The following is a 54,936-nucleotide window of genomic DNA, read 5'->3' as shown; positions in this document are numbered from 1 at the left end:
GCGGCGATCGCCTCCTACCCCGAGCTGGGCAACACCGACGTGATCGACACCTCCGCCCTGGAGGTGCTCGGCGACTGGCTGATCAACCCCAACGTGCTGGCCCCCACCGAGGCCGTCCTGCGCTTCTACGAGAACGTTCTGGACGAGGTGCTGGAGATCTTCCCGAGCCGGTTCGTGCACCTCGGCGGCGACGAGTGCCTCAAGGACCAGTGGCGCGCGTCGGCCGCGGCCCAGGCGCGCGTGCGTGAGCTCGGGCTGGCCGGAGAGGACGAGCTCCAGTCCTGGATCATGCGGCACTTCGACCGGTTCCTCACCGCGCGGGGGCGCCGCCTCATCGGATGGGACGAGATCGCGCAGGGCGGCCTGGCCGAGGGCGCGGCCGTCATGTGCTGGCGCTGGTACGCCGGTGGCATCGCCGCCGCCGAGGCCGGGCACGACGTGGTGATGTGCCCGCAGCAGGAGGTGTACCTGGACCACGTGCAGGCGGCGGGCGAGGACGAGCCGGTGCCGTTCGGCTGGGTGCACACGCTGGAGGACGTCTACCGCTTCGAGCCCGTACCACCCCGCCTGGCCGGTACGCCGCACGCGGCCCGGGTGATCGGCGCCCAGGCCAACCTCTGGACCGAGGTCACCGAGAACCGGGGGCGCGTGGACTACCAGGCCTTCCCCAGGCTCGCGGCACTGGCCGAAGTGGCGTGGTCCCCGTTGCCAGGCCCGGACGAGCGCGACTTCGCCGGCTTCGAGCACCGGATGCACGCCGCCCACTACGCCCGCCTGGACGCGCTGGGCGTCGCCTACCGCCCGCCCTCCGGCCCACACCCTTGGCAGCGCCGCCCCGGAATCCCCGGCCGCATGCACAACAAACCCCGCAAACCCTGGCACATGGCCAAATAGCCACGGCGTCGGCAAGGACGAGATCACGCCGCCCGGGTGGGGACCTGTGCTGATCGGTTGACCGGCGGCCGAGGGCAGGACGTCGGCTGGGTGGTGCGGTGCGGGTGGCGGGGTCAGGGGGTTGGGGTGGGGTTGTCGAGGTGGTGTAGGAGGCGGGCGAGGACGCGGACGCATGCTTCGACGTCGTCGTCGGTGAGGTCGCGGCCGACCTCGCGCAGGACCGCGCGTTCGCGGCCGACCAGGGCGTCGACGGCGGCGGCGCCCCGGCCGGTGAGCCGGATGAGCGAGGACTTCTTGTGCGCCGGGTTGGGCACGGACTCGACCAGATCGAGAGAGGCGCCGTCGTTGATGGTGCGCTGGACGAACTGGCGGCTGAGTGCCAGCGTCCGGCCGAGCTGGGGGACGGTCGCCGGCCCGTTCTGCCTGAGCATGCTGAGCACGGCCCGCAGCCCCACCGTCAGCCCTTCGACGGGCGCGTCCTGCTCCACCTGGCGCCAGGCCCGCCGGTACAGCGGGCCGACGAGGTCGAACACCGCCACGAGCCGATCGGCCCTCTCTGTCTCACTCACCCCATCATGATGACACCTAGGTTGTCATTCTCGCGCAAAAATGACACCTTAGGTGTCATGAATGGCATTTTCTGGACCGACCAGGGCAGTGGCCGCCCGCTCCTCCTCTTGCACGGCGGCTTCCTCGACCACCACATGTGGGACGACCAGATTCCGGTCTTCGCCGCCGGTCACCGCGTCATCGCGCCCGATGCCCGGGGGCACGGGCGTTCGGCCAACGCGGCGGAGCCGTACCGGCAGACCGACGACCTCGCGGCGCTGCTGCGGCGTCTCGGCGCCTGGCCCGCCACGTTGGTCGGCGTCTCCATGGGCGCGGGCATCGCGGTCGACACCGCGATCGAGCATCCCGACCTGGTCAGCGCGGTGGTGGTCAGCGGGGCCGGGACGAGCGAGCCGTACTACTCCGATCCGTGGACCACGCGGGAGCTGGCGGCGTGGCAGGCCGCGATGGGCGCGGGGGATCTGTGCGGCGCCGTCGAGGGGTTCATGACATTGTCCGCCGGTCCGCGTCTCGGGCCCGACGGTCTCGACCCGGAGGTCGCCCGGCGGCTGCGCGCGATGGCCAGGGGCACCATGTCCAAGCACACCGCGGGCGAGCCCAACCTGCTCGTGCCCGTGCGCGACACCTGGGAGCGTGCGGCCAAGATCGAGGTCCCCGTGCTCGCGATCAGCGGGGCCCTCGACTCGCCCGACCTCGTGGGGATGGCGGAACGGCTCGCCGCGAGCGTCCCGCACGGCCGCGCGGTCACGATCGGCGACGCCGCGCACCACCCCAACATGGAACGGCCGGCGGCCTACAACCGAATCCTCGCCGGCTTCCTCCGAGAACATCTGACAGACACCTAGGAGGTCAGGGCAGCAGCGCGCCGCGCTCGCGGCCGACGGTGTGCGGGCCGGCACCGCGTTCCTGGCCGCCCTGACCACGGACTGAGTCAGGCTCAGCCGCGTGTCAGCAAGCTCGACGGGGTCCGCCGGGTGACCTGCTCCACCTCCTGCGCGTCCAGCCCCTCCGCCAGATAGGAGACCGCGCCGGTGAACAACTCCCCCTTCAGGAACGGGAAGTCCGTCCCCAGGACCAGGCGGTCGGCGCCGAACGTCTGCGCGGCCGCGCGCAGGGCCGGCACGTGGCCGTGGGAGACGGTGTCGTAGAACATCCGGCGGGCCGTGACGCTGGGCGGCTCCGGCAGCCCGGACATCTGGTGGTCGGCCCGCTCGGCCAGCATCGCCAGCGCCCCGCCGAGGTGCGGGACGACGATGCGCATCCCCGGATGACGGAGCGGGACGCCGTCGGCGATGAGCCGCATGGCCGCCACCGTGTCCTCGACCGGCGCGCCGACCGCCCACCGCAGCCTGGGGTCGGCCGCGAACTCCCCCGCCGGGTGCACGAACAGGACCGCGCCGCGCCGGTCGAGCTCGGCGTACACGGGAAGGAGCGAGGCGTGCCCGAGCGCGGCGGAGTTGATCGCGACGCCGACCGCGCCCAGCTCGTCCATGGCCCGCTCCAGCTCGGCCGCGGCCAGGCCGGCGTGCGGGAGCGGGAGGGCGGCCAGCATGGCGAAGCGGTCCGGCCACCGCCGCACGGTCTTGGCGTACAGGTCGTTGACGTGGCGGGCGGCGGTCTGCGCGTGGGCCGGATCGGCGAAGTCGGCCGCCTGCGGGGTCGCCGACAGCACCTGCAGTCCGATGCCGGCCGCGTCCATGAGCGAGAGGCGCGCGGCCATCTCGGACCGGGACGTGCCGGCTCCCCTGCCGCGCTGGACCGCCGTGGCGGCGCGGCCGTAGGAGTCGAGCAGGTCGAGGTAGTCGTCGGTCCACAGGTGGGCGTGGAAGTCGACGCGCATCAGTCGTGGCTGGGGAACTCGGCGAGCACGTGCGCGCGGGCGGCGTCGACGAGCACGCCGGGCCGCTCCGGGTCGAGCCCGACGTGCCGCCCGGCCCGCTTGCGCACCTCGCCCGCCACCAGCACGGTGTCCACGTCCCGTCCGTTGCACTGCATGAGCACGTGGGCGGCCGGGTCGGCCAGCGAGCCGCCCTTCACCAGGATGACGTCGGCCTCCTTGCCGGGGGTCAGGCTGCCGATCCGGGCGGACAGGCCGAGGGCCCGCGCGCCGTTCACGGTGGCCATGCGCAGCACCTCGCGCGCGGTCAGCGTCGGGATGCCGGGACGGCGGCGCCCGTCGCGGCCCTGCGAGCGTTCCTCCTCGCTGTCGAGGTAGCAGGTGAGCTGATAGCCGAGGCGCATCTGGCCGAGCAGGTCGGCGTCGGTGTAGGTGACGATGTCGCAGCCCCAGCCGACCCGCAGCCCGAGTTTGACGGCCCTGCGCACGATCGAGAACGAGGAGCCGAGGCCGATCTCGACCGCCGGGGTGGAGGACAGCGTGGCGTCGGCGTCCGCCAGCATCCTGATCTCCTCGTCGGTGACGACGTTGCCGTGCACCGGCACGAGGTCGGGGCCGAGCAGCCCCGCCTCGTGCATCGCGGTGATCTGCCCCGCGTAGTTGGAGTGGATCGTCATCCCCAGCCCCCGCTCACGGGCGAACGCCACCTCCTTGGCGCTGGTCGCCAGGTCGACGGTCTCCAGGTCGCTGAGCGCCAGCATGAGCGAGACCCGGTCGTGCCCCAGCCCTTCCTGCACCCGTACGGCGTCCGCGAGCCGCTGGTCGTGCGAGGTGAAGTGGCCGGGCGGCTTGTCGCGCAGGCTGTAGCCGTGCACGCCCCGGATGCCGGAGTCGATCAGCCCGGCCACGGCCATGTCGGAGTGCCGCGGCGTCGCGATGCAGTGGCAGAAGTCGAGCGCGGTGGTGACCCCGTTGCCGAGCAGTTCCCTGCCTCCGGCGAAGCCGCCCGCGTAGACGTCCTCCGGGCGGAACCTGGAGCGGTAGGGCAGCACCGAGGTGAAGTACTCGCCGTGCCACAGCTCCGAGGCCAGCCCGCGCAGCACCGTCTGCCACAGGTGGATGTGGGTGTCCACGAAGCCGGGCAGCACGATCATCCCGGTCGCGTCGATCACCTCCTCCGCCCGCGCGGCGGGGTCGGCCGGCCCCGCGGAGACGATGGCCGTGCCGTCGATGAGCAGGTCGCCGCCGGGCACGTCGCCGATGGCGTCGTCCATGGTCAGCAGGTGTCCGCCCCTGATCAGGATCGTCATGCTTCCTCTTCCGTGAGTTCGCGCGGCGCGCGCCTGCGGGCGCGCCGCTCCCGCTGGACGACGGGGTCGGGCACCGGCGCCGAGTCCAGCAACATGCGGGTGTACGGGTGGCGGGGCCGCCGGTAGACCTCTTCCGCGCCGCCCTGCTCGACCAGGCTGCCCAGGTGCATCACGCCGACCTGGTGGCTGATCCGCCGGACCACCGCCAGGTCGTGGGAGATGAACAGCAGGCTCAGCGAGAGTTCGCGCTGCAGCTTGAGCAGCAGTTCGATGATCTGGCTCTGGGTGGAGACGTCGAGGGCGCTGACGGCCTCGTCGCAGATGACCAGGCGGGGCCGTACGGCCAGCGCCCGCGCGATCGCCACCCGCTGGCGCTGTCCGCCGGACAGCTCGGCCGGGTAGCGTCCGCCGAGCTCGCGGGCCAGCCCGACCTGGTCGAGGAGTTCGTCCACGCCGCCGGTGCCGCCGTCGTTGCCCGCGCGCAGGGCCAGCGTCAGCGTCTTGGCCACCGGATGCCGGGGGTTGAGGGAGGCGAGCGGGTCCTGGAAGACGACCTGGACGGCCTGCCGGTACCAGCGGGGCGTACGCGCGCCGAACGCGCCCAGGTCGTGGCCGTCGAACTCGATCGTCCCGGCGGCCGGGCGCACCAGCCTGAGCACCGCCCTTCCCGTGGTGCTCTTGCCGCTGCCCGACTCGCCGACCAGTCCGAACGTCTCCCCGGCCGCGACGGAGAAGCTGACGTCCTTCACCGCGTCGAAGCGGCGGGCCTTCCACAGGGTGCGGCCCGTCTCGTAGCTCACCCGCAGGTTCTCCACCCGCAGGAGCGGCCGGTCAGGCATGGGCACCTCCGGAGGCGGCCAGCAGGGCGGCGGTGTAGGGGTGTTCCGGTGCGGTGAACAGTCCGCCGACCGGCGCCTGCTCCACGATCCTGCCCGCGCGCATGACCGCGACCCGGTCGCACACGTCGGCCACCACGCCCAGGTCGTGGGTGATGAGCAGGATCGTCATGCCGAAGCGTTCGCGCAGGTCGAGCAGCAGGTCGAGCACCTGGCACTGCACGGTCACGTCGAGCGCCGTGGTGGGCTCGTCGGCGATGAGCAGCCTGGGGCCCGCGGCCAGCGCCCTGGCGATGACCACGCGCTGGGCCATGCCGCCGGAGAACTGGTGGGGGTGGTCGCCGAGCCTGCGCCGGGCGTCCGGCACGCCGACCAGGGTGAGCAGCTCGGCGGCCCGGTCCAGGGCGGCCCGGCGGGACAGGCCCTCGTGGGTACGCAGCGGCTCGATGAGCTGCCTGCCGATGGTGTGCACCGGTGACAGCGCGGACTGCGGATCCTGGAAGATCATGCCGATCTCCGGGCCGCGCAGGGTGGCGAGCTCGTTGTCGGGCAGGCCGAGCAGCTCGCGGCCGGCCAGCCGTACGCTGCCTTCGGTCACCGCGCCGGGCGGCGGCAGGAGGCCGGCCAGCGCGAGCGCGGTCATCGTCTTGCCCGAGCCAGACTCGCCGACGAGGCCGAAGACCTCGCCTTCCGCGATGTCGAAGCTCACGTCCTCGACCACGGTGACCGGTCCGGGGAAGGCGACGCTCAGCGAGCGCACCGAGAGCAGCGCCCGCGTGGATTCGGCGGGCACGAGCCGCACCGGCGGCGGCTTCCAGGAGGGCGCCGGTGCCCGCGCCCCGCTCATGGCCTCGCGCAGGCCGTCCCCGATCAGGTTGAACGCCAGCACCGTGAGCATGATGGCGAGGCCGGGGAAGACCGGCAGCCACGGCTGGTCGCCCACGTAGGCCCGCGAGCGGTCCAGCATCTGCCCCCACGAGGCGTCGCCCACGTCCACGCCGAGCCCGAGGAAGCTGAGCATGGCCTCGAAGAGCTGCGCGAAGCCGAGGTAGATGGAGGACTGCACGATCAGCGGCCCGGCCACGTTGGGCAGGATCTGGCCGAACATGACGCGCGGGGCGGACAGCCCGAGCACGCGGGCCGCGTCCACGTACGGCAGCTCGCGCTCGGCCAGCACCATCCCGCGGGTCAGCCGGAGCAACTGGATGGCGAAGATGACGCTGACGCCCAGCATCGCGTTGGTGAGGCCGCGCCCGAGCAGCGCGACGACGCCGAACGCCAGCAGCAGCGCCGGGATGGAGCTGACGGCGTCCACCACGCGCATGGCCACCCGGTCCCACCAGCCGCCGAAGTAGCCGATGACCAGCCCGGCGGGCACACCGAGCAGGAGGGCCAGGCCCACCGCCTGCACCGAGGCGCGCAGCGCGATCCGGGTGCCGTAGATGAGCCGGGAGAGCTGGTCGCGGCCCAGCTCGTCGGTGCCCAGCCAGTGCGCGGCGCCCGGCCCTTCCAGCCTGCCCGTCACGTTCACGGCCGACGGGTCGTACGGCGCCAGCCACGGCGCGGCCACCGCGGCCAGGACCAGGAGCAGCAGAAACGCCAGGCAGACGAACGTGGCGGGCTGCCTGAGCAGCCGGGAGACGGCGCTCACTGCGGCCTCGCCTTCGGGTCGAGCAGCCCGTAGCCGATGTCGACGGCCAGGTTGATCAGCACCACGAGGCAGGCGACCAGCACGATCCCGCCCTGCAGCACGGGCACGTCGTTGCGCACCACCGCGTCCAGGATCAGCGTGCCCGTGCCGGGGATGGCGAAGACCCGCTCGACCACGAAGCTGACCGCGAGCAGCACGATGACCTCGTGTCCCACCGCGGTCAGGATCGGCACCATGGAGTTGCGCAACGCGTAGCGGTAGACGATCCTGCGGCGCGGCGTGCCGACCGCGCGCAGCGCCCGCACGTACGGCGCGCGCAGCGTCTCGGCCATGGCGCCCCTGGTCTGCCGGGCGATCACCGCCGCCGAGTGCAGTCCCAGCGCCACGCACGGCAGCACCAGCCCGTACGCCCACATGCCGGGCCCGTCGGCGAACCGGGTGAACCCGAGCACCGGGAACCAGCGCAGTTCCACCGCGAAGAAGAGCATGAGCAGCAGCGCCAGCCAGAACCCGGGCATGGCCAGCCCGGCGGAGGTGACCGCGGTGATCAGCCGGTCGATCGCCGAGCCCGCCCGCAGGGCGCCCCAGACGCCCGCGGGCACGCCGACGGCGATCGCCAGCAGCGTGCCGCCGGCCACCATCGCCAGCGTGACCGGCAGCCGCTCGGCGAGGCTGGACACGATGGGCTGCTGGGTGAAGAACGAGGTCCCGAGATCGCCCCTGAACACCTGGCCCAGCCATGACCCGAACTGCACCACCAGCGGCCGGTCGTAGCCCAGCTGATGGCGCAGCAGCGCCCGCTGTGCCTCGCTCGCCCCTTCGCCCAGCATCTGCCGGGTCGGGTCGACCCCGACCCGGGTCAGCAGGAACACCACAACCGACACCAGCAGCAGCATCGGCGGCAGGGCGAGCAGCCGGGAGAGGATGAGCTTACGCATGGATGCGGGCTTCCTTGTAGCGGAAGACCGACGGCTCGAACCGGGTCGGCACGATGTTGTCCACCTTGCGCGGATCCCAGATGAAGGTGATCGGGCGGCTGAAGAAGCCGCAGTCGAGTGCCTGGTCGTGGATGATCTGGGTCATCCGCCGGTACAGGTCCTCCCGCTCGGCGTCCGTGCCGCCGGCCAGCGCCTGCTCGGCCAGCTTCTCCAGCTCCGGGGAGCCGGTCTTGTACGGGTTGCCGCCGCCGTCCGGGGCGAACCGGTAGGAGTAGTAGTCGAGCGGGCCGGTGCTCTCGCTGTTGCTGGTGTTGTACGCCGCGGGGTACCGGTCGAAGGTAGAGAAGTACTGCGGGATCGACATCTTCTCCACCTTGACCGTGATCCCGGACTCGGCCAGCTGGCTGCGGACCAGCTCGCCCAGCAGTTCGGTGCCGGGGAAGACGGGGAAGGTGAAGCTCACGTCCTTCTTGCCGCTCTCGGCCAGCAGGGCGCGGGCCTTGGTCACGTCCCGGGTGTAGCCGCGTACCTGCGGGTTGTAGCCGGGCTGGCCCTCGCTGAAGCGTTGCGGGTAGCTCTCGCCCAGGCCCTCGAACTGGCCGTCGAGCAGGGCCTTGGTGTCCAGGGAGTGACAGACGGCCTGCCGTACGCGAGGGTCGGCGAAGGTGTCCTTGCGGTCGAAGAACAGGAAGTGGTAGCGCAGGCCGGGGTACCACAGCGACTTCAGGCCCTGGGTCTCGGCGCGCTTCTTGTACTGCGCGGCCACGGAGACCACGTCGACCTGGCCGGTGACCAGCGCGTTGTAGCCGCTGTCGTCGTCGGCGATCGTGTGGATCTCCAGGCGGCGCGGGCCGACCTTGTCCGGCTCGTAGTACTTGTCGAAGAAGTCGAGCACGACCTTGGAGTCGCGGATCGACTGGGCGGCGTTGTACTTCCACGGGCCGGTTCCGGCGGGCTGGGTCTTGAACGTGCCGTCCTTGATGGTCTTGGGGCTCAGCATGTAGCCGCCCGTCCTGGCCAGTTGCGCGGGCAGCGCCGGGGCGGGGCGCTTCAGCTTGAGCACCACGTGCGAGGCGTCGGGGGTGAGGATCTCCTCGACCGGCTTCATGATCGTCGCGAACTCGGTCATGCTGTCGCGGATCCGCTCCAGGTTGACCTTGACGGCCCGCGCGTCGAACGGCGTGCCGTCGTGGAAGACGACACCGGTCCTGAGCGTGAACTCCACCTGCCCGCCCGTCGCCTTCCATGAGGTCGCGAGCCTGGGCAGCAGTTCGATGCCGTCCGGCGCCTGCTCGACGAGCTGCTCGAAGACGGCGGAGACGTAGGTGTTGTTCGGCTTGTTGAACGGCTCCCAGTCGTCGAGCGTGAAGCCCACGCCGAACCTGAGCGTTCCTCCGGCCGCCGCGGCGGGAGCGGTGGACGGGCCGGTGTTCTGGGCCGAGCACGCGGTGATCGCCGCGGCCACGAGTGCCGCCGCGACGAGCTTGCGGTAGGACATGACGGCTCTCCTTCTCTAACGGAACGCGGGACCGGCCCAGACGGGGACGCCGCCGACCACGGTCAGCTCGGCGCCGATTCCGGGGATCTCGTCCTCCGGCACGGTGAAGTAGTCCTGGTCGAGCACCACCAGATCGCCGCGCAGGCCGGGCTCCAGCCGTCCGCGCTGGTGCTCCTCGAAGCTGAACCAGGCGCTGCCACCGGTGCAGATGCGCAGCGCCTCGGCACGGGTGAGCAGGTTGTCCGCGGCCCTGATCCGCTTTCCGCCGATCTCGCGTCCGGAGACGTACCAGTGCATGGCGGTGAAGGGGCGGTAGGAGGCCACCCGCATCGCGTCGGTGCCCCCGCCGACCGGCACGCCCGCGTCGAGCAGGGCCCGCAACGGCGGCGCCTGGAGCACCGCCTCCTCGCCCCACGCCTCGATCAGCTCGGCGCCCTCGAACCTGAGCATCGCCGGGACGAGCACGCCGACGCCGAGCCTGGCCACCCGCCCGACCGTCGCCCGGCTCATGCCCTCGCCGTGCACGATCGCCCAGCGCAGCGGCGCCAGCGGGATCTCGGCGTCCAGCCGCTCCCACAGGCCCACGATCGCCTCGATGGTGTCGGCCCTGATGGCGTGGATCTGGACCGGCCAGCGGCGGCGGGCGCAGTCGGTGAAGGTCGCGTACAGGGCTTCGAGCGAGCCTTCCGACAGGTCGGGGCTGCGGGAGAAGCCGTCGTGCACGTTGTAGTGGATGATCTCGCCCATGCCGAGGACCCTGAGCATGTCGTCGCCGAGGCCCGGCGCGAGAAAGCGCAGGTAGCCGGGCAGTTCCTCCGGCTCGGCGTGCGGGCGCGAGGCGTGCACGGTCGTGCGCACCCGGACGGTGAGCAGCCCGCGCCGCCAGGTCTCGTAGAGGGCGGCGTACACGTCGGGGCCGGTGTTGGCGCCGCCGCCGTCGATGAGCCCGGTGATCCCGGCGGCACTGAAGGCGAGGGAGGCGGCGGCCGTGGAGGCCACCTGCTCCTCCGGCGTGGGTACGGGCAGCTGCCAGTACAGCCAGCGCATCGCCGCCATGCCGCGCAGCACGCCGGCCGGGTCGACGGCGCCGGCGTCGAGGCCCTCGGCGGCGGCCTTGCCCAGGTCCACCGCGCGCAGGGCGGCGGTGCTGAGCAGGCCCCACGAGTAGCCGAGCTGGACGAAGACCGGATGGCCGGGGGCGGCGCGGTCCAGCTCCTCGCGCGTGGGCGCCCTGCGCTCGGCGAACTGCTCGGGATGCCAGCCGCCGATGACCTTGATCCAGGTGCCGGGCGGGCGGTCCGCTGCGGCCTCGGCGATCCGTTCCAGGGCTCCGGCGAGGGTGGGCTCGCGGCCCCACTGGACCTCGTCGTTCCAGGTCAGTCCGGCGCGGACGAAGTGAGTGTGCCCGTCGATGAGGCCGGGCACCACCCTGCGCCGCCCGGCGTCGATCACGGGGACCGCGGGGCCGGCCATCGTTCTGGCGACCGCGTCCTCTCCGACGTATGTCACGCGTCCGTCCCTGATGAGCACGGCGGAGGCCTCGGCGGGCGTCCTTCCGTCCTCGGCGAGCGTGGTCACCAGGGCGTTCATCAACAGCAGGTCCGAAGTAGCCAACTCGGAGGTCCCTTCACACCGACGTTGCGGCTGAGTGTCCATGTGAAGCGAGAGGATGTCAATCGTTTGCTCTAAAGTAGCCGAAAATCTGACTAGCACCCCCTTCCGACAGTGTGTTTCTTCAGCGAAATCGATTGCGCAATCGTGGCCGCATACGTAACTCATCCGAGGCGAACGCGGTATTTGCGGTGTTATCTTCCGCTCGAGGTGAGGCCCGATGCGCAAGCTGGCCGTACTGCTGGCGACCCTGCTCCTGACCGCGATCCCCGCGCCGCTCCACGCGGCCGCGGGCGCGCAACCTCCCCCGGTGGTCTACCAGCGGGCGGCCCTGCGCGCGGGCACCTCCGAGGGCGTCGCCACCGGCGCCACCCTGACCTTCGCCGCACCCGCCGGCGTGATCGAGTACGGCGGCGCGAGCTGGGAGTACGCCCGCTGGACCAGCCGCGACACCCGGGTCGGATTCGGCGCCACCGAGCTGATCGGCTCCTGGACCGCCGGCACCCCGGCAGGCACCTGGATCCAGATCGAGCTGCGCGGCACGTCACCCGACACCAAGTGGTACGTCCTCGGCCGCTGGGCCTACGGCGACGCCGACATCCGCCGCACCTCCGTACCCGGCCAGGCCGACGCGGACGGCACCGTCAACGTCGACACGTTCGCCGCCGCGAAGGGCCGGCCGGTCGACTCCTACCAGCTCCGGGTCACGCTGCACCGCAGACCCGGCCAGGCGGGCGGGCCCGTCGTGCGGACCCTGGGGGCGATGGCGTCGGCGGTGCCGTACCGGGCGAGCGTGCCCGTCAGCCCCGGCGGCGGGGCGTGGGGCGCCGAGCTCAAGGTGCCACGGCGCTCGCAGGGCATCCACCTCGGCCACTACCCCGAGTGGGACGGCGGCGGCCAGGCGTGGTGCAGCCCCACCTCGACCGCGATGGTGCTGGGCTACTGGCGCAAGGGGCCGAGCGCCGCCGACCTGGCCTGGGTCGATCCGAGCGACCCGAGCCCCGAGGTCGACTACGCCGCCCGCTACGTCTACGACCTGGACTACGAGGGGGCGGGGAACTGGCCGTTCAACACCGCCTACGCGGGGCGGTACGGGCTCGACGGGTTCGTCACCCGGCTGCGGTCGCTGACGGAGCTTGAGCGGTTCATCAAGGCCGGGATTCCGGTGATCACCTCGCAGTCGTTCAAGAAGGAAGAGCTGCCCGGCGCCGGGTACGGGACCGACGGTCACCTGTTCGTCGTCATCGGCTTCACCCGGACCGGCGACGTGATCGTCAACGACCCGGCCAACGCGCCGACGAACGACGACGCGCGCCGGGTCTACCCCCGTGCCGCCTTCGAGAACGTCTGGCTGCGCAGCTCCAGCAGCGCCGGCATCGTCTACGTGATCCGCCCGCCCGGCCACCGCCTGCCCGCCCGCACCCCAGGGCTGCCCGCCAACTGGTGAGCGGCCGGACGCAGGTTCAGTACCGATGACGGATACCGGTACGTAGCACATGTGGGGTTAGCCTCGGCCAACCGTCTTCCCCCCAGGCGGAGGTGTCATTGGCATGAGTCACAAGCCCTGGACTGCGATCGTGGCCTTAGCCGCGATCCTCGCGACGGCCGCTCCGGCCGCGGCAGCCGTACCCCAGCAGCAGTCAGCGACCACCCCACCACCGGCCCAGCAGCAGGCGGACCCGGTCACCCCCGCCGGCGAGCAGCACGCTGCCGACCTCAAGCTGCGCTACGGCGCGGCGGAGCGCACGACCCAGATCCGGCGACCGGGATCCAGCTACATCAAGGTCCATTTCGCCGCGCTCAAGCTCGTCCCCGGCGACTACGTCACCGTCGCCGGCCCCGACCGCCGTGAGGTCCACACCTACTACGGCGACCCGGCGCTCGGCGCCAACGTCCGTGGCTCCGGCCACACCGTCCACGGCACGCCGGGCTTCGCCGCCCTGTCCGTCGACGGCGACACGGCCGTGATCACCCTGCACACCACCGGCCGGCGCTCGGCCGCCCGGCTCGCCGGGCTGGGCTACGGCGCCGTGATCAACCGCTACTACCGCGGCTTCACCGGAGACGAAGCCGCGGCGCGCACCCCCAAGAGCTTCTCGGTCTGCGGCACCGACGCCCGGCGCGACGTCGTCTGCTACCGCGACAGCCACCCCACCGAGTACGCCAGGGGCAACGCGGTCGCCCGCCAGCTCCTCGACGGCCTGGGCCACTGCACCGCGTGGCGGGTCGGCAACACCAACCGCATGCTGACCAACAACCACTGCATGGAGAACGCCGCCGACCTGGCCGCCAGCGAGTTCCAGTTCGACTACCAGTGCGCGACCTGCGGCGGCAACGACCCGCGGGCCGGCACCAAGGTGGCCGGCGGGCAGTTCCTCAAGACCAGCGGGCTCAACGCCCTCGACTACACCCTGTTCAGTGTCGCCGACTTCGCCGCCGTCCAGCAGTTCGGCACGCTGTACCTCGACCCGCGCCCGCCGGTCGCCGGTGAGCGGATCTACATCCCCGGCCACGGCGACGCGCGGCCCAAGCGGCTGTCGTTGTTCGAGGAGACCCAGGGCGGCGCCACCTGCAAGATCGACGTGGTGTCCTCCGGCGTCAACACCGGCTACCGCTGCGACACCTCGGGCGGCAACTCCGGCTCGCCGGTGCTGGCCGCCTCCAGCCACAAGGTGATCGCCCTGCACCACCTGGGCGGCTGCCCCAACTGGGGCACCAGGATCACCGAGGTCTACAACGAGATCTCCGGCATGATCGACAACAACCCGCCCACCGGAGGCAACGACTTCTCGCTGGCCCTCTCCCCGTCCTCGGCCACCATCCAGCCGGGACAGACCGCCACCTCGACCGTGTCCAGCGCGGTGACCGGCGGCAGCGCGCAGCAGATCACGCTCGCGGCCTCCGGCCAGCCGGCGGGCGTCACCGCGTCGTTCTCGCCCTCGGTCATCCAGGCCGGCGCGTCCTCGACGCTGACGCTCTCCACCACCGCGCAGGCGTCGACGGGCAGCTACACGATCACCGTCGTGGGCACGGGCGCCTCGGTGACCCGCTCGTCGACGTTCACCCTGACACTCGGCGGCGCTCCGCCGACGGGGTGTCCCGGCTACGAGACGAACAAGACCGGGTCGCTGACCAGCGGCGCCAGCCAGTACCAGCCTGACGGACAGTACTTCCAGACGACGACCACCGGCCCGCACCGCGCCTGCCTGGACGGTCCCGCGGGCACCGACTACGACCTGTACCTGCAGAAGTGGAACGGCTCCAGCTGGGCCGCCGTCGCCCAGGGCGCCACCTCGGGCCCGGACGAGACGCTCACGTACACCGGCACCGCCGGGTACTACCGCTACCGCGTCCACGCCTACAGCGGCGCCGGCGCCTACTCCCTCGGCTACGACGCTCCCTGACCGATCCCCGCTCGACCGGCCGCGCCCGGCCTGCCCCCGGGCGCGGCTCCTCTCTTCCATGTGATTAGGTTAGCCTTGCCTAAATCACCCAGAAGGGACGGAACTCGTGAAGCGGATCGATGACCGTGAGCGGTACCTGGAGCGCATCGCGGAGGTCAGAGCGGGGACGATCGCCCGCAAGGTGGCCTACCCGATCCGGATCCGCGAGGTCGAGGTCCTGCGCACCGCCATGGTCGGCAGCGGGCTGATCCGGGTGACCCTGGGCGGCCCCGGCCTGGCCGGGTTCGAGGCCCACTCCCCCGACGAGCACGTACGCCTGATCTTCCCCGAGACCGACGGCTCCCTGCGCCTGCCCGAGCCCGACGGGCTCATGCTGAGCTGGCCGCGCCCGTTCCCCACCACCCGCAAGTACACGGTGCGCCGCTACGACCCGGTGGCCGGCGAACTCGACCTCGACTTCGCCCTGCACGGCAAGGGCGTCGCCGCCGACTGGGCACGCAACGCCGCCCCCGGCGCGAGCGCCCACGTCGCCGGCCCGCCCGGCGGGCTGATCGTGCCCCACTCCTACGACCGGTACCTGCTGGCCGGCGACCTCACCGCGCTGCCCGCGATCGCCCGGTGGCTGGAGGAACTGCCGCGCACCGCCGCCGGATGGGCCTTCATCGAGGTCGCCGACGCCGGCGAGGAGATCGAGCTGACCGCGCCCGCGGGCGTCGAGGTCCGCTGGCTGCGCAACGGCGACCTCGCGCGGGCCGTGCAGGAGGTGGTGGTGCCCGAGGGCGAGCGGATCTTCGCCTGGATGGCGGGCGAGGCCGACGCGCTGAAGCCGCTGCGCCGCTGGGTCCGCGACCACCTCGAGCTCGGCGCCGACGACCAGGACATCACGGGCTACTGGAAACGCGGCGCCGCCGACTACGACGACCACTGATCCACCCCACGTTTAAGGAAACACCCATGTCTACTGGCCGCACGCTCGGCTCCGTCATGCTCGCACTCGCCGTGGCCACCGCGGGCTGCGCGTCGAACACCGGGAGCCAGCCGCCCGCCGCCAAGACCGCCACCCGCGTCTTCAAGGCCGCCAACGGCGACATCACCATCCCCGCCGACCCCCAGCGCGTGGTCGCGACCGGCTATGCCGTACCCGTGCTGATCGAGGCTGGGGCGCCGCTGACCGGGATCTCGACGTGGAAGCGCGGCGTGCCGCTCATGGACGCCAAGACCCGCGCCGCCTACGACAAGCTGCCGAAGGTCGCCGGGGACACCGCGGCCGAGACCAACTACGAGGCGATCGCCAACGCCAAGCCCGACCTCATCGTCATCGGCGTGCCGACGCCGGTGCTGGCCGACATCGACCTCAAGCGCCTGCAGTCGATCGCGCCCGTCGTGGCGATCGGACCGACGGTCCCCTCGGCGTGGCGCGAACTGTCGCAGCGCCAGGCCGACGCCGCGGGCGCGCTGGAGGGCTTCGACACCGCCAAGACGACCTACGAGGCCAAGGCCGCCGAGCTCAGGAAGAAGTACGAGAAGGTCCTGCCGGGGCTGAAGCTCGCCCACGTCGGCGCGTACGGGGAGGTCGGGAAGGGCACCTTCCAGCGCGAGTTCGACAAGTCGTGGGGCACCAACATCGCCAACGACATCGGCGCCGCCTACTACGGCCAGGTGAAGGTGAAGGGCGGCGGCAGCAAGGACGTGAGCGAGTACCCCTCGATCGAGGAACTGCCCACGGCGCTCGCCGAGGCCGACGCGGTCACCTACTCGGTCGGCCCGGACGGCGCGCCGCTGCAGGCCGTCAAGTACGTGCTCGACTCCGAGCTGTGGAAGAAGCTGCCCGCGGTGAAGGCCGGCAAGGCCTTCGCGATCCGCTACACCGAGGCCGCCACCTACGGCCAGGCGCTGCTCACCCTGGACGCGCTCGACAAGTCGCTGGCGCCGCTGGCCGGGCGATGACGCTCGCCGCACGCGCCGGGACGATCACCGGGCGCGGCGCGGTGCTCGTCGCCGGGGTGGCCCTGCTCGCGCTGGCCGCCGTCGTCAGCGTCGGCATCGGCGCCCACGCCGTCGCGCCCGCCGAGGTGGTGCGGGCGCTGTTCGCCTTCGACGGGTCGCCCGACCACTCGATCGTGCGCGACGTCCGGCTGCCGCGCGCGCTGCTCGGCGTGGGCGTCGGCGCCGCCCTGGCGGTGGCGGGCGTGCTCATCCAGACGCTGTCGCGCAACCCGCTCGCCGAGCCGGGCGTCCTCGGCGTCACCGCCGGGGCCGGCTTCGCGATGACCATGGGCGCCGCGCTCGGCCTGGCCACCACACCCACCTCGGAGCTCGTGCTGTCCGGCGGCGGCGCGGCGCTGGCCGCGGTGCTGGTGTACTCGGTGGGGCGCGCGTCGCCGCTGCGCCTCGTGCTCACCGGCGTCGCGCTGAGCGCGGTGCTGGCCGGGCTGTCGCTGGGGCTGCGGCTGATGCTGCCCGACGTCTTCGACCGCTTCCGGTTCTGGTCGATCGGCTCGCTGGCCGGGCGCGAGAAGGACCCGTTCGCGCTCACGCTGGTGCTGATCGTCCTCGCCGTCGCCGGGGCGCTGCTGCTCAGCCGTCCGCTCAACGCGGTCGCGCTCGGCGAGACGGTCGCGCGCACTCTGGGCGCGAGCGTCACCCGGGTACGGCTGGCCGCACTCCTGTGCATCACCGTGCTGGCCGGGGCGGCCACCGCCGCGGCCGGGCCGATCCTGTTCGTCGGCCTGATCGTGCCGCATGTGGTTCGGCCGCTGGCCAGGGGTTCGGTCCCGTGGCTGACCGCGTACTCGGCGGTGCTCGGACCGATCCTGCTGCTGGTCTCCGACATGGGCTCGCGGGTGCTGCTGCCGACGGGCGAGGTGCCGGTGGCGATCGTGACCGCGTTCCTCGGCGGCCCGGTGCTCATCTGGGCCGTGCGGCGCTACGGAGCGGGGACGCTGTGAACGTCGTGCTGCGCTTTGGGGTGGGGGCGCTGTGAGTGTCGTCGTGCTGCGGGCGGCCGGGCGGGCGGTCCGGGTCGAGCGGCGGACGCTGGTGCTGTCGGCGGCGCTGGCCGCCATGATGCTCGGGGCCGGGCTGCTCGGCCTGTGCTACGGGGCCTCGTGGGCGACGCCCGGCGAGGTGCTGGCCGCGCTCGGCGGGCAGGGCGAGTCCGTGGTGGTGATCAGGGACTGGCGGCTGCCCCGGGTGCTGGCCGGCATGGTCTTCGGCGTCGCGCTCGGCGTGGCCGGGGCGATCTTCCAGAACCTCACCCGCAACCCCATGGGCAGCCCCGACGTGATCGGTCTCGACGCCGGCGCGTACACCGGCGCGCTGGTCGCGCTCACCGTGTTCTCCGGCGGCTCCGTCGTGCTCGCGACGAGCTCGGTGATCGGCGGGCTGGCCGTGGCCGCCATGATCTACCTGTTGTCCTCGGGCGGCGGGCTGTCGGGGCTGCGCCTGGTCGTGATCGGGATCGCGGTCAGCGCGATCGTGACCGCCTTCAACTCGTGGATCGTGCTGCGCGCCGAACTGGAGGTCGCGATCGCGGCCGTGGGCTGGAACGCCGGTTCGCTGAACGGCGTCGACTGGGCGGACCTGCCGGTTCCCTTCGCGATCATCGCGGTACTGCTGGCCCTGATGGCGGCCTGGTCGCACACGATGCACCAGGCGGCGCTGGGCGAGGCGGTCGCGAGCGCCACCGGCGTCGGGCTGGGCCGGTTGCGGCTGCTCATGGTGCTGGTCGGCGTCGGGTGCACCGCGACGGTCACCTCGGTGGCCGGGCCGATCGTGTTCATCGCGCTGGCCGCTCCCCAGATCGGGCGCCGGCTGGCGGGAGCGGCCGGGGTTCCGCTCCTGCCGGCCGCGCTCACCGGCGCGGTCCTGCTGCAGGGCGCCGACCTGGCCGCGCAGATGCTGCTGGCCCCGGAATCCCTGCCGGTCGGTGTCGTCACCACCGCGATCGGCGGCTGCTATCTGATCTGGCTGCTGGCCAAGGAAGTGAGGCGGACGTGACCTCTGATCTGAATGCCGGGCATGGAGGTGAGGCGGACGTGACCTCTGATCTGCGTGCCGGCCGCGGAGGTGCGGCGGACGTGACCGAGGTGCGGCTGCGGGCCCAGAATCTGGAGCTGCGCTACGCCGACCGGGTGGTCTCGACCCGGTTGAGCCTGGACGTCCCCGACGGCGCGTTCACCGCGATCGTGGGCGCCAACGCGTGCGGGAAGTCGACGCTGCTGCGGGCCCTTGTGCGGCTGCTGCGCCCGGCCGAGGGGAACGTGCTGCTCGACGAGCGGGACGTCGGGTCCTACGCGGCCAAGGCGCTCGCGCGCTCGCTCGGGTTCCTGCCCCAGGATCCGCTGGCGCCGGAGGACATCAGGGTCAGGCAGCTCATCGGGCGCGGGCGCTTCCCTCACCAGCCGATGTTGTCGCTGTGGTCGGCGGAGGACGAGAGCGCGGTCAGCGAGGCCATGACGACCGCGGGCGTGGACGGCCTGGCCGACCGGCCGGTGAACGAGTTGTCGGGCGGGCAGCGGCAGCGGGTGTGGGTGGCCATGGTGCTCGCGCAGCGCACGCCGTACCTGCTGCTCGACGAGCCGACCTCGTTCCTGGACATCGCGCACCAGTACCGGCTGCTGGGGCTGCTGTCGCGGCTGCGGGACGAGGGGCGCACGGTCGTCGCCGTGCTGCACGACATCAACCAGGCGTGCCGGTTCGCCGACCATCTGATCGCGATGAAGGACGGGCGGATCGTCGCCGAGGGCGCGGCGGCCGACGTGGTGGACGCCGCGCTGATCAAGGACGTCTTCGACCTGCCCGCCGTCGTCGTGCCGGACCCGGTGACCGGCACGCCGATGGTCGTGCCTACGCTCGACGGCCGAACAGGGCCATCCGGCTGATCATCGCGTCGGCGGCGAGGTGGTAGCAGACGCTCACGCAGCCGAGCAGTTCGGCGGGCGTGGTGAAGGTGCCGGCGAGCGTCTTGTCGGCGATCCTGCGTATGCCCGGGATCAGCGCGCCCAGCTCGGCCGCGGGCGTGCTCGGCATGTCGATCTCCAGCTCCAGCACGTCGGGCATGCGGAGCGGCGCCAGGTCTGCCGCCCCGCGAACGGTCGCCGCCGCCGCCTCCCGGATCTGCCGCCTGGCCTCCGACGGGGAGAGGCTGTCGGCCGCGGTGTGCCCGTGGGCCACCTTGACCGCGACGGTGCGTACGCCGGGAAAGGCCTTCTCCGCGACGCCGCAGATGACGTCGTCACCGGTGAGCAACCCGATCGGGACGCCGACCGCGGCCGCCTGCAGCGCGTTGACCTCGGCCTCCGAGACCAGGCTGCCGTTGAGCCGCACCTCGTAGAAGTGTGAGGAGTAGGTGTGGGAGAGCACGCCGGGCGAGCCGGCGGCGGCGTGGTAGCCGAGGAACATGGCCACGTCGTGCTCGGCCGAGATGCCCTCGGCCATGCAGTCCAGCTTGGGCGTGCCGAAGATCAGCCGGGCGCGGGGGTCGAGCTCCTCGTGCAGCAGGTTGTCCATGGTGCCGTGGCTGTCGTTGATCAGGACGCTGTCGGCGCCCGCCTCGAACGCGCCCTCGATCGCGGCGTTGGCCTCGGCGGTCATCAGGCGCTGCGAGCGGGGATAACCGTGGCCGCCACGGACGATCTGGTCCATGGTCGCGATGCCGGAAATGCCCTCCATGTCGATGGAGATGTAGACCCGCACTGACTGCTCCTTTCGTTGGCCGCTGTGGCAGCGTGTCACCCTAGAAGGCGGCGGGCTTTGGCGCGTTGGCCGAACCTTCGCGCGCGGCTTCGGCGTTCCGCACAGCGCTGGGGATCACGAACGCGGCGCCCACGGCGAGCAGCCCGAGCAGCGCGGACAGCAGATAGGTGGACACGAAACCGCTCTCGGCGGGTATCCCCGCCACGCTGCCGCCGGCCAGCATCATGGCGCCCACCTGCGCCCCGAAGGTGCCGCCGATGCTCTTGGCGACGAAGACCACGCCGCTGACGCCGGCCGCCCGTTCCCCGGGCACGTCGGCGGCCACGACGTTGAGCGCCGCGGTGAGCCCGATGCCGCCGCCCAGGCCGGTGACGGTCACGCCGGCGACGACCTCCCACGGTGAGCCGTGCCAGAAGGCGAGCATGGCGGTGCCCACGGAGACCAGGACGGCGCCGAGCACCAGCACGGTACGCCGCCCGAGCACCCGCGTCATCGGCCCGACCAGCGGCGCGATCACGGTGCCCGCGACGCCCAGCGGGAACATGTAGAGCCCGATCCCCAGGGTGCCGGCACCCATGCCGTACCCGGTGCTCGCGGGCAGCGACAGCATCATCGGCAGCGCGACCAGCAGCCCGAAGGAGGCGAAGCCGAACACGAATCCCATCGCGGTCACTCCGGCGGAGGAGCGCCCGGCCAGCAGGCGCAGGTCCACGAGCGGTTCCCGGCTGCGCAGCCCGGCGTACGCCCACAGCGCCAGCGTCAGGGCCGCGCCGGCGAACAGGGTGAGCGCGGCGGGATCGGTCCAGCCCCGGCTCGACGAGGTGGTCAGGCCCAGCATGAGCAGGGCGATCCCGCCGCCGAGCAGCAGCCCGCCCGTCCAGTCGACGCGGCCGCGGGCGCCGCGGGCCGTGGCGGGCACGGCGATCCAGGCCCAGAGCGCGGCCACCAGAGCGCCGCCCAGGGTGAGGAAGAACAGGCTCCGGTAACCGAGCGCGGCGATGAGCGGCCCGGACAGGATCAGGCCGGTCGCGCTGGCGAGCGCGGCCGCGCCGATGACCAGGCCGTTGCCGGTGGCGCCCTGCTCGGGTGCGAGGGTGTCGCGGAACAGCCCGACGGTCAGCGGCAGCACGCCCAGCCAGACGCCCTGCACGGCCTGGCCGGCGATCAGCACCTGCACGTTGGGCGCCAGGCCCGAGATGAGGGCCCCGGCGCTGGTGATCGCCATCAGGATGAGCAGGACGGTCCGCTTGTCGTACATGTCGGCCAGGCGGCCGGAGATCGGCGTGCTGATCGCCGAGCTGATCAGCCCGCCGGTGAAGATCCACGCGATCTCGCCGGGCGAGGCGGACAGCTCCCTCTGGATGAGCGGGAGCGCGGGCGAGAGCATCGTCTCCAGCAGTTGGAAGATGCCGATGAACAGCACCGGAGGGCCGATGACGCCGAAGCCGGATCTGGACATGGTCCTGCCTTTCGGGGGGTGGCCTGGCTATGCCGGGCCGAGCACCCTGGCGGTGACCAGGGAGCGCGCGGCGTCGGCGAAGAACTCCTCCGAGCTGTCGTGGACGCCGAGGATGACGGCCTGACCGAGCCCGGACAGCAGCGCCTTGAGCGCGCGGGCCAGGCGTACGGCCTGCTCGCCGGTGACCGGTACGCCGTCGTGCTCGCGGCCGGCGAGGTGGCGTACCAGGTCGGCCTCGGAGGTGTTGACCGCGGTGTTGAGCTTGGCCAGCAGGTTCGCGTCGTTCAGCACGAGCTCCAGCACGCGGACCTCGAACAGCAGCAGTCCGGCGGCCTCCGGGTCGGCCGACATCCGCCAGAACTGGCGGGCGATGGCGTCCACGACGTCCTGGAGCGGGCGGTCGGGCGGGATCCGCTCGACCGGCCGCCGGTCGAGCGGGCCGGTGTAGTCGTCGATCATCGCGACCATCAGCCCGTCCTTCCCGCCGAACAGCGAGTAGACGGCGCCGGTCGTGAGCCCGGCGAGCTGCGCGATCTCCTCCAGCTTCGCCCGCGCTCCGTCCCTGCCGACGACCTCCCGTGCGGCGTCGATCAGCGCGCGCTTGTTCGCGGCCTTGCTTTCCGCCCTGGTCAGTCGCATGGTGTCGGGTCTCCCGGAGTCGAGTGAGCGAAACGATAATCTAGATTATTAGAATAATCCAGATTATCTTTGCGGGCATGAACGTCGACGCATACATGAACCAGGTGCCCGACCACGCCACGTTCCCGTCCGTGGACCAGATGCACGCCGAGCTCGACCACCTCGCCGCCACCCACCCGGATCTGGTACGGCTGCGCCACATCGGCACCTCCCGCCTGGGCGAACCACTCCGCGTGGCCACGATCGGCGCCGGCCCCCGCGAAGCGGTCATCATCGGCGGCCCCCACCCCAACGAGCCCATCGGCTCCCTCACCGTGAGCAACCTGCTGCGCCGGCTCATCGACGACGCCTGGCTGCGCGAGGAGTTCGGCTACCGCTGGCACCTCATCCCCTGCGTCGACCCGGACGGCGCCCGGCTCAACGAAGGCTGGTACGCGCGGCCCGGCGACCGGCGGGCGTACGCCGAGCACTTCTACCGCCCGAGCGAGGCCGACCAGGTCGAATGGACGTTCCCGCTGACCGGCGACGGCTACACCTTCGACCGCACGCTGCCGGAGACCGAGGCGCTGATGCGACTGATGGACGAGGTGAAGCCGGCCTTCGTCTACTCCCTGCACAACGGCGAGCTCCAGGGCGCCTTCTACTACCTCAGCCGCGAGGTGCCCGGCCTGGCGGGGAAGCTCGCCGCCATCGCCTCCGGCCAGGGCCTGCCGCTGCACATGGGCCCGCCGGAGATCCCGAGCGCCCGGCAGATCGGCCCGGCCGCCTACATCACGCCGCGCGGCGCCGAGCTGGGCGAGGTCTACGGCATCGGCGGCGGCAGCGTCGACTACGCCGACCGCTTCGGCGCCCTGCACCTGGTGACCGAGCTGCCCTACTGGGCCGATCCGGCCGTCTCCGACCAGACCCCGACCGCCCAGGTGTACGGCGACACGATCGCGGCTCACCTGGCGGCCCAGCGCGACCTGATCGCCGAGCTGGGACGGTCGATGGCGGCGGTCGGGGCCGACCTGACCGTGGCCTCGCCGTTCCGCCGGTCGATGGAGGACTTCGTCGCCACCTACGACGCCTACATCTCCGAATGGGAGGGCTTCCCCGGCGCCGACCGGCCGGCCACGGTCGCGGAGGTCGTCGGCAACGAGCAGCTCAAGCACAGCATGCGGCTGCGCTACGGCGGCACCTTGCTGCGGATGCTGGACGCCGAGCTGGCGGCGGGCAACCCGACCCCGGCCATCCGGGCGGAGCGGGCCCGGATGCGGGCGCTGTTCGACGCCTGGTTCGCCGAGGCCGACGCCGGATTCACCGCCACCCCGATCCCGATCCGCACGCTGGTCGCCGTCCAGCTCGGCGCCGCCCTGCTGGCCGCGGAGGCCGCCAAGAGCCCGGACCGTATGTAATGACCGATGTTGTCGAGGTTCTGTGCGGTTGAACGGGGCCGATACGTCTTGCGATGCGACCCAGAGCTACGGAAGGATCACACAACCTCAGTAAGACCAGCAGCGAGGAGGCTGTTGTGGACCCCCAGGCCGGCATCGACCGTTTCGGTTACCAGCAGGAATTACGCCGCGGGGTAGGGCTCGCCGGCCTGGTCTTCTACGGCCTGGTCATGATGGTGCCCATCGCACCGTTCGCCATCTTCGGCCTCGTCTACTCGCGATCGGGCGGCATGCCGGTCATGGCGTACCTGGTCGGCGTGGTCGCGCTGCTGTTCACCGCCATGTCCTACGCCCAGATGGTCCGGGCGTTCCCGCTGTCCGGATCGGTCTACAACTACGCCGGCCGCGGCATCGCCCCGCCCGTCGGGTTCATGACCGGATGGGCGATCCTGCTGGACTACCTGCTGGTGCCCAGCCTGCTCTACCTGGTCGCCTCGATCGCCATGAACGCCACCCTGCCCGGCATCCCGGTCTGGGCGTGGCTGATCTTCTTCGTCGCCCTCAACACCGCCATCAACCTGCGCGGCATCCGCATGACGATCACCATCACCAAGGTGATGATCGTCGCCGAGCTGGCCGTGCTGGCCCTGTTCCTGGCGGCCGGGGTCTGGGCCCTCATGCAGGGGTACGGGCGCGGGTTCAGCCTGGCGCCGCTGTTCAACCCGGACACCTTCTCCTGGCCGATCGTGTTCGCCGCGGTGTCGGTGGCGGTGCTGTCGTTCCTCGGCTTCGACGGGATCAGCATGCTCGTCGAGGAGTCCACCGGCGGCTCCGAGCAGGTGGGCCGGGCGATGCGCATCGCGCTGGTGCTGGCCGGCGTGCTGTTCATCGCCCAGGTCTGGGTGGCGGCGCTGCTCGTACCCGATCCGCAGGGTCTGCTGACCAGCGCCAGCGGCACCGCCTTCTACGACTCGGCCCAGGTGGCGGGCGGCGAGTGGCTGAGGCAGGTCACCTCGACGGCCACCGCCGTCTCGTGGGGCATCGCCAACACCCTGGTGGCTCAGGTCGCGGTCTCCCGGCTGCTCTACGCCATGGCCCGCGACCGGCAACTGCCCTCGTTCCTGGCCAGGATCTCGGTCAAGAACGCCGTGCCCACCAACGCCATCCTGCTCATCTCGGCGCTCTCCGTGGGTCTCGGGCTGTGGATGGCCACCCGCCCGGACGGCGTCGACTTCCTCAGCAGCCTGATCAACATGGGCGCGCTGGTGGCCTTCATCGTCCTGCACCTGTCGGTGATCGTGCACTACACGATCCGCGGCCGGTCCAAGAACATGTGGGCGCACCTGGTCGCGCCGCTGATCGGACTGGGCGTGCTCGTCTTCGTGGTGATCCACGCCAACGTGATGGCGCAGGTCGTCGGCCTGATCTGGTTCGTGGTGGGCGGCGTGGTCCTCGGCGCCCTGTACCTGCTCGGCCGGCCGCCCACCCTGCGCCCGAGCGCGCTGACGAAGGAGCCGGTGTGAGCGCGGAGGTCCCGCCGCCGCTCTACCAGGACCTCTTCATCGTGTGCCACCACGAGAACGGCAAGCCGCTCACCCACCGCTCCTCCATCTCCCTCGGGCTGGCCGGGGCGGTGCTGATCGACCTGGCCCTGTACGGGCGCGTCCGGCTCAACGGCCGCGCCGTGGTGGTCACCGACCGCACCCCCACCGGCGACCCGGTCGTCGACGCGTACGCGGGGGCGTTCCTGCGCGAGCGGCCCGAGCTGGACGCGGTGACCTGGTCCAAGACGGTCGCGGCCGACAGCTACGACCGGGCCAGACGGCAGCTCCTCCGCGTCGGCCTGCTGACGGAGGTGACCGGGCGGCGGCTGGGCATGCTGCCGTACACGCGCTACCGGGCCGACATGGCCTCGATCGTGCGCGCCTCGACCGACGTGCGCTCCGCGGTGAGCGGCTGGCGGGAGATGGACGCGCGCGGCGCCGCGCTCTGCGGCCTCGTGCTGGCGCTGCAGGTGCACACCGAGCTCTACATCGGCCAGTCGCCCGCCCAGCTGACCACGACCCTGCGGACCATCGTCAACGAGCACTCGCCTCAGGTGAAGGAGCTCGTCGGCCTGTTCGAGGCGCTGATCGGCGAGGCGGCCGTGGCCGTGTACCGCTGAGCGGCGCCGCCGTACGATCACTTCACGCGAAACCCCTCACAGGAAGCCCGCCCATGAACCACGAGCGTTCCGACCTCGCCGCGAAGATCCAGCCCGACATCCCGCACGCGGCCCGCATCTGGAACTACTGGATGGGAGGCAAGGACAACTTCGAGGCCGACCGGGCCGCCGGCGACGCGGTGGCCCAGGTGTATCCGGACATCGTGAAGATGGCCGTGCAGTCACGCGGGTTCCTGGTCCGCGCCGTCGGCCACCTGGCGGGCGAGGCCGGCATCTCCCAGTTCCTCGACATCGGCACCGGCCTGCCGACCATGCAGAACACCCACGAGGTCGCCCAGTCGATCAATCCGGCCTCGCGCATCGTCTATGTCGACAACGACCCGCTGGTGCTCGTGCACGCCCGCGCCCTGCTGCGCAACACCACCCCGGAGGGCGTCACCGCGTACGTGGACGGCGACTACCACGAGCCGGAGCTGATCGTCTCCGACGCCCACAACGTGCTCGACTTCACCAAGCCCATCGCGGTGATGTTCATGGGCGTGCTGGGGTACGTCAAGGACTTCGAGCTCATGCGCTCGATCGTCGGCCGGGTCATGGACAGCGTGCCCTCGGGCAGCTACCTCGTGCTGTGGGACGGCACCGCCACCGGCGACGCCGTCGCGGAGGGCAGCGACAAGCTGGCGGAGAGCGGCGCGGTCCCCTACTACCTGCGCTCGCTCGACGAGATGACCAGTTGCTTCGAGGGCCTGGAGATGGTGGAGCCGGGGCTGGCCCCGATCTCGCAGTGGCACGACGAGGCGGGGCCGTTCATCGACGCCCACGGGGCGGTGGCGCGGAAGCCCTAAACGTTCACACATGATACGGTCGTTTCTATGACGACCGTTTCTGATGTGATAGACGTGGACGTGTTGATCATCGGAGCGGGCCTGTCCGGCATCGGCGCCGCGTGGCGCCTCCAGCGCGAGCGCCGCTGGACGTACGCGGTGCTCGAAGCCCGGGACCGCCCCGGTGGCACGTGGGACCTGTTCCGCTACCCGGGCGTCCGCTCCGACTCGGACATGTTCACGCTCAGCTACCCCTTCCAGCCGTGGCGCGGCGGGAAGTCGCTGGCCGACGGCGACAGCATCCGCCGCTACATCGAGGACACCGCCCGCGAGCACGGCATCGACCGGCACATCCGCTACGGGACCAAGGTCGTCTCCGCCGGCTGGTCCGGCGAGCGCGGCCGGTGGACGGTGCGGACCGGCGACGGGGTCTGGACGTGCTCGTTCCTCTACATCTGCGCCGGCTACTACGACTACGAGCAGGGTCACCAGCCGGACTTCGACGGCGTGGAGGACTTCGGCGGCCGGTTCGCGCATCCGCAGTTCTGGCCCGAGGACCTCGACGTCACCGGCAGCCGGGTCGTGGTGATCGGCAGCGGGGCCACCGCCGTCACGCTCGTGCCCGCGCTGGCCGGGAAGGCGGCGCACGTCACGATGCTCCAGCGCTCCCCGACGTACATGAGCGCGCTGCCCGACGTCGACCGGACCGCCGACGCGCTGCGTCGCCTGCTGCCCGCGCGGCTCGCGCACACCCTCGTCCGCGCCAAGAACGTGCTGCGCGGCCAGCTCACCTACTGGCTGAGCCGGCGCTACCCGGAGCAGGCCAAGCGGTACCTGCGCCGGGGCGTCCTCAGGTTCCTGCCCGACCCCGCCTACGCCGACCGGCACTTCACGCCCGGCTACCAGCCGTGGGACCAGCGGCTGTGCGTCGTGCCCAACGGCGATCTCTTCCGCGACGTGACCGCCGGGCGGGCGTCGGTGGTCACCGGCCGCATCGCCCGGTTCACCAAGTCCGGCATCGCGCTGGAGTCGGGCAAGGAACTGGCGGCCGACGTCGTCGTCTCCGCGACCGGGCTGAAGCTGATCCCCCTCGGCGGCATCGCGCTGACCGTGGACGGCGAGCCGGTCGACCTGGCCGCCACCACCGCCTACCGGGGGCTGATGCTCGGCGGCGTGCCCAACCTGGCCTTCTGCGTCGGCTACACCAACGCGTCGTGGACCCTGCGCGCCGACCTTTCCTCCCGCTACGTCGTACGGCTGCTCGCCCACATGCGCCGACACGGCCTGAGCACGGCGATGCCCGCCTTCCCGCGCGACGGCGCCCGGCGGCCCCTGCTCGGTCTGACCGCCGGCTACGTCCAGCGTGCCGCGCACCTGTTCCCGCGCCAGGGCGAGCGCGACCCGTGGCTGGTCACCCAGAACTACCTGGCCGACCTCGCGAAGTTCGCGTTCCTCGACGTCCGCAAGGGCATGATCTTCGGGTGACGTAAACTCTTCCCGCTCACACCACCCCTGGAGGGCCACCGCATTGGACGTCCACGTCCCCACCCGGATGCTCGTCGAGGCGCTCGTCCGCACCGACCTCACCGTCGACGCGGGTGAGCTCTACGCCACCGCGGCACAGCTGGGCATGACCGATCAGCAGGTACGCCTGTGCATCAAGCGGCTGGTCGCGGAGGAGCGCTTCGTCCAGGAGGGCCGGGGGCGCAAGGCGATCCTGCGGGCCACCGGCAGCGCCGAGCGGGCGATGGGGCTCGACGTCGAGTTCGTCGCCCACGCCTACCGGCAGGACGCCGGGCTCGCGCCCTGGGACGGCACCTGGCATCTGGTGGGCTTCGCCGTACCGGAGAGCGCGAGGACCGGAAGGGACGCGCTGCGCGCGGCGATCACCGCGCTCGGCGGGGCGCCCGTGCACGGCGGCCTCTACCTCAGCGCCAACGCGTGGGAGCCCTACGTCGAGGAGCACGCCCGCCGCCTGGACGTACTCGACCACGTCACCTTCCTGACCACCCGCGACCTGCGCAGGGGCGGGCAGGACGACCCGGTCGCCCTCGCCCGCGACCTGTGGCCGCTGGAGGAGATCGCCGGGCGCTACGACCGCCTCGCCGCGATCGCCCGGCCGCGGCTCGACCTGCTGCTCGGCGCGAACCCACTCACCCCGCAGGAGCGGCTGACCATCGCGGTGGAACTGGCCGCGGAGTTCACCCGCGCGATGGAGGACGACCCGCTCCTGCCGCCGGAACTGCTGCCGCGGCCCTGGCCAGGCACGCAGGCCCGCGAGCTGACCGCGAACTGCTGGAAGCTGCTGGACCACCAGATCGGCTCCGGCATCCGCCTGTTCAAGCTCTACGGCACGCTCACTCCACGATGACCCGCACGGAGGCGGCGTGCCCGGCCAGGTCGGCGAAGAACCGCTCGCCGTCGATCGCGGTCTCCGGCGGGTGCACGCCGGGCGGCACACGCTCCACGTCGAGCAACTGGGCCAGGCCCAGCGCGGCCGGGAGCCCGGTCGCCTCGTCCATGCCCATCATCAGCGTCTCGGCGCCGGCCAGATGGGCCAGGACGGTACGCGGCCGCCCGTCCGCCGTGCCCGTGGCGGCGGCGAAGAACGCCGGCAGTGAGCCCGGCGCCTTGAAGCCGAACGCCCGCACGGCCGCCCGCATGGCCCGCCGCGTGGCGGGCTTGGCCAGGGCGGCGGCGGCGCTCTCGTTGGTGAGCCGGCCCTCGTCGAGGTCGGTGCGCAGCACGTCCAGGTAGGCCGCGGTGCCCGGTGTGACGACCATGAGGCTGGCCGACTCCCCCGTCAGGACGTAGCTGCGCGCCAGCGTCACGGGCTCGGGGTGGCCGACGGTGTAGGCGGTGCCCTTCCTGCCGCCGGGCAGGTCGAGCGTGACCGGCCGCATGGGCGGCCGCTGGACGACCTGCCCGCCGCTGACCACGGCGACCGTACCGCTGATCTGCTGCATCCAGTGCACCGCTGCCGCGATGGGCCGGCCGTCGGGCCCGTTCAGCTCGGTCTGCTCGGCGCCGGAGCCGGGGACGTCGACGGGCCAGGCGGTGTAGAGGTCCGTCACGGTGTCGAGTTCCGCCACGGCGCGGGCCGCGAGCAGGTTGCTGATCCCGGGGCTCGCGCCCATGCCGATCACCGCGCGCACGCCCGCGGCGCGGGCCTGCCCGTCGAACTCGAGCATCTCCAGGGTGGGTTCCCAGTCGTCGCAGATGTCGAGGTAGTGGGTGCGGGCGAGGATCGCCGCCCGCAGGACTGCCGGGCCGAAGCGGTAGTAGGGCCCGACCGTGTTGAGTACGACGTCGGCCCCTTCCAGCGCGGCGGCCAGCCCGTCCGCGTCGGTGACGTCCACCCGCCGGGCGCTGAGCCGTGCCGGGACGCCGTCGAGCTCCTTGACCAGCCGGTGTGCCGCGTCCAGGTCGCGGTCGGCGACGACGATCTCCCGCACCCCGGCGAGACCCGCTGCCACGCGTACCGCGACCCTGCCCATCGATCCGGGGCCGCCGAGGGCGAGGATTCTCATCATTACCTCTCATGTCTTCACCTATCGTTTTCAATACGATAGAACGAATTATGAACATATCAGCGCTTCCGCTGTTCCGCGAGAGGCCGGCCAGCCGGATGATCGCGGCAGAGGCGGCCAGCACGCTGCCGCTGGCCGTGATGGTGCTGCCCTATCTCCTGGCCGGGGACGACACCGCGCCGGAATGGGCCCAGTTGCTCGGGCTGGCGATCATCGTCACGCTCTACCTCACCGCGGTGCACACCTGGCGCCTGGTCCTGGCCGGCGGCCTGCACCCGTGCCCGCCGCACCCGCACCCGCGCCCGCTCCAGCTCCGTGTCCGTGACGAGCGGCGGCTGCGCGTCCTGGTGCTCGGCTACCCGGTCCTGCTCGCGGTGCTCCTGCCGATCCCCGCCACCTGGACGGCCTTCTGGTTTTGGGTCACCGTGATCAGTGCGGTCGCGAGCGCGGTCTCCGCCGTCCGCATGATCGTCATGTTGCACCGCCGTTGACACTGGAGGTAGTCGTGGTCAGAAGCTTCACCTCGCGGGCCGCCGGGCCGTACGAGCGTGGTCTCGAGTTCGGTACGGCTCACGCCCGCGACATCGCTCGCACCGTGACCGGGTACCGGATGATGTTCGACGGCCTGGCGGAGGCGCCGGTCCCCATCGCCGAGCCGGGCGCGCGGGCGTTCACCGCGATCGAGAAGTGGGCGCCCGACCTCGCCCGGGAGATCGAGGGCATGGCGGCGGGCGCCGGACTGCCGGTCGAGGACCTGGCCGCGATCAACGCGCGGACCGAGATCCTGGCCACCCTGCCCGCGCCGCCGCGCGGCGAGTGCTCGGCGGCCGTCGTGCTGGGCGAGCCCACCAGGGCCGGGCAGACCTGGGACTGGGCCCAGGCGATGGCCGGGAACTGGCTCGTCTGGACCATCCCCCACCCGTCCGGGCACGTCGTGCGCACGATGACCGAGTACGGCATCGTCGGCAAGATCGGCGTCAGCTCGGCGAACGTCGGCGTGTTGTTCACGTTCCTGTCGCACGCGCGCGACGGCGAGGCGATGGGCGTGCCCGTTCACGTGGTGGCCCGGCGGGTGCTCGACGAGGCCCGCGACCTGTCCTCGGCCACCGGCCTGCTGGCCTCGCCCGAGGTCTCCGCCTCGACCTCGGTCACCGTGGTCACCCCCGGCTCCGCGATCACCGCGGAGCTCCATCCGGGCGGTCCCGCCTGGGCGCTGCCCGACGACGACGGCGTCCTGGTCCACACCAACCACTTCCTCGACCCGGTCGCCGCCGCGGGCGACCAACTGCCGCGGGAGTACCCCGACACGTTGCTGCGCCACCAGACGTTGCGCCGGCGCCTGCGCTCCGGCGGGCCGCTGACGGAGGCCATGGCCGACCATTCCTCGGGCAGCAAGAGCATCTGCTGTCACGTGCCGGCGGGAGCCGTACTCCCGGAGTGGGAGCAGCGCACGCTGGCGACGATCGAGCTCCACGTGGACCGCGGCGACCTCACCGTGCACGCGGGCGGGCCCTGCGGCGCGCGGCCGGCCAGTCCTTCGTCATGATCTCCGTGAGTACAGCAGGGGAAGGACCTCCCTGGGTCCGCGAGACCACGTCGAGCCGGTGACGGGGACGCCGGTCCGGCGTCCCCGCCGCCGATGGACGGTTCAGGCCGCGGCGTTCTGGTGGTTCCGTTCGGCCTGCTGCTTGACCTGCTGGATCTGCTCATCGGTGACGCGCAGGTCGCCGAATTCCTTGACCGCCTGGTAGTAGGTCCAGGCCAGGCCGTTGCAGGTGGAGCGGGAGAGCCCGGAATATCCGGCGCACACCTGGCGCATGTCGAAGTAGAAGGCGTCGTCGATCCGCGGCTTGTTGGCCGGGAAGACGTTCATGGCCTTGTAGTTGCGGTAGCCGAAGTCGTGGCGCCGGCAGGACATCCTGAAGTCGAAGCCGAGCGGCTGGTCGGGACTGCTTGAGCACAGGTCGGTCGACCAGTCGAAGTTGTAGTCGGCCCACGCGGCCTGGTTCTGCCAGGCGGCGCGCCAGGCGGAGGCGCTGCCGGCGGTCGGCTGGGAGAAGGTGGAGAGCGCGGCGAGTTTCTGTTCCGGCGTGACCGCGTGGGCCGGGAGCGCGAATCCGAAGAAGGCGGCCACGGACAGCAGCGCGGATAACGAGAGTAGGAGGGACCGTCTGACCATGAGAACCTGCTTTCACTGCACGGGGGTGCGGAGGAATGCGGTGGCAAGGTTCGCCCGACGACCTAACAATGAAGCGAAGGCGGGGAAAACTAAAAGCAGATCTTGTCCAATTTTTCCAGCAGGGTTTGCAGAGAGTCGCCCTTTACGGTCAGTCGAATTCCGATGTCAGCGGGCCAGCAGCAGCCGCGCCGACCACCCGGCCGACCACAGCAGGAGCAGGCCGACGACCACGCCCCCGCCGACCAGGACCAGCCCGGCCCCGATGTTCGCGCCGATCGTGCCCGCGGTCACGACGCGCGCCCCCGCCCCGGCGATCGCCCCCGCCACCAGCGCCGGTACGAGCGCCGCCCACCACCGGCCGTCGAACCGCCGCCTCCCGGCGGCCCAGATCAGCAGGCCGAGCGTGAGCACCACCACGACCACCGCGCCCAGGCCCACCACCCGCTCGACGGCCGGGTCGATGTCCGGCGGCCGGAACGCGTAGTCGAGACCGGTCCCCTGCGGCACGTCCACACTCAGATCACCGACCAGCCACCACACGGCGACAGGGGTGGCCAGGACGCAACACGCGGCGGCGGCCGCGAGGCCGCCTGCTCTGATCGACATGACTACCAATGTGGGGTGCGCGCGAGGTTCGCGTCCAGCCCCTGCGGCACCCGCCGGCCGGGCATGACTTCCCAGATCCGGCCGGCGGGCCCGCGTGGAGGGTCAGCGCGCGGTCTTGCCCGCGGCTACGCGCGGCTTGGCGGGAACGGCACGGCGCTTGGGCGTCGGGACGCGGAAGACGGCGCCACGGTGGTCGTACTCCTCGGCGCCCTCGTCGTCGAACCAGCGGCCGCCATCGCCCAGGTACCGGAAGGCGAACGCCTGGCCCTGCGGTACGGCTACCGCCACCCTGTAGCGACCGTCGTCGCCGAGCTGCATCGGGTGCGCGAGCGGGTCCCATCCGTTGAAGTCGCCGACGACGGACACCGGCCCGACCTCAGCGGGAAGGGTGAAGAGAACCTCCACCTGCCCCCTCCTGTTGGGTTTGCTGTGAGTGAACATCTTTCTCCCCCGAATAAGATGATTCAGACGATTGCGCGGTCAGCCATACCCCGGCCGACAGTGAGAAACGGGCGATCTTCGCAGTTTTTAGTGTTTACGAGAGGATTCCGCTCCGGGAATTTCCTCATGGGCTAATGACGCGACCCGGTCGGCAGGCCGCCGGCCGCCTCGACCCGGGTCTCGCACCGTCGGGCGCCCTCGCTGGGGACGACCACGATCCCGTTGTCGGTGACCGTGTAGAGCTCGCGATCCAGTTCGGGGTCGAAGCCGATCCTGGCGCCGTCCGGGATGACGGCGTCGCGGTCCACGATCGCCCGGCGGACGATCGCGTCCCGGCCCACCCGTACGTTCTCCATCAGGATGGAATCCGCGACCTGGGCGCGAGCCCCCAGCGTGACCTGCGGGGACAGCACGGAGCGCTCGATGTCCGCCTCGGCGGCGACGGCGACGCCCGGCGAGAGCAGCGAGTCGACGGCGCGGCCCGGCCGCTCCCTGCCGAAGGTCACCGGCGCGAGCAGGTCGTGAAAGGTGCGGATCGGCCAGTGCGCGTTGTGCAGGGTGAAGGCCGGGTCGGGTCCGATGAGGTCCATATGGGCTTCGTAGTAGGCGTCCAGGGTGCCGACGTCACGCCAGTAGCCGCGCTCGCGGGGGCTGACGCCGTGCACGTGGTTGCGCGCGAAGTCGTAGACGTCGGCCCGGCCCTCGCGTACCAGCATGGGGATGATGTCGGCGCCGATGTCGTGGCGGCTGGACACGTCCATCGCGTCCTCCTCCACCGCGTCGATCAGCGCCTTCGTCCTGAACACGTAGTTGCCCATGGACGCGCGGATCTCCTCCGGCGAGTCGGGCAGGCCGGCCGGGTCGCCGGGCTTCTCCACGAACCGCGCGATCCGCCGGCCGCCCGGCGCGCACTCGATCACCCCGAACTGGTGCGCCAGCGCCCGCGGTTGCCGGATCGCCGCGACCGTGACGTCCGCCCCGGACTCCAGGTGCTGGGCGAGCATCTGCGCCGGATCCATCCGGTAGACGTGGTCGGCCCCGAACACCAGCACGTGCTCCGGTGGATCGTCCCGCATCAGGTGCAGGTTCTGGAACAGCGCGTCGGCCGAGCCGGAGAACCACTGCGGCCCGAACTGCTGCTGTGCAGGAACCGGGGCGATGTAGTGCCCCACCTGAGAGGAGAGTTGCCAGCCGCGCGCGATGTAGCGGTCGAGACTGTTGCTCCGGTACTGGGTCAGCACCACGATCCTGAGATAGCCGGCGTTGGTCAGATTGGAGAGCACGAAGTCGATCAGCCGGAACATCCCGCCGAACGGGACGTTCGGTTTGGCTCTGCCCATCGTCAACGGCAGTAGTCGTTTTCCCTGTCCACCGGCCAGCACCACGGCCATAACTCTGCACGAGGTCATGGGAATGACGCTATCTTCGCCTTTCACAGCTCCATTGCAAGAAGGTGCGTCATACCACCAAAGAATCGTTATGCCGCGCATGAGCAACGACCTGCCGTCCGGCGGAAGGGAACCGGCGTGATCGAGGTTGAGGTCATCGACGGGATCGGCGTCGTACGGCTGGCCCACGGCAAGGTCAACGCCCTGGACCTGGAGCTGTGCCAGGCGATCGAGGCGACGCTGCGCGACCTGGACACCGGCGGGGTGAGAGCCGTCGTGCTCACCGGTTCCGGACGGGCCTTCTCGGCCGGGGTCGACCTGGAGCGCGTCGTCAACGGCGGCGCCGGCTACGTGGCCAAGTACCTGCCGGCGCTGAACGGCGCGTTCCGGGCCGTCTTCGAGCTGGGCAAGCCCGCCGTGGCCGCGATCAACGGCCACGCGATCGCCGGCGGCTGCGTGCTGGCCGCCGCCTGCGACCACCGCCTCATGGCCACCGGTCCTGGCACGATCGGCGTCCCCGAACTGCTGGTGGGGGTGCCGTTCCCGGAGGTGGCCCTGGAGATCATGCGGTCCGCGCTGGGGCCGGTCGGCGCGCGGCGGGCGATCCTCGACGGCCGCAACCATCCGGCCGCGGAAGCGCTGGCCCTCGGGTTCGTGGACGAGGTGGCCGAGCCGGGGGAACTGCTCGACCGGGCGTTGTCGGTCGCCGACCGGCTGGCCGCGATCCCCGCCGACACCTTCCGGCACACCAAGGGGCAACTGCGCGGCGAGGCGGCCGGCGAGCGGGAGACGCTGCGCCTGTGGCGAGCGGCCGCCGCCGACGGGCGGATCGAGTCCTTCATGGCCCGCACGGTCGCTTCCCGCCGCCGCTCGTGAGGCGATCTGCGCGCATATGGTGGGAATCATGTTCTTCGAGCCGCCAACGGCCCATGACGAACTATCCGAACCGCCCCAGCCGGGCCTGTCCCCCTGGCAGGCGCCTCCGGCGCAGGAGAGGGGCGCGGTGCTGGTCAGCGATCTGGTGCTGGCCCGTACCCAGAACGTCGCCATGATCGTGCAGACGATCCAGGCCTTCAGCACCGGCTGCCTGATCAACGTGGACGTCATCACGCGGCTGTCCGCCGACGACTCCACCCTCACGCGCGCCATCTACCAGCACATGGCCACCGGCGTGAAGGCCGGCGCCCCGCTGCCCGACGACCTGCTGCGATTCGGCGTGCGCTTCGCCGACGGCTCCAAGGCCACCACCGTCGGGCAGCGGGTCGGCAAGCGGTATCCCCCGTCGTCCGCGCCGCCGCCGGGTCCGCAGGTCTCCTGGCTGCTGCCCGGCATGTCGATGCGCAGCGGTCCCGATGACTCGGGCGTCATCGTCGCCGGGTTGTGGCTGTGGCCCCTGCCGCCCGCGGAGCCGTTCGAGCTGGCCGTGGAGTGGCCCGCCGGCGGTGTCGAGCTCGCCTTCGCCGAGGTGGACGGCGCCGCCATCACGTCGGCCGCCGGACGCTCGCTCCCTTACTGGCCCGACGGAGAAGCTGAGTAGGCAGATCTCGCCGGCCTGCCGTACGCCCTCCGACCGGCAGCCGGACGGCCAGGCGCTGCGAACCGTTCGGGGTGCGCCGTACGTGGTGAGGTCATGATGCTGCGATTGCTCGTGGTCACCGCGCTGGCGGCCGCCATGCTGGTGGGCACGACCACCGCCGCCTGCGCGTGCAGTTGTGTGGAGTTCAAGCCGGCGCAGGCCGTGGAGAACGCGACGGCGGTGTTCACCGGCACCGTGGTGGCGATCCGCACGGTCAAGGGCCCGCCGAACGCCCAGAAGGTGTATACCTTCCGCACCGACAACGTCTACAAGGGCGCGCCCGCCGCCGAGTTCCAGATCGGCGCCGACACCGACAGCCCCGCGTGCGGGTACGTGTTCGACCAGGACGCGCGCTACCTCGTGTTCGCCGGCCCGGCCGAGAGGGTGCCGGGCGCGAGCCTGTCCACGTCGCTGTGCTCGGGAAACATCCCGATCCGTCCGGGCACCGGCCCGCTCAAGGCCGGCGACGAACGCGAGACCACCCACGAGACCATCGGCGGTCCCGTGACCACCGACCTGATCACCGCCCTGGGCACCCCGGTGCGACCCGGCAAGACCGGCAACACCGGCAACAGCGGCACGCCGCAGCCCGCTGTCTTCTGGCGCTGGGTCGCCGCCGTCGCGGTCGTCACGGCGACCACCCTTCCCTGGTACGCCCGCCACAGCACGGCCGAGTAGCTCACATGCGGGACAGCAGTTCGGCCTTCTTGGCCTGGAACTCCTCGGGCGACAGCAGCCCGGCGTCGCGCAGTTCGCCCAGCTTGGCGATCAGCTCGGTGATCTCGGCGGCGGTGTGGCGGGGGGCGAGCGGCTTCGGCCCGCCGGCGGGGATCGCGGCCAGGATGGCGGCGGCGAACGGGAGCGACTTGTGCGTGACGCCCCAGCCGAGGCCGAACACCAATGAGGCCGGGTCGTCGTTGGGGTCGGACGGGGCCACCCGGTCGCGTACCTTCAGCCTGAGCGAGCCGCTGGCCCTCACCGGCGCGTGCCACTCCACGCCGTCCAGGTCGGCGACGCGGAAGCGCTGGTCACCGGCGCTGTACTTGGCCGTCGACGCACCCGACCAGAACCAGGTGAAGGTCACGTGCTCGCCGTCGAACGTGGCCGCGCCGTCCCACGCCTTGAAACCGCGCGGCACGGGCGGGGCGGCGACCAGGAACCGCTCGGCGGGCTCCCTGCTCGTGATCGCGGACCGGAGCTCGTCGGCGTAGTAGTCGGCCAGCGTCTCCTTGTCGGCGGGCAGCACCAGCCGGTACGGGTCCAGCACCTCGGCCAGTTGCCCGGCGGCGGCGCTGATCACCGGATCCGCCCCACGCCTCGGCGTCACCCGGAGCACCACCGTGCCCCGCCTGCCGTGCGCGAGCGACACCCCGGCGATCGCGCTGTGGGGAACGACGCGTTCGCCGAGTTCGGCGAGGAGTTTGCTCGCCTTGGGCCCCGGCCGGATGCGCAGCGCGTCGCTCTCGAAGCCCCATACGCTCTCGGAGCCCGCCAGAACATCCTCCACGCTCACAGGCTAGGCCATCATCGGGCTCACCGGCGGGGCGTGAGCACGGTTCCCAGGCCGTCCAGGAGGCGTTCGAGGCCGAAGGCGAACAGCGACTCCAGGTCGAGCTCCGTCCCCGGCTCGGCGACCTGGGCGAGCAGCGGCCCGTCGACGGACAGCCTGGCCGTGACCCACTGCGTGCTGGTCATGCCGGTGTCGAGTTCGGCGCCGGCCTCGCTCTCGATGTTCACCGCCGTCCCGCGCACGTAGTTGACGAGCGTGCCGTACACGTGCAGGCGGGTGCCGGGGTCCAGGTCGAGGCCGTCGAGCGCGCGCAGCGTCCACAGCCCGTACGCCAGCATCCCCGGCAGCGGCACCGGCCGGGTGATCGACACCAGGCGCGGCAGCCAGGGATGGCGCTGGTAGGCGGCCCACTGGAGCTGGGCGGCCACCCGCAGGTGGGAGCGCCATCCCGGCGGCGGCTCCGGATACGCGATCTCGGCGAACGCGGCGTCGGCGATCAGCTGGGTCAGCTCGGCCTTGGCGTCGAGGTGCCGGTAGAGGGTCATGGTGGCGACGCCGAGCTTGGCCGCCACCGCCCGCATCGACAGCGCCGCCAGGCCGCTCTCGTCGGCGATCTCCATGGCCACGCGGACGACCCGCTCGCGTTCGAGGCTTCCGGCCGAGCGCGCGGGCAGCCGGCGAGCGGCGACCACGGCGCCGACCCGGGCCGCGGACTCGATGGCGCCCGCCTGCTTGAGCGCGGCCAGCGCCTTGGTGGCCGTCGCCATCGCCACACCCCATTCGGCCATGATCGCCCTGGTGGTGGGGACGCGATCGCCCGGCCGTAGCTCTCCGTCGGCGATGCGCCGCTCGATGTCGGCGACGATCCGGAGGTACGGCGGTCGCGGATCGTTCACGACGCCATGCTGCCACGCCTCAGCGATCGGGCAACCAGTTGCCGTGCAGCCCGAGCGGCACCCTGGCCGGAAGGTGGACCCGCGCGACGGGCGCGCCGGTGAAGTCCTGGGCGCTCAGGATCACCAGGTCACTGGCGTTCCTGCGCGGATTGTGGACGTACGTCAGCAGATACCCCTCGTCCTCCCCCGGCCCCGCGGCGGCGAACACGGCCTCCCCCACGGCCTCGTCGGCGCCGAACCCGTGCACCTCGGCCGTCCCCCGCTCCAGGTCATGCTTGACCAGGGCGTTGGTGAACGCGTCGTCGGGCGGCATCCCCTCGGGCGCGAACGGGATCCCGTAGAGGGCCGTCGCCGCCGAGTAGCCGTAGCGGTGGGGCCGGGTGGCGCGCGTCTCGTTCACCCGGGGGAAGTCCTGCGGCCGGTCGTCGACCCGCCGCTGACGGACGGCGTCCGCGGTGATCGTCCACCGGTCCAGCATGGGGCGGATCGCCCCGGGATCGGCGGGATGGAACGGCCCCTCGGCCGTGACCAGGTCGACCACGACCGAGTCGCCGTCGTCGTAGGCGTTGAGCGTGTGGCTGACGTGGACCGGGTCGATGTCCAGCCAGCGCACCTGCCCGCCGGTACGCGGCATGACCCCCACCCGCGTCGGGTGCTCCGGCAGCCACCGGCACTCGAAGCCGTCGAAGCCCAGCGGCGTGTCCCAGAGCACCACGTGGTTCTCGGTGAGCGCGAAGTCGTGCAGGAACGGCGTGCGCGTCATGGGGATCGAGGTGGCCCGCACGACGCCGCCCCCGACGCCGGTCACGATGTACTGGACGACGTCGCGGCCCATCATGTACGACAGCGAGTGCAGTTCGCCGGTGAGCGGGTCGTGCTTGGAGTGGGCCCCCGCCGTGAACCCCTCCTCGGTCCCGCCCAGCGCGCACGTGCCCACGGTGTTCAGCTCGTCGTCCAGCTCGGTGGGCGGCATGCCGCCTTCCAGCATGGCGAAGGTGCGCCGGGCGTGCTCGATCACGTGCACCATGGGCGCGATGCCCGGCGTGCGGACGAACCGGTTGCGGTACCACTCGGCGCGGCCGTCGCGCAGCCGTACCCCGTGCACCATGCCCTGGCCCATGCCCCAGATGTGCACGACCGGATCCTCCACGCCCAGCGGGTTGGGCCCGTTGCGCAGGTAGCGGCCGTTGAGCTCGGCCGGGATCCGCCCGGTGACGGGCAGGTCGTAAGCGGTGACCTCTTCGGTGACGGGCGCGAACGGCCCTTCCAGATACTTCATGTTGACACCGTACGCACGAGCATGCCGATCACCCTTGCGGCAAGGGAAGAGACCGTGCCGTGCACTAGTGCAGACGGCTCCGGCGCTCCATGACGACCGCCAGCCCGAGGCCGAGCGCGGCGTAGGCGCACAGCACCGCGAACCCCGCCCACGGCGCCAGCGGGAAGTAGCCGGTGAGCGCGGTGTAGAAGCCCTCGACCTGCGGGTACTCGCGGGCGCTCTGCTGGATCGCGAAGCCCGCCGAGGGGGTGACCGCCAGCAGCCAGTCCCCCACGCCCGCCAGCGCCAGCGCGTACGGAAGGAAGACGACGGCGACGGCCGCGACGATCCCCGCGGCGGCCCGCCCGAGCAGCGCGCCGATGCCCAGGGACAGCACCGCGACGGCGGCGAACAGCAGGCCGGTGCCGACGATCACTTGCAGGTACGTCGGCAGGCCGGCCGGGAGCGGGTGGACGCCGTTGGAGGGGAGGGTCCGCAGGGCGATCGGCACCACGACGGCGGCGGGGATCACCCCGCTGATGAAGGCGACCGTGCCGATCACCACCGCCTTGGGGGCCAGGCGCCGGCGATCGGCCGTCCCGAACGAGACCGCCACGACGATCACCGCGATCAGGCCCAGGAACGCGCCGACGAGCGTGCGCTCGATCGGCTGCCACTCGATGCCGGGCGCGATGTCGCCGGTCCCCGTGACGGTGAAGGTGCCGCCGGAGCGGGAGAGCCCGCCCCCGTGGTGCGGCGTCACGCCGTCGGGCTCCATCTGAACGCCGATGTCGTCGGTCTTCCACTCGTCCGCCTGCGGGCTGACCTGGTCGAAGACGGCGGTGGCCTCGGCGAACCTGGACTCGGGCCCGCCGCCCGCCATCGTCAGCGCGCCGGGCGAGGCGGCGAACAGCCCGATCTCCACCGTGTCGGGCAGCCCGCCGAGATCGGCCTTGCCCACCTCTGTCCACTTCTCGCCGTCGGCCGACTCGAATCCGGTGAGCGTGTCGCCGGTACGCGTCAGCCGCAGCCAGCGCGGATACCCTCCGGCCGAGCCCGCGACGTCCTCGGTGAAGTCGTGCTGCATGCGCACCCCGTGCCCGGCGGTGACCATGATCGCCGCGTACCGCGACCCCCGCCGGAGGCCGTCCTTGACCATGACCCCCGCCTTGGCCCACGGCACCAGCCCGGGGACGGGCGGCGGGCCCGCGCCGGTCCCGGGCGGCGGCGGCTCCTTGATCCGTCCCGTCATGCCGTTCACCCGGGCGGTGATGCTGCCGTCGCCGCGCAGCGACTGGTGGACGAAGTAGAACTTGTCCTCCACGGCCTGCCCGGCCGGCCCCAGGATGGGCGCGGGGCAGGGCTCCTCGGTGGTCTGGTTGCCGCACGTGGCGCGGGAGGTGGCGACGAGCGCGAGCCCGGCCACCACCGGGATCAGCGCCGCGGCCACCATCCCGATCACCCAGCGGCGGGTCTTGCCGAACCTGGTCCATTCGGATTCCATGGCGGGCAGGTTAGGCAGCGCGACCCCGCGCGGGCGTCACGCCGTGGAGCGATCTTTCCCGTCCCTGGCGCCAGGGACACCGGATCCCCCACGCGATGGACGCGGCAGAATCTGCAGGAGGCAGGATGACCCTCACCTTCGATCACATCTCCGCCGGATACCACCCCGACCCCGCGCTGTCGATGTCGCTGCACGCCGACGCCTACACCGATCCGGCCTGGTTCGACGTCGACCAGCGGGCGATCTTCGCGCGAACGTGGCAGTGGTTGTGCCACGTGGAGAAGCTGCGCGAGCCGGGAAGCTACGTCAGCGCCACCGTGGCCGGCCTGCCCGTCGTCGCCGTCCGGGACGAGTCCGGCACGCTGCGCGCGTTCTACAACGTGTGCAAGCACCGGGCGCACGAACTGCTGTCCGGGTGCGGCGTCCGGCGCAGCATCGTCTGCCCGTACCACGCCTGGAACTTCGACCTGACCGGCCGGTTACGGCGTGCCCGCAACACCGGCGACCTGCCGGGCTTCGACCCCGAGACGGTACGCCTGGACCCCGTCCAGGTCACCGAGTTCGCCGGCATGGTCTACGTCAACCTCGACCCCGGCGCCGCCCCGCTCGCCGAGCAGGCCGGGGACCTGGCGGCGGAGATCGAGGCGCGGGCGCCGGACGTGGGCAAACTGACCCTCGCCCGCCGCCTCACCTACGACATCGCCTCCAACTGGAAGAACGTCGTCGACAACTTCCTGGAGTGCTACCACTGCCACGTGGCGCACAAGGACTTCGTGTCGCTGGTCGACATGAGCACGTACAAGGTGACGACCCACGGCATCTGGTCCAGCCACATGGCGCGGGCGGGCACGGCGCGGAACTCCGCCTACGACGTGTCGGGCGCGACCGTGACCGAGCACGCGGTCTGGTGGCTGTGGCCCAACACCTGCCTGCTGCGCTACCCCGGCCGGGGCAACTTCATGGTCCTGCAGATCATCCCCGCCGGCCCGGAACGGACCCTGGAGACCTGGGACTTCTACCTGGAGACCACCGAGCCCGACGAGGCGGAGCTGGGCAGCATCCGCTACATCGACGAGGTTCTCCAGGTGGAGGACATCGCCCTGGTGGAGAGCGTCCAGCGCGGGATGCGCACACCCGCCTTCACCCAGGGCAAGATCGTGTACGACCCCGCCGGCTCCGGCCTGTCGGAGCACGCGCTCCACCACTTCCACGGCCTCGTCCTCGACGCCTACCGCGACGCCCTGAAGTGACGCTCAGTCCAGGCCGGCGAGCTTGGCGCTGTCGTCCCAGAGCGCCTGGGCGAGCCCGTCGTCGCGGGCCGATTCCGACGGGTCCGGCCAGGTGAGCCCGCCCCGGCGCAGCGCCGCGTACGAGCGTCCGCCCGGCGGCCTCGCCACGCCGAGGGCCAGGTCGGCCAGGGCGTTCCCGGCGGCGGCGCGGCCGTTGAGATACGGGTTGAACCGGCTCACCACCCAGCGCGGCACCGGCGTGCCCAGCACCGACCACGCCACCCGCAAGGGGAACGCCAGGTCCTTGGCCAGCCCCGTGCCGAACACCTGACCCGGGTCGAAGGCGACGGCCGTCACGCCGCGCCCGGCCAACGCGCGCGCGGTCAGCACGGCGCACAGCTTGGACGCGGTGTACGCGTGCTCACCCGCCTTGCGCGGCCGTGGATCGCGGCCGGGGTCGCGGTCCGGGTGCGCCAGCAGATCCGCGTCCGCGTGCCGCGGCGGCGTCAGCCCGGCGCCGGTGGCGGGGTCGTGCGTGCCGCTCGTGGTCAGAACGACGATCGCGCCGTCGGCCAAGGTGGGCAGGAGCAGGCGGATGAGCAGGTAGTGGGCGAGGTGGTTGACGGCGAACGTCGTCTCGAAGCCGTCCGCGCTCCGGCCGGCGGCGTCGGGGCGGATCAGGCCGGCGTTGAGCACCAGGGCGTCCACGGGGGCGCCTGGGGTGCCTGGGGTGCCTGGGGTGCCGCCGAGTCGATCGAGCACCGAGGTCGCGAAGGCGCGGACCGACGCGAGGTCGGTCAGGTCGAGCGGGATCGACTCGCCGCCGGGCGCCGGCCGGCGGGCGCCCAGGATCAGGCGGTCCCCGCCGCGCGTCAGCCGTGCGGCGGCGATCGTGCCGAAGCCCGACGTTCCGCCGGTCATCACCATCGTGGACACGGTGCCCTCCTAGGAGATGGTCTTCACCACGTGACGCAGGGTCTCGCCCAGCTCGGTCGGGCAGGCGATCGCCCGGTCGCCCCGGGGTTCGAGCACGCCGCGCTGCTCGGCCTCGTACAGGCCGGCGAGTTCCTGCGCGAGGGGCTCCGGGAGGCCGGCCTCGACCATCGTGCCGACCCAGCCGGACCGCGGGATGGTGATCACCTGCAGCGTCGTGCCGAGCACCGCCGCCAGTTCCTCCGCGACCTGCCGCTCCGTGTAGCCGGGGGCGTCCAGGTCGACGACCTCGCTGCCCGCGGGCGGCTCCGTCAGGGCCCGCGCGACCACCTTGCCGATGTCGCGCGTGGCGACCATCGGCGTGGGCACGTCGGCCGACTCGCCGAAGACCGGGTAGACGCCGGCCCCCGTGGCGGCGTCGAGCACGGTCTCGACCTTCTCCTGGAAGTGCGGCGAGCGGATCGCGGTCAGCACCGCGCCGGTCTCGCGCAGCAGGTTCTCCAGGTGGTGCAGCCAGCGGATGGGGCCCGTGCCCTCGGCCAGTTCCGCGCCGACCGAGGACAGCATCACCACGTGCGGAACGCCGCTGTCCGCGACCGCTCCGGCGATCGAGGCGGCCAGCCCGCGGTGGTAGGCGTCGGGGTCGTCCGCCGCCGGATCGGTCGGCAGCATGACGAACACGCCGCGGCAACCGCGCAACGCCTCCGCCAGCGCCGCCCTGTCGCCGAGATCGGCGACCGCCGCCTGAGGCCAGTCGCGGCCCTTCGCCGGGTCGCGGACCACGGCCCGCACCGCCTCTCCACCGGCCAGAAGCTCCCTGGCCGCCGCGCCGCCGACGTGGCCTGTCACACCCGTGATCGCGTACATCGGACCGCCTCTCTAAGGTCGTCGATCGAGTTACTCCCAGTGAAGTCGCCCCGGGTAAGACGATCCATATTCGGTACGCTCGCCTCCATTTCTGTCCGTCTAAGCTGATGGTGTGGACCCCCTCGCCGACCTTCTCGACGGAGTCCGTGCCCGCAGCGCGGCTTTCTGCCAGGCGATCCTGGAACCACCGTGGTCGCTGCGGATCGCCGACGGCGCCATGCTCGCCCTGGCCACCGCGCTGCGCGGGCACGCCTGGATCGTGCCCGACGGGGGCGAGCCCGTGCTGATGCGCACCGGTGACGTGGCGATCGTCAAGGGGCCCGCGCCGTACACGATCGGCGACGACCCGGCCACCGCCCCCGACACTATCGTCCACCCGGGCAACCGCCTGACCACCATGGACGGCGTCGACATCACCGACGAGCTGCGGCTCGGTCCCCGCACCAGCGGGCTCACCCCCGACGGCTCGGCGATCGTGGCCAGCGGCACCTACCAGGTCAGCGGCGAGGTGGGCGACCGGCTGCTCAACGCGCTTCCCGCGGTCGTGCTCGTGCCGCGGGCGAGCACGCCCTCCCCGGTCATGGAACTGCTGGCCCAGGAGGTCAACGGCGAGGGCCCCGGCCAGCAGGTCGTCCTCGACCGGCTCCTCGACCTGGCGCTGATCGCGACCCTGCGCGCCTGGTTCGCCCGTCCCGAGGCCCAGGCGCCCGGCTGGTACCAGGCGCAGAGCGACCCGCTGATCGGCCCGGCGCTGAAGCTGATCCACGGCGACCCGGCCCGGCCGTGGACGGTGGCGCTCCTGGCCGAGAAGGTCGGCGCGTCGCGGGCGGCGTTCGCCCGCCGCTTCGCCAGCCTCGTGGGCGAGCCGCCGATGGCCTACGTCACCGGCTGGCGGCTCGCGCTCGCCGCCGACCTGCTGCGTTCCTCCGACATCACCATCGACTCGGTCGCCAGGCACGTCGGCTACGCCAACGCGTTCGCGCTGAGCGTGGCCTTCAAGCGGGTACGCGGCCTGTCGCCGAGCCGCCACCGCACCGGTCCCTAGAGGAAGTAGCGCACCCAGACGTAGACCCAGGCCAGGGCGGTGCTGGCGAGGGTGACGACGATGCCGTAGCGGGTGAACTGCCAGAAGCTGATGGGGTGGCCGGTGCGGGCGGCGATGCCGATGGCCACGACGTTGGCGCTGGCGGCGACGGCGGTGCCGTTCCCGCCGAAGTCAGCACCGAGCGCGAAGGCCCACCACAGGGCCTGGCCGGTGGCGGCGTCGGGCGCGGCGGCGGCGAGTTCCTCGACGACGGGCGCCATGGTGGCGACATAGGGGATGTTGTCGAAGAAGGCGCCGAGGATGCTGGAGCCGAACAGCAGCGAGGTGGCCGCGGCGAAATGGTTGTCGCCGAACAGCTCGATGCTGGCCCGGCCGATGGTTTCGATCGTGCCCGTGTGCACGAGCCCGGCGACCATGACGAACAACCCGGCGAAGAACACCAGCGTGGGCCATTCGACCTCGCGCAGCACGTCGCCGAGCTCGACCCGGCACACCAGCAGCATGACCCCCGCGCCGACGAGCGCGATGATCGAGGGCGCGAGATGGAAGACCGAGTGCAGCCCGAAGGCGACCACCACCCCCGCCAGCACCGCCAGCGAGCGCACGAGCAGAACGGGATCGGTGATGGCCCGCTTCTCCTGCATGGCCATGACCTTGGCGACATGGTCGGGGTTGTACTGGAACGACTTCCGGAACAAGGGATAGGTGAACAGCACGAAGACCGCGAAGATGATCACGACCGCGGGCGCCATGTGCACGAGGAAGTCGTTGAACGTCAGCCCGGCCCGGCTGCCGATGATGATGTTGGGCGGATCCCCGATGAGCGTGGCCGCCCCGCCGATGTTGGAGGCCAGAACCTCCGCGATCAGGTACGGCTGCGCCGGAATCCGCAACCGCCCGCACACCATCACGGTCACCGGCGCGACCAGCATGATCGTGGTGACGTTGTCCAGGAACGGCGAGGCGATGGCGGTGATCGCCATGAGCATCACCATCAGCCGGTACGGCCGGCCCTTCGACCGTTTGGCCGCCCAGATCGCCAGGTAGTCGAACAGCCCGGTCTGCTTGATCACCCCAACGATGATCATCATGCCGAGCAGGAGGAAGATGACGTTCCAGTCGACGCCGGCGTGCTCGTTGAAGAAGACGTCGGACCCCGGCGCCAGCCCGAGCACGGTCATGAGCCCGGCGGCGATGAGGACGACCTTGACCTTGTCGGCCTTCTCCGTGGCGATGAAGAAGAACGCCACGACGAAGATGGCCAGGGCCACGATGGCGCTCATCCTGGCCGGGCGGAGGCTCGCGGGGCGTGGCCGGGCATGACGGGCAGACCTCCTGGCGGCGGTGAGGTGGTGGGGGGCGGGCGCGCGGTCAGTCGGACGAGTCGGACGGGCCGATGATGGCCAGGCTCGTCAGCAGGCGTTCGAGGGTGATCGCGCCGGTCAGCGTGCCGTCGTGGGCGACGACGGCGACCAGCGGGCTGCGGGTGCGCGCCATGAGCGCGGCCACCTCCAGCAGGGTGGCGTCCTTGGCGACGGTGGCCGGCCGGCCGATGGGCGTGGGCAGGCAGTCGCCGACGGTCAGGCTCCCGAGCTCCTGCCAGAACACGTCGGCCTCCGCCTCGTCGAGCGTTCCGGCCAGGGCGTGGTCCTCGCGGATCGAGGCGGGGATGGCCAGGCGCAGCACCTGGGTGCCGGGCAGCACGGTCGCCGGCCTGGTGTGGTCGTCGACGACGATGAGGCCGGGCAGCCGGTTGACGACCATGAGCCGCACGGCCCGTACGACGGGGTCGCGGACGGTCACGGTGGGCAGTCGGACGGCGATGTCGCGCGCTTGCATGGCACCATCCACGCTGGCGGGGTGAAGGCTGGTCGAAGGTCTGGCGGTCATGAGGCGCGCACCTCCATACGTTCCAGGCGACGTTCCAGGGCGGCCAGGCGGTCGGCGGTCTTGCGGCTGTTCAGCAGCTCGGCGAGCTGGTCGGCTTCGTCGCCGTCGAGCGTGACGGCCACGAGCGGCTGGTCGGCCTCGCCGGTGCCGTACACGTGCAGGTGTCGGCGCTGCGCGTGGTCGACGAGCACGCTGAGGCGTTCCCCGGCGCGGGTGCGCAGGTGGTGAAGGTCGCCGGTGCCGGGCACGGTCGTGTGATGGATCTCCATGGGTGCACCTTCGTCAGTCGGGACGGTGTGCCGGTCGCGCGCCCACCGCAGGAGGGCGGGCCCGGCCCGCAGCTCCAGGCGGGCCGGCTCGACCCGGCCCACGCCCAGGCCCAGGCGGGCGACCCGGGCCTGAAGCCCGCGGCGCAGCAGGCGGCTCACGTTCTCGGGCGATCGGGCCAGCTCGTCCAGGGTGGCGGCGGCCACGCGGGCGACGACCTGGCGTTCCAGCTCCTCCGCGGCGTAGGCGAGCGGCGGGCGGGCGGCCAGCGCGTAGGCGGCGCGGTCGGTGACGCCGACGTGGGCGACGGCGCTCACCCGCACCGGCAGGCCGTCGCGGGTGCGGGCCGGCAGCGCGAACGCCTCGACGAGTTCGGCGCCCGCGGGCACCGGGCGGGTGCGGTCGAGGAACGGGATGACGACCACCGGTCCTCGCCGCCGCACCGCGACCGCCCGGCCGTAACGCAGCACGACCAGGTGATGGCCCCGGGGGACGGACCGCAACGCAGCGGCCAGCAGAAGGATGAGCGCCGCGGCCGCGACGATCCAGGACGTGTCCGTGCCGCGCATCGTCACCTCCTTACGGTCCGCCCCTTTTCTCCGGGGAGGTGATCAGTCTCGCCAGCGGCCCCCACCTGCGGCTATCGGGGCTGACCCGCACATCGGCGGGGTCGTGGCCCGTATCTTCCGCCGTGGCCGGGCCGGTCGTTGGACATCGCGGGGCGCGCCCGACCAGGCTGAGGACATGAAGGAGCACGCCCACACTCCGGCGCAGGCGCTTTTTCGCCGCCTGTTCGTCATCAACGCCCTGGTGTTCGCGGCCGGCACGCTCGTGCTGGCGCTGTCACCGGCGACGGTGTCCTCGCCGGTGCTGCTGGCCGAGATCCCGGTGCTGGCGATCGGCCTGGCGCTGATCCTGGCCGCCAACGCCCTGCTGGTCCGCGCCAGCCTGGCGCCGCTGACCGCGCTGACGTCGCTGATGCAGCGCGTGGATCTGCTGCACAACCGCGACCGGCTGCGCGAGGACGGCAACGGCGACCTGGCCAGCGTGGTCACCACCTTCAACCAGATGCTGGACCGGCTGGAGGAGGAACGCGCCTCGGCCAGCGCCCACGCGCTCGCCGCGCAGGAGGCCGAGCGCGGCCGCATCGCCCGGGAACTGCACGACGAGATCGGGCAGAGCCTCACCGTCGCGCTGCTGGGGCTCAAACGCACCCGCGACCGCGCACCGGCCGAGCTGACCGCCGAGCTCGAGCACACGCAGGAGGCGATCAGGGCCAGCCTGGACGAGGTCCGCCAGGTCGCCAGACGGCTGCGCCCCGGCGTCCTGGAGGACCTCGGCCTGCACAGCGCGCTGACCGCGCTGGCCACCGACCTGTCCCAGACCGGCAGCGTTCACGTCACCCGTTCGCTGGCGAGCGTGCCGGCGCTGGCCGCCGACGTCGAACTCGTCCTGTACCGCATCGCCCAGGAGAGCCTCACCAACGTCGCCCGCCACGCCGGCGCGACCACCGCGAGCCTGACGCTGGCCGTTGAGGGCGGCGAGGTGGTCCTGCGCGTCACCGACGACGGCCGGGGCGGCGTCCGCGAGCACGGCGCCGGCATCCGCGGCATGCACGAGCGCGCCCTGCTCATCGGCGCCCGCCTGAGCATCCACTCACCACCCGGCGGGGGCACGCGGATCACGCTCACCGTCCCCGCAGCCGCCAAGGAGCCGACCGCATGACCGCGACACCCGCCAGGATCGTGCTGGCCGACGACCACGCGCTGGTCCGCCAGGGCGTACGCCTCATCCTGGACGCCGAACCCGACCTGACCGTCGTCGCCGAGGCGGCCGACGGCGCCGAGGTGCTCAACGTCCTGCGCGAGCACGAGGCCGACCTGGTCATCCTGGACATCGCGATGCCGCGCATGACCGGGCTGCAGGCGGCCAGGGAGATCTCGCGGCGCTGGCCCGCCGTACGGCTGCTGATGTTGTCGATGTACGACAACGAGCAGTACTTCTTCGCCTCGCTGAAGGCCGGGGCCAGCGGCTACGTCCTGAAGTCGGTCGCCGACCGCGACCTCATCGAGGCCTGCCGGGCGGCGATGCGCGGCGAGCCCTTCCTGTACCCGGGCGCGGTCACCGCCCTGATCCGCGACTATCTGCACCGGCACGAGCACGGCGATCCCCTGCCCGACAGCCTGCTGACCGCCCGCGAGGAGGAGATCGTCAAGCTCATCGCCGAGGGGCACTCCACCAAGGCCATCGCCGACACCCTGGTCATCAGCCCCAAGACCGTGGACCGCCACCGCACGAACATCCTGGCCAAGCTCGGCCTGAACGACCGCCTCGACCTGACCCGCTACGCCATCCGAGCCGGCCTGGTCGAGCCCTGACCCCGGCCGGCGACGTCGGGTATGGTGCGGCCCCTCGGCGCGCTGGCCGACGACGTCATCGTCGTCGGCACGGCCGAGTCCACTGCGGCGGTCGCCGAGATCCTCGCCACCGGATAGCCGTGGCCGTGACTTTCCGGCCCGAAGCGAGATGACTCCTGTCACCTGCGGCCGGTGACAGCGGCCTCTACGCCGGCGGCACCCCTCTGGCCGATGATCGAACCATGACGAACAAGGACACTTCCTCCCCTAACTGGACGCTCGGCCTCTCCTCCGGACTCGCCATCGGCATGGGCCTCGCCGCCGCCCTGAACGACATCGTCCTGGGAATCGCGCTCGCGCTGTGCTTCGGAGTGGCCCTGTCGTACGCGCTGGCGCCCAAGAAGGACGAGGCCTGACGAGGTTGTAACTGTACCAACCAGTCGGTACAGTTACGGGCATGCGACCAAGTTCCAGAACCTTGATCCTGGAGGCCGCGCTCCGTGTCGCCGGGCAGCGCGGGATCGGCAGCCTCACCCTCGACGCCGCCGCACAGGAGGCGGGCGTCAGCAAGGGCGGCCTGATCTACCACTTCGCGAACAAGGAACAGTTGATGCTCGCCGTCGTCGAGCACGTGATCGCGGGCTGGGATCAGGCGATGGAGGCCCAGCTCGGCGGGCCGTTCGACGGGGCGAGCGCGGCCGAGCGGGTGCGGGCCTACAGCCGCGTGATCACGGGGACCACCACGAGCAGCGCCGACCTGGCGATCTTCGTCGACTCCTTGCACGACGACGCCCTGCTGCAGCCGTGGCGGGCCCTGCTGGAGCGGTGGCTGGGGGCGCCGCCCGCCGTACCGGATGCCGGGGCGGTTGACAGGGCGGTCGCCCGGCTCGCCGCGGACGGGCTGTGGCTGGCCGACGCGAGCGACAGCGGCGGCTACGGCGCGGAGATGCGCGCCGCGATAGCCGCCAGGATCGACCGGCTGGCCGAGGGCGACTCATGAACAGATGGGTGATGCTCTCGGTCGCGATCGCCTTCGAGGTCGTCGCGACGCTTTCGCTACGGGCGATGAACGGGCTGGAGAACCCCGGGTGGCTGGCGTTGGTGGTTCTCGGCTATCTGGGGGCGTTCGTCCTGGTGGCGCAGGTGCTCAAGATCGGCATGCCGGTCGGCGTCGCCTACGGGATCTGGGCCGCCAGCGGCGTGGCGCTCACCGCCGTCATCGGTTCGATCGTCTTCGGTGACGCGCTGACCTGGCTGATCGGGCTGGGCATCGTTCTGATCATCGGCGGGGTGCTGCTGGTCGAGCTCGGCTCGCAACGCGCCCACCGTACGGCTGCCGCCGAGGGAGGCGAACGACCATGACATGGCTGCTGCTCATCGGCGCCATCGCGACCGAGACCGTGGCGACGCTGTCGATGAAGGCGTCGGAGGGTTTCACGAAGAAGGTCTGGATCGCGCCGGTCGTGATCGGCTACCTCATCGCGTTCACGCTGCTCGGCGCCGTGCTCGCGCAGGGCATGTCCGTCGGCGTCGCCTACGGGATCTGGGCCGCGTCCGGCGTCGCGCTGACCGCGGTCCTGGGGCGCGTGATCTTCCGCGACCCGCTCACCTGGATCATGGCGGCCGGGATCGCGCTCATCGTCGGCGGAGTGCTGGTGGTCGAACTGGGCGCGCAGGCGGCGCACTGAGCGCCGGTCATCCATTTGCGTTCGAGCGCGCTCGAAGGCATAGCGTCCCCGGCATGACAACACAGACCTGGATCATTACCGGCGCCTCCCGCGGTTTCGGCCGCGCGCTGGCGGAGTCGGCGCTCGCCGGAGGCGACCACGTGGTGGCGGCGGTACGGCGGCCCGAGAGCGTCGCCGATCTCGCGGCCGCCTACCCGGACGACTTCCTGGTGGCCGAGTTCGACGTCCGTGACGTGAACGCGGCCCCCGGCCTGGTACGTGTCACCCTCGACCGCTTCGGCCGGATCGACGTGCTCGTGAACAACGCGGGCAGGGCCGTGGTCGGCGCGGTCGAGGAGGTCGCCGACGCGCAGCTGCGTGAGCTCATGGATCTGCACCTGTTCGGCCCCGCCGCGCTGATCCGGGCGGCGCTGCCCGCGATGCGCGCGCGGGGCGCCGGGACCATCGTGCAGATGAGCAGCCAGGGCGGGCGGATGTCGTTCCCCGGCGTGTCCACGTACTCGGCGTCGAAGTTCGCCCTCGAAGGCTGGTCGGAGGCGCTGGCCGGGGAGGTCGCGCCGTTCGGGATCCGGGTGATGATCGTCGAGCCGAGCCGGTTCAGGACCGACTTCAACGCCGCGGACGTGCTGGAGTTCGCCGAGACGTCGCCGACGTACCGTGAGGTGCTCGCGGGGGTGCGCGCGGACATGGCCGGGACCGACGGCCGCCAGGAGGGCGACCCCGCGCGCGCGGCCGAGATCATCGTCTCCCTGGTGCACGGTGACGACGTGCCGCTACGGCTGCCGCTCGGACGCGAGGCGGTCGAGCGCATCTCCGGCGTCCACCGGCGCGGGCTGGCGGAGGTCGAGCGGTGGGCGCAGACCGCGCGCAGCGCCGACTTCGAGGACGTCCCGGCATCGGTCCGGCCGATTTAGGCTGGTTGTCATGGCCACCGACGACCTGATGACCAGGGCACTCGAGATGATCGGGGACGACGGCCCGCCGTCGGTCGAGGCGATCCACCGCCTCGCCGACCTGGCCGAGGTACCCACGTCGATGACGATCGTGGAGGTCGCCGATCTGCTCGACATCTCGCCGCACACCCTGCGCTACTACGAGCGCGCCGGGCTGGTCGAGGTGGCCCGCGACGGCAACGGCCATCGGGTGTACGACGACCGGGCGGTGCGGCGGCTGGTGTTCCTCACCCGGATGCGGCTGTCCGGAATGCCGATGCGCGACCTTCAGCACTACGTCGCGCTCGTCGACGACGGGGCCGGGACGGTGCCCGAGCGGCTCGACATGCTGCTCGAACACCGCGACACCATCCGCCGCCGGATCCGGGAGCTGACCCTCTCGCTCACGGCCGTCGAATACAAGATCGCCACCTACGGCGGCGAGACCGGCCCCGACGTCCACACCAGGGCCTGAACGACCTCTTCATGCCCGGTCTCAAGGCTCCGGACCGGATCGCCACCCGGACTCCGGCGGGATGATCCCCCACTTGTCCCGCTCCCGCAGCCGCCGCCCGTGCTCGTCCGTCTCGACGATGCTCGCCACCACGTATCCCCGATAGTCACGACCGCGGACGATCAGCAGAGGCTGGGATTCAGGCGGTGACCTGGGGCCACATGGCGCGTACCGCCTCGGCGCGCTCTTCGACCAGCCGCATGCGCAGGTCCCGTTCGAGCTCCGCGTAGTGCTCCGTCCGCGCGGTCTCCTGCCCCGGCCACTTGCGGTAGAGCAGGCCGACCTCGCTGTGGAACCAGCCGTGGCTGATCACGCTGGCCGGAACCAGCAGGCCGGTGTCGTCGGAGCCGGGGATGCCCATCCACCCGCCCAGGGCGACCGCCAGTTCGCGCCGGACGCAGATCGTCGTGGGGTGCACGGGGAGCCGGTAGCCGTTGCCGCGCCAGTACTCGTAGACGAACCCGGGTTCCAGCCGCCCGCCGGGCGGATCGCTGTCGAACGCGACCGTGGAACCGTCGGGCAGCAGATCCAGAACCCGGGACGTCGTCCACTGCACGAGCGGATCGGCCGCCAGCACGCCGATGTCCCGCATCAGCACATCCGGCATGAGCACGTCGTCATCGTCGAGATTCTTGATCAGCTCGCCCCTGGACCGCGCGAGCGCGAGATTCCGGGTCAACGCGACCCCGCCCCGGCGCCCCATCGCGAACGTGACGATGGGGTCACGCGGAAGGATCTCCATGGCCGCGCCCGTGGCGCCGTCCTCCTGGATGACCCACTCGACCTCCCAGCCGTCCGGCAGGCGTTGCGAGCGGACGGACTCGTAGGCCGCGAGGAGATGGTCGGGTACCGGGTGGTGACTCGGCGTGACGATGGAGATGAGGGGCACGTGGCCGACCCTAGTGGGCCAGGTTGGCGAACATGCCGGGCTCGTAGGAGCCGCCAGGGTTGCGGACGATCACGTTGAGCCGGTTGGTGGCGTTGATCATGGCGATCGTGTAGACGAGCGCGACGATCTGGTCGTCGTCGTAGTGCTCGCGTACCCGGGCCCAGGTCTCGTCGGAGACGCCCGGGTGCGCGTCGGCGAGGCGGGTGCCCTCCTCGGTGAGCGCCAGCGCGGCCCGCTCGGCCGCGGTGAACACCGTCGACTCACGCCAGGCGGCGACCAGGTGGAGCCGGACCGCGCTCTCCCCCGCGGCCGTGGCGTCCTTGGTGTGGTAGTCGACACAGAAGCCGCAGCCGTTGATCTGGCTGGCGCGCAACATCACCAGGTCCTGAACGGCCCGGGACAGCGTCGACTGCTGGACGCCCAGAGCGACGTTGTAGACGCGCTTGCTGAGCTTGGCGCCGAGTGCACTGGCCATCAGGTCGAAACGGGATTCCATGATTTGTCCTTACTTATGGTGGTCTGATGCCCAAGAGATGCCGGTGGGGTAGTTCCTGTGACAGCGCGGCGATGTGACGTACGCCACGTCACAAGGCGGTGGGGGCCGGCGTCTTGTGCACGTACGCATGGCCGGAAAGGAACAGGTGGGGGCAGCGATGAACGAGGCGGCGACCGAGGCGTTCGTGACACACCGCAATCTGTTGTTCACCGTCGCCTACGAGATGCTCGGCT

Annotated in this window: 58 protein-coding genes (2 of these 58 only partly in view); 31 read left to right on the top strand and 27 right to left on the bottom strand. The window is 71.7% G+C overall.

The genetic code is table 11. From position 1 onward, the window contains the following. Window positions 1-894, top strand: the 3' portion of a protein-coding gene (locus ACFWYW_RS00550; RefSeq protein WP_379620202.1) for a beta-N-acetylhexosaminidase. It extends 630 nt beyond the left edge of the window; 894 of the gene's 1,524 nt are visible here — the last part of the coding sequence; its start codon lies beyond the left edge, outside the window; the stop codon is at window positions 892-894. Between the two features lie 113 nt (window positions 895-1,007). On the opposite strand, the gene ACFWYW_RS00545 is transcribed toward ACFWYW_RS00550, so the two are convergent. Further along, window positions 1,008-1,463, bottom strand: coding sequence for a MarR family winged helix-turn-helix transcriptional regulator (locus ACFWYW_RS00545; RefSeq protein ID WP_379620200.1), 456 nt, complete (start codon window positions 1,461-1,463; stop codon window positions 1,008-1,010). Window positions 1,464-1,520: 57 nt separating this feature from the next. Between ACFWYW_RS00545 and ACFWYW_RS00540 the strand changes: the two genes are divergently transcribed. Then, the gene (locus ACFWYW_RS00540; protein WP_379620198.1) at window positions 1,521-2,309 is read left to right on the top strand and encodes an alpha/beta fold hydrolase; all 789 of its coding nucleotides are present in this window, start codon (window positions 1,521-1,523) and stop codon (window positions 2,307-2,309) included. Window positions 2,310-2,401: 92 nt separating this feature from the next. Here ACFWYW_RS00540 and ACFWYW_RS00535 read toward each other — a convergent pair whose 3' ends face one another. The 7 genes from ACFWYW_RS00535 to ACFWYW_RS00505 are packed head-to-tail and all read right to left on the bottom strand — an operon-like array spanning window position 2,402 to window position 11,148. Then, window positions 2,402-3,304 carry an amidohydrolase family protein gene (locus ACFWYW_RS00535; RefSeq protein ID WP_379620196.1) on the bottom strand — a complete coding sequence of 301 codons (903 nt, stop codon included), beginning with the start codon at window positions 3,302-3,304 and terminating at the stop codon, window positions 2,402-2,404. Then, window positions 3,304-4,611, bottom strand: coding sequence for an amidohydrolase family protein (locus ACFWYW_RS00530; RefSeq protein ID WP_379620194.1), 1,308 nt, complete (start codon window positions 4,609-4,611; stop codon window positions 3,304-3,306). The genes ACFWYW_RS00535 and ACFWYW_RS00530 overlap by 1 nt, the downstream gene beginning before the upstream one ends. Beyond that, window positions 4,608-5,450, bottom strand: coding sequence for an ATP-binding cassette domain-containing protein (locus ACFWYW_RS00525; RefSeq protein ID WP_379620192.1), 843 nt, complete (start codon window positions 5,448-5,450; stop codon window positions 4,608-4,610). The genes ACFWYW_RS00530 and ACFWYW_RS00525 overlap by 4 nt, the downstream gene beginning before the upstream one ends. Continuing rightward, a complete protein-coding gene (locus ACFWYW_RS00520; RefSeq protein ID WP_379620190.1) occupies window positions 5,443-7,098 on the bottom strand; it encodes a dipeptide/oligopeptide/nickel ABC transporter permease/ATP-binding protein in 1,656 nt (551 codons plus the stop codon). The genes ACFWYW_RS00525 and ACFWYW_RS00520 overlap by 8 nt, the downstream gene beginning before the upstream one ends. Beyond that, entirely contained in the window at window positions 7,095-8,036 is a 942-nt protein-coding gene (locus ACFWYW_RS00515) for an ABC transporter permease (protein WP_379620188.1), read from the bottom strand. Before ACFWYW_RS00515 ends, ACFWYW_RS00520 begins: the two co-directional genes overlap by 4 nt. Continuing rightward, the gene (locus tag ACFWYW_RS00510) at window positions 8,029-9,534 is read right to left on the bottom strand and encodes an ABC transporter substrate-binding protein (protein ID WP_379620186.1); all 1,506 of its coding nucleotides are present in this window, start codon (window positions 9,532-9,534) and stop codon (window positions 8,029-8,031) included. Before ACFWYW_RS00510 ends, ACFWYW_RS00515 begins: the two co-directional genes overlap by 8 nt. A 15-nt stretch (window positions 9,535-9,549) precedes the next feature. After that, complete coding sequence (locus tag ACFWYW_RS00505; RefSeq protein ID WP_379620184.1) at window positions 9,550-11,148, bottom strand: amidohydrolase; 1,599 nt, start codon at window positions 11,146-11,148, stop codon at window positions 9,550-9,552. A gap of 217 nt (window positions 11,149-11,365) precedes the next feature. On the opposite strand from ACFWYW_RS00505, the gene ACFWYW_RS00500 reads away from it, so the two are divergent. From ACFWYW_RS00500 to ACFWYW_RS00470, 7 genes are all read left to right on the top strand, one after another. Further along, window positions 11,366-12,592: a C39 family peptidase gene (locus tag ACFWYW_RS00500; protein WP_379620182.1), complete on the top strand. Its 1,227-nt coding sequence runs from the start codon at window positions 11,366-11,368 to the stop codon at window positions 12,590-12,592. Window positions 12,593-12,695: 103 nt separating this feature from the next. Further along, complete coding sequence (locus ACFWYW_RS00495; RefSeq protein ID WP_379620180.1) at window positions 12,696-14,549, top strand: trypsin-like peptidase domain-containing protein; 1,854 nt, start codon at window positions 12,696-12,698, stop codon at window positions 14,547-14,549. Between the two features lie 106 nt (window positions 14,550-14,655). Beyond that, complete coding sequence (locus ACFWYW_RS00490; protein WP_379620178.1) at window positions 14,656-15,477, top strand: siderophore-interacting protein; 822 nt, start codon at window positions 14,656-14,658, stop codon at window positions 15,475-15,477. A gap of 26 nt (window positions 15,478-15,503) precedes the next feature. Then, entirely contained in the window at window positions 15,504-16,496 is a 993-nt protein-coding gene (locus ACFWYW_RS00485) for an ABC transporter substrate-binding protein (RefSeq protein ID WP_379620176.1), read from the top strand. After that, on the top strand, window positions 16,493-17,497 hold the full coding sequence (locus tag ACFWYW_RS00480; protein ID WP_379620174.1) for a FecCD family ABC transporter permease: 1,005 nt from the start codon (window positions 16,493-16,495) through the stop codon (window positions 17,495-17,497). The genes ACFWYW_RS00485 and ACFWYW_RS00480 overlap by 4 nt, the downstream gene beginning before the upstream one ends. A 31-nt stretch (window positions 17,498-17,528) precedes the next feature. Next, window positions 17,529-18,548: a FecCD family ABC transporter permease gene (locus ACFWYW_RS00475; RefSeq protein WP_379620172.1), complete on the top strand. Its 1,020-nt coding sequence runs from the start codon at window positions 17,529-17,531 to the stop codon at window positions 18,546-18,548. Window positions 18,549-18,586: 38 nt separating this feature from the next. Then, window positions 18,587-19,432 carry an ABC transporter ATP-binding protein gene (locus ACFWYW_RS00470; protein WP_379620170.1) on the top strand — a complete coding sequence of 282 codons (846 nt, stop codon included), beginning with the start codon at window positions 18,587-18,589 and terminating at the stop codon, window positions 19,430-19,432. On the opposite strand, the gene ACFWYW_RS00465 is transcribed toward ACFWYW_RS00470, so the two are convergent. Genes ACFWYW_RS00465 through ACFWYW_RS00455 form a run of 3 tightly spaced genes read right to left on the bottom strand, consistent with a single transcriptional unit; the run spans window position 19,398 to window position 22,344 of the window. Further along, window positions 19,398-20,246 carry a M55 family metallopeptidase gene (locus ACFWYW_RS00465; RefSeq protein WP_379620168.1) on the bottom strand — a complete coding sequence of 283 codons (849 nt, stop codon included), beginning with the start codon at window positions 20,244-20,246 and terminating at the stop codon, window positions 19,398-19,400. The genes ACFWYW_RS00470 and ACFWYW_RS00465 overlap by 35 nt on opposite strands. Before the next feature lie 40 nt (window positions 20,247-20,286). Next, on the bottom strand, window positions 20,287-21,705 hold the full coding sequence (locus ACFWYW_RS00460; protein WP_379620166.1) for an MFS transporter: 1,419 nt from the start codon (window positions 21,703-21,705) through the stop codon (window positions 20,287-20,289). A 27-nt stretch (window positions 21,706-21,732) separates the two neighbouring features. Then, a complete protein-coding gene (locus ACFWYW_RS00455; protein WP_379620164.1) occupies window positions 21,733-22,344 on the bottom strand; it encodes a TetR/AcrR family transcriptional regulator in 612 nt (203 codons plus the stop codon). Window positions 22,345-22,421: 77 nt separating this feature from the next. Between ACFWYW_RS00455 and ACFWYW_RS00450 the strand changes: the two genes are divergently transcribed. From ACFWYW_RS00450 to ACFWYW_RS00425, 6 genes are all read left to right on the top strand, one after another. Next, the gene (locus ACFWYW_RS00450; protein ID WP_379620162.1) at window positions 22,422-23,741 is read left to right on the top strand and encodes a M14 family zinc carboxypeptidase; all 1,320 of its coding nucleotides are present in this window, start codon (window positions 22,422-22,424) and stop codon (window positions 23,739-23,741) included. 116 nt (window positions 23,742-23,857) lie between these two features. Then, a complete protein-coding gene (locus tag ACFWYW_RS00445; protein ID WP_379620160.1) occupies window positions 23,858-25,243 on the top strand; it encodes an APC family permease in 1,386 nt (461 codons plus the stop codon). After that, entirely contained in the window at window positions 25,240-25,884 is a 645-nt protein-coding gene (locus tag ACFWYW_RS00440; RefSeq protein ID WP_379620158.1) for a GPP34 family phosphoprotein, read from the top strand. Before ACFWYW_RS00445 ends, ACFWYW_RS00440 begins: the two co-directional genes overlap by 4 nt. Before the next feature lie 53 nt (window positions 25,885-25,937). Beyond that, the gene (locus ACFWYW_RS00435) at window positions 25,938-26,729 is read left to right on the top strand and encodes an SAM-dependent methyltransferase (RefSeq protein WP_379620156.1); all 792 of its coding nucleotides are present in this window, start codon (window positions 25,938-25,940) and stop codon (window positions 26,727-26,729) included. Between the two features lie 27 nt (window positions 26,730-26,756). After that, window positions 26,757-28,193 carry a flavin-containing monooxygenase gene (locus tag ACFWYW_RS00430; protein ID WP_379620154.1) on the top strand — a complete coding sequence of 479 codons (1,437 nt, stop codon included), beginning with the start codon at window positions 26,757-26,759 and terminating at the stop codon, window positions 28,191-28,193. Between the two features lie 43 nt (window positions 28,194-28,236). Further along, window positions 28,237-29,079: a PaaX family transcriptional regulator C-terminal domain-containing protein gene (locus ACFWYW_RS00425; protein ID WP_379620152.1), complete on the top strand. Its 843-nt coding sequence runs from the start codon at window positions 28,237-28,239 to the stop codon at window positions 29,077-29,079. On the opposite strand, the gene ACFWYW_RS00420 is transcribed toward ACFWYW_RS00425, so the two are convergent. Next, the gene (locus tag ACFWYW_RS00420; protein ID WP_379620150.1) at window positions 29,066-30,241 is read right to left on the bottom strand and encodes a saccharopine dehydrogenase family protein; all 1,176 of its coding nucleotides are present in this window, start codon (window positions 30,239-30,241) and stop codon (window positions 29,066-29,068) included. The genes ACFWYW_RS00425 and ACFWYW_RS00420 overlap by 14 nt on opposite strands. A 47-nt stretch (window positions 30,242-30,288) precedes the next feature. Here ACFWYW_RS00420 and ACFWYW_RS00415 point away from each other — a divergent pair, with 47 nt between their 5' ends. Together ACFWYW_RS00415 and ACFWYW_RS00410 are read left to right on the top strand one after the other, a co-directional pair. Beyond that, on the top strand, window positions 30,289-30,729 hold the full coding sequence (locus ACFWYW_RS00415) for a hypothetical protein (protein ID WP_379620148.1): 441 nt from the start codon (window positions 30,289-30,291) through the stop codon (window positions 30,727-30,729). A gap of 14 nt (window positions 30,730-30,743) precedes the next feature. Beyond that, window positions 30,744-31,784 carry a C45 family autoproteolytic acyltransferase/hydolase gene (locus tag ACFWYW_RS00410; protein WP_379620146.1) on the top strand — a complete coding sequence of 347 codons (1,041 nt, stop codon included), beginning with the start codon at window positions 30,744-30,746 and terminating at the stop codon, window positions 31,782-31,784. Between the two features lie 102 nt (window positions 31,785-31,886). Here the strand turns inward: ACFWYW_RS00410 and ACFWYW_RS00405 are convergent, their stop codons facing one another. The 4 genes from ACFWYW_RS00405 to ACFWYW_RS00390 form a co-directional block, all read right to left on the bottom strand. Further along, entirely contained in the window at window positions 31,887-32,417 is a 531-nt protein-coding gene (locus ACFWYW_RS00405; protein WP_379620144.1) for a phospholipase, read from the bottom strand. Between the two features lie 165 nt (window positions 32,418-32,582). Further along, window positions 32,583-33,023, bottom strand: a complete 441-nt coding sequence (locus ACFWYW_RS00400) for a hypothetical protein (protein WP_379620142.1) — start codon at window positions 33,021-33,023, stop codon at window positions 32,583-32,585. Window positions 33,024-33,125: 102 nt separating this feature from the next. Further along, complete coding sequence (locus tag ACFWYW_RS00395) at window positions 33,126-33,428, bottom strand: isoamylase early set domain-containing protein (RefSeq protein ID WP_379620140.1); 303 nt, start codon at window positions 33,426-33,428, stop codon at window positions 33,126-33,128. 167 nt (window positions 33,429-33,595) lie between these two features. Further along, window positions 33,596-34,873 (bottom strand): glucose-1-phosphate adenylyltransferase, encoded by a 1,278-nt coding sequence (locus ACFWYW_RS00390; RefSeq protein ID WP_379620138.1) that lies wholly within the window; start codon window positions 34,871-34,873, stop codon window positions 33,596-33,598. Window positions 34,874-34,990: 117 nt separating this feature from the next. On the opposite strand from ACFWYW_RS00390, the gene ACFWYW_RS00385 reads away from it, so the two are divergent. From ACFWYW_RS00385 to ACFWYW_RS00375, 3 genes are all read left to right on the top strand, one after another. Then, a complete protein-coding gene (locus ACFWYW_RS00385) occupies window positions 34,991-35,728 on the top strand; it encodes an enoyl-CoA hydratase/isomerase family protein (protein ID WP_379620137.1) in 738 nt (245 codons plus the stop codon). 28 nt (window positions 35,729-35,756) lie between these two features. Next, complete coding sequence (locus tag ACFWYW_RS00380) at window positions 35,757-36,389, top strand: hypothetical protein (protein WP_379620135.1); 633 nt, start codon at window positions 35,757-35,759, stop codon at window positions 36,387-36,389. 93 nt (window positions 36,390-36,482) lie between these two features. Further along, a complete protein-coding gene (locus ACFWYW_RS00375; protein WP_379620133.1) occupies window positions 36,483-37,106 on the top strand; it encodes a hypothetical protein in 624 nt (207 codons plus the stop codon). 1 nt (window position 37,107) lies between these two features. On the opposite strand, the gene ACFWYW_RS00370 is transcribed toward ACFWYW_RS00375, so the two are convergent. The 4 genes from ACFWYW_RS00370 to ACFWYW_RS00355 form a co-directional block, all read right to left on the bottom strand. Next, complete coding sequence (locus ACFWYW_RS00370; protein ID WP_379620131.1) at window positions 37,108-37,935, bottom strand: DUF4429 domain-containing protein; 828 nt, start codon at window positions 37,933-37,935, stop codon at window positions 37,108-37,110. A 26-nt stretch (window positions 37,936-37,961) separates the two neighbouring features. Further along, window positions 37,962-38,834 (bottom strand): GntR family transcriptional regulator, encoded by an 873-nt coding sequence (locus tag ACFWYW_RS00365; RefSeq protein ID WP_379620129.1) that lies wholly within the window; start codon window positions 38,832-38,834, stop codon window positions 37,962-37,964. Window positions 38,835-38,853: 19 nt separating this feature from the next. Further along, window positions 38,854-40,113 (bottom strand): carotenoid oxygenase family protein, encoded by a 1,260-nt coding sequence (locus tag ACFWYW_RS00360; RefSeq protein WP_379620127.1) that lies wholly within the window; start codon window positions 40,111-40,113, stop codon window positions 38,854-38,856. Window positions 40,114-40,177: 64 nt separating this feature from the next. Beyond that, window positions 40,178-41,596, bottom strand: coding sequence for a hypothetical protein (locus ACFWYW_RS00355; protein ID WP_379620125.1), 1,419 nt, complete (start codon window positions 41,594-41,596; stop codon window positions 40,178-40,180). Between the two features lie 125 nt (window positions 41,597-41,721). Here ACFWYW_RS00355 and ACFWYW_RS00350 point away from each other — a divergent pair, with 125 nt between their 5' ends. Further along, window positions 41,722-42,846, top strand: coding sequence for an SRPBCC family protein (locus ACFWYW_RS00350; protein WP_379620123.1), 1,125 nt, complete (start codon window positions 41,722-41,724; stop codon window positions 42,844-42,846). Window positions 42,847-42,849: 3 nt separating this feature from the next. Here ACFWYW_RS00350 and ACFWYW_RS00345 read toward each other — a convergent pair whose 3' ends face one another. Together ACFWYW_RS00345 and ACFWYW_RS00340 are read right to left on the bottom strand one after the other, a co-directional pair. Further along, the gene (locus ACFWYW_RS00345) at window positions 42,850-43,752 is read right to left on the bottom strand and encodes an SDR family NAD(P)-dependent oxidoreductase (protein ID WP_379620259.1); all 903 of its coding nucleotides are present in this window, start codon (window positions 43,750-43,752) and stop codon (window positions 42,850-42,852) included. 18 nt (window positions 43,753-43,770) lie between these two features. Then, window positions 43,771-44,625 (bottom strand): NAD(P)H-binding protein, encoded by an 855-nt coding sequence (locus tag ACFWYW_RS00340; protein WP_379620121.1) that lies wholly within the window; start codon window positions 44,623-44,625, stop codon window positions 43,771-43,773. Window positions 44,626-44,737: 112 nt separating this feature from the next. On the opposite strand from ACFWYW_RS00340, the gene ACFWYW_RS00335 reads away from it, so the two are divergent. Further along, window positions 44,738-45,670, top strand: coding sequence for an AraC family transcriptional regulator (locus tag ACFWYW_RS00335; RefSeq protein ID WP_379620119.1), 933 nt, complete (start codon window positions 44,738-44,740; stop codon window positions 45,668-45,670). On the opposite strand, the gene ACFWYW_RS00330 is transcribed toward ACFWYW_RS00335, so the two are convergent. The 3 genes from ACFWYW_RS00330 to ACFWYW_RS00320 form a co-directional block, all read right to left on the bottom strand. After that, window positions 45,667-46,953 carry an SLC13 family permease gene (locus ACFWYW_RS00330; protein ID WP_379620118.1) on the bottom strand — a complete coding sequence of 429 codons (1,287 nt, stop codon included), beginning with the start codon at window positions 46,951-46,953 and terminating at the stop codon, window positions 45,667-45,669. The genes ACFWYW_RS00335 and ACFWYW_RS00330 overlap by 4 nt on opposite strands. An 88-nt stretch (window positions 46,954-47,041) precedes the next feature. Next, window positions 47,042-47,509, bottom strand: coding sequence for a CBS domain-containing protein (locus ACFWYW_RS00325; RefSeq protein ID WP_379620116.1), 468 nt, complete (start codon window positions 47,507-47,509; stop codon window positions 47,042-47,044). A gap of 47 nt (window positions 47,510-47,556) precedes the next feature. Then, window positions 47,557-48,396 (bottom strand): SPFH domain-containing protein, encoded by an 840-nt coding sequence (locus tag ACFWYW_RS00320; RefSeq protein ID WP_379620114.1) that lies wholly within the window; start codon window positions 48,394-48,396, stop codon window positions 47,557-47,559. 175 nt (window positions 48,397-48,571) lie between these two features. On the opposite strand from ACFWYW_RS00320, the gene ACFWYW_RS00315 reads away from it, so the two are divergent. The 8 genes from ACFWYW_RS00315 (at window position 48,572) to ACFWYW_RS00280 (ending at window position 53,279) form a co-directional block, all read left to right on the top strand. Next, the gene (locus ACFWYW_RS00315; RefSeq protein ID WP_379620112.1) at window positions 48,572-49,552 is read left to right on the top strand and encodes a HAMP domain-containing sensor histidine kinase; all 981 of its coding nucleotides are present in this window, start codon (window positions 48,572-48,574) and stop codon (window positions 49,550-49,552) included. Further along, window positions 49,549-50,205: a response regulator gene (locus tag ACFWYW_RS00310; RefSeq protein ID WP_379620110.1), complete on the top strand. Its 657-nt coding sequence runs from the start codon at window positions 49,549-49,551 to the stop codon at window positions 50,203-50,205. The genes ACFWYW_RS00315 and ACFWYW_RS00310 overlap by 4 nt, the downstream gene beginning before the upstream one ends. A gap of 221 nt (window positions 50,206-50,426) precedes the next feature. Beyond that, a complete protein-coding gene (locus tag ACFWYW_RS00305) occupies window positions 50,427-50,600 on the top strand; it encodes a hypothetical protein (protein WP_379620108.1) in 174 nt (57 codons plus the stop codon). A gap of 41 nt (window positions 50,601-50,641) precedes the next feature. Beyond that, a complete protein-coding gene (locus ACFWYW_RS00300) occupies window positions 50,642-51,184 on the top strand; it encodes a TetR/AcrR family transcriptional regulator (RefSeq protein WP_379620106.1) in 543 nt (180 codons plus the stop codon). Then, entirely contained in the window at window positions 51,181-51,546 is a 366-nt protein-coding gene (locus tag ACFWYW_RS00295) for a DMT family transporter (RefSeq protein WP_379620104.1), read from the top strand. The genes ACFWYW_RS00300 and ACFWYW_RS00295 overlap by 4 nt, the downstream gene beginning before the upstream one ends. Next, a complete protein-coding gene (locus ACFWYW_RS00290; RefSeq protein WP_379620102.1) occupies window positions 51,543-51,872 on the top strand; it encodes a DMT family transporter in 330 nt (109 codons plus the stop codon). Before ACFWYW_RS00295 ends, ACFWYW_RS00290 begins: the two co-directional genes overlap by 4 nt. A gap of 53 nt (window positions 51,873-51,925) precedes the next feature. Beyond that, window positions 51,926-52,786, top strand: a complete 861-nt coding sequence (locus ACFWYW_RS00285; protein WP_379620100.1) for an SDR family NAD(P)-dependent oxidoreductase — start codon at window positions 51,926-51,928, stop codon at window positions 52,784-52,786. Window positions 52,787-52,796: 10 nt separating this feature from the next. Continuing rightward, the gene (locus tag ACFWYW_RS00280; RefSeq protein ID WP_379620098.1) at window positions 52,797-53,279 is read left to right on the top strand and encodes a MerR family transcriptional regulator; all 483 of its coding nucleotides are present in this window, start codon (window positions 52,797-52,799) and stop codon (window positions 53,277-53,279) included. A gap of 178 nt (window positions 53,280-53,457) precedes the next feature. On the opposite strand, the gene ACFWYW_RS00275 is transcribed toward ACFWYW_RS00280, so the two are convergent. Both ACFWYW_RS00275 and ACFWYW_RS00270 read right to left on the bottom strand, forming a co-directional pair. Beyond that, window positions 53,458-54,207 (bottom strand): glycosyltransferase family 2 protein, encoded by a 750-nt coding sequence (locus tag ACFWYW_RS00275; protein WP_379620096.1) that lies wholly within the window; start codon window positions 54,205-54,207, stop codon window positions 53,458-53,460. A gap of 10 nt (window positions 54,208-54,217) precedes the next feature. Then, window positions 54,218-54,703 (bottom strand): carboxymuconolactone decarboxylase family protein, encoded by a 486-nt coding sequence (locus ACFWYW_RS00270; protein ID WP_379620094.1) that lies wholly within the window; start codon window positions 54,701-54,703, stop codon window positions 54,218-54,220. Window positions 54,704-54,860: 157 nt separating this feature from the next. On the opposite strand from ACFWYW_RS00270, the gene ACFWYW_RS00265 reads away from it, so the two are divergent. Next, on the top strand, window positions 54,861-54,936 hold the 5' end (the start) of the coding sequence (locus ACFWYW_RS00265) for an RNA polymerase sigma-70 factor (protein WP_379620092.1). The gene runs 803 nt beyond the window's last position; 76 of the gene's 879 nt are visible here — the first part of the coding sequence; its start codon is at window positions 54,861-54,863; the stop codon falls past the right edge of the window.

Source organism: Nonomuraea sp. NPDC059023 (assembly GCF_042740095.1).
Classification (GTDB): domain Bacteria; phylum Actinomycetota; class Actinomycetes; order Streptosporangiales; family Streptosporangiaceae; genus Nonomuraea.
The sequence above is the reverse complement of the archived record's forward strand: the minus strand, read 5'-3'. Positions and strand labels throughout refer to the sequence as shown.

Excerpts from the sequence above, each read along its gene's own strand:
- ACFWYW_RS00540 (WP_379620198.1), top strand. The coding sequence starts at position 1,521 with ATGAATGGCATTTTCTGGACCGACCAGGGCAGTGGCCGCCCGCTCCTC.
- ACFWYW_RS00535 (WP_379620196.1), bottom strand. The coding sequence starts at position 3,304 with ATGCGCGTCGACTTCCACGCCCACCTGTGGACCGACGACTACCTCGAC.
- ACFWYW_RS00530 (WP_379620194.1), bottom strand. The coding sequence starts at position 4,611 with ATGACGATCCTGATCAGGGGCGGACACCTGCTGACCATGGACGACGCC.
- ACFWYW_RS00525 (WP_379620192.1), bottom strand. The coding sequence starts at position 5,450 with ATGCCTGACCGGCCGCTCCTGCGGGTGGAGAACCTGCGGGTGAGCTAC.
- ACFWYW_RS00515 (WP_379620188.1), bottom strand. The coding sequence starts at position 8,036 with ATGCGTAAGCTCATCCTCTCCCGGCTGCTCGCCCTGCCGCCGATGCTG.
- ACFWYW_RS00510 (WP_379620186.1), bottom strand. The coding sequence starts at position 9,534 with ATGTCCTACCGCAAGCTCGTCGCGGCGGCACTCGTGGCCGCGGCGATC.
- ACFWYW_RS00500 (WP_379620182.1), top strand. The coding sequence starts at position 11,366 with ATGCGCAAGCTGGCCGTACTGCTGGCGACCCTGCTCCTGACCGCGATC.
- ACFWYW_RS00495 (WP_379620180.1), top strand. The coding sequence starts at position 12,696 with ATGAGTCACAAGCCCTGGACTGCGATCGTGGCCTTAGCCGCGATCCTC.
- ACFWYW_RS00485 (WP_379620176.1), top strand. The coding sequence starts at position 15,504 with ATGTCTACTGGCCGCACGCTCGGCTCCGTCATGCTCGCACTCGCCGTG.
- ACFWYW_RS00480 (WP_379620174.1), top strand. The coding sequence starts at position 16,493 with ATGACGCTCGCCGCACGCGCCGGGACGATCACCGGGCGCGGCGCGGTG.
- ACFWYW_RS00460 (WP_379620166.1), bottom strand. The coding sequence starts at position 21,705 with ATGTCCAGATCCGGCTTCGGCGTCATCGGCCCTCCGGTGCTGTTCATC.
- ACFWYW_RS00455 (WP_379620164.1), bottom strand. The coding sequence starts at position 22,344 with ATGCGACTGACCAGGGCGGAAAGCAAGGCCGCGAACAAGCGCGCGCTG.
- ACFWYW_RS00450 (WP_379620162.1), top strand. The coding sequence starts at position 22,422 with ATGAACGTCGACGCATACATGAACCAGGTGCCCGACCACGCCACGTTC.
- ACFWYW_RS00435 (WP_379620156.1), top strand. The coding sequence starts at position 25,938 with ATGAACCACGAGCGTTCCGACCTCGCCGCGAAGATCCAGCCCGACATC.
- ACFWYW_RS00430 (WP_379620154.1), top strand. The coding sequence starts at position 26,757 with ATGACGACCGTTTCTGATGTGATAGACGTGGACGTGTTGATCATCGGA.
- ACFWYW_RS00420 (WP_379620150.1), bottom strand. The coding sequence starts at position 30,241 with ATGATGAGAATCCTCGCCCTCGGCGGCCCCGGATCGATGGGCAGGGTC.
- ACFWYW_RS00415 (WP_379620148.1), top strand. The coding sequence starts at position 30,289 with ATGAACATATCAGCGCTTCCGCTGTTCCGCGAGAGGCCGGCCAGCCGG.
- ACFWYW_RS00405 (WP_379620144.1), bottom strand. The coding sequence starts at position 32,417 with ATGGTCAGACGGTCCCTCCTACTCTCGTTATCCGCGCTGCTGTCCGTG.
- ACFWYW_RS00400 (WP_379620142.1), bottom strand. The coding sequence starts at position 33,023 with ATGTCGATCAGAGCAGGCGGCCTCGCGGCCGCCGCCGCGTGTTGCGTC.
- ACFWYW_RS00390 (WP_379620138.1), bottom strand. The coding sequence starts at position 34,873 with ATGACCTCGTGCAGAGTTATGGCCGTGGTGCTGGCCGGTGGACAGGGA.
- ACFWYW_RS00380 (WP_379620135.1), top strand. The coding sequence starts at position 35,757 with ATGTTCTTCGAGCCGCCAACGGCCCATGACGAACTATCCGAACCGCCC.
- ACFWYW_RS00375 (WP_379620133.1), top strand. The coding sequence starts at position 36,483 with ATGATGCTGCGATTGCTCGTGGTCACCGCGCTGGCGGCCGCCATGCTG.
- ACFWYW_RS00360 (WP_379620127.1), bottom strand. The coding sequence starts at position 40,113 with ATGAAGTATCTGGAAGGGCCGTTCGCGCCCGTCACCGAAGAGGTCACC.
- ACFWYW_RS00355 (WP_379620125.1), bottom strand. The coding sequence starts at position 41,596 with ATGGAATCCGAATGGACCAGGTTCGGCAAGACCCGCCGCTGGGTGATC.
- ACFWYW_RS00350 (WP_379620123.1), top strand. The coding sequence starts at position 41,722 with ATGACCCTCACCTTCGATCACATCTCCGCCGGATACCACCCCGACCCC.
- ACFWYW_RS00345 (WP_379620259.1), bottom strand. The coding sequence starts at position 43,752 with ATGGTGATGACCGGCGGAACGTCGGGCTTCGGCACGATCGCCGCCGCA.
- ACFWYW_RS00340 (WP_379620121.1), bottom strand. The coding sequence starts at position 44,625 with ATGTACGCGATCACGGGTGTGACAGGCCACGTCGGCGGCGCGGCGGCC.
- ACFWYW_RS00330 (WP_379620118.1), bottom strand. The coding sequence starts at position 46,953 with ATGAGCGCCATCGTGGCCCTGGCCATCTTCGTCGTGGCGTTCTTCTTC.
- ACFWYW_RS00325 (WP_379620116.1), bottom strand. The coding sequence starts at position 47,509 with ATGCAAGCGCGCGACATCGCCGTCCGACTGCCCACCGTGACCGTCCGC.
- ACFWYW_RS00320 (WP_379620114.1), bottom strand. The coding sequence starts at position 48,396 with ATGCGCGGCACGGACACGTCCTGGATCGTCGCGGCCGCGGCGCTCATC.
- ACFWYW_RS00315 (WP_379620112.1), top strand. The coding sequence starts at position 48,572 with ATGAAGGAGCACGCCCACACTCCGGCGCAGGCGCTTTTTCGCCGCCTG.
- ACFWYW_RS00310 (WP_379620110.1), top strand. The coding sequence starts at position 49,549 with ATGACCGCGACACCCGCCAGGATCGTGCTGGCCGACGACCACGCGCTG.
- ACFWYW_RS00305 (WP_379620108.1), top strand. The coding sequence starts at position 50,427 with ATGACGAACAAGGACACTTCCTCCCCTAACTGGACGCTCGGCCTCTCC.
- ACFWYW_RS00300 (WP_379620106.1), top strand. The coding sequence starts at position 50,642 with ATGCGACCAAGTTCCAGAACCTTGATCCTGGAGGCCGCGCTCCGTGTC.
- ACFWYW_RS00295 (WP_379620104.1), top strand. The coding sequence starts at position 51,181 with ATGAACAGATGGGTGATGCTCTCGGTCGCGATCGCCTTCGAGGTCGTC.
- ACFWYW_RS00290 (WP_379620102.1), top strand. The coding sequence starts at position 51,543 with ATGACATGGCTGCTGCTCATCGGCGCCATCGCGACCGAGACCGTGGCG.
- ACFWYW_RS00285 (WP_379620100.1), top strand. The coding sequence starts at position 51,926 with ATGACAACACAGACCTGGATCATTACCGGCGCCTCCCGCGGTTTCGGC.
- ACFWYW_RS00280 (WP_379620098.1), top strand. The coding sequence starts at position 52,797 with ATGGCCACCGACGACCTGATGACCAGGGCACTCGAGATGATCGGGGAC.
- ACFWYW_RS00270 (WP_379620094.1), bottom strand. The coding sequence starts at position 54,703 with ATGGAATCCCGTTTCGACCTGATGGCCAGTGCACTCGGCGCCAAGCTC.